The organism is Streptomyces sp. NPDC048192, from assembly GCF_043202415.1.
Classification (GTDB): domain Bacteria; phylum Actinomycetota; class Actinomycetes; order Streptomycetales; family Streptomycetaceae; genus Streptomyces.
In genome coordinates this window covers 304,816-360,644 of the sequence record NZ_JBIDAL010000002.1, presented here as the reverse complement: position 1 = coordinate 360,644, position 55,829 = coordinate 304,816, and the positions used below count along the sequence as shown (strand labels likewise).

At 73.7% G+C, this 55,829-nt stretch carries 49 protein-coding genes (2 of these 49 only partly in view); 21 read left to right on the top strand and 28 right to left on the bottom strand.

The window, feature by feature from the left end:
• Both ACGFZN_RS04495 and ACGFZN_RS04490 read right to left on the bottom strand, forming a co-directional pair.
• On the bottom strand, window positions 1-1,638 hold the 5' portion of the coding sequence (locus ACGFZN_RS04495) for an ABC transporter ATP-binding protein (protein ID WP_393856979.1). Its footprint begins 144 nt before the window's first position; 1,638 of the gene's 1,782 nt are visible here — the first part of the coding sequence; it begins with the start codon at window positions 1,636-1,638; the stop codon falls past the left edge of the window.
• Window positions 1,635-3,440: an ABC transporter transmembrane domain-containing protein gene (locus ACGFZN_RS04490; protein ID WP_393856978.1), complete on the bottom strand. Its 1,806-nt coding sequence runs from the start codon at window positions 3,438-3,440 to the stop codon at window positions 1,635-1,637. The genes ACGFZN_RS04495 and ACGFZN_RS04490 overlap by 4 nt, the downstream gene beginning before the upstream one ends.
• 356 nt (window positions 3,441-3,796) lie before the next feature.
• On the opposite strand from ACGFZN_RS04490, the gene ACGFZN_RS04485 reads away from it, so the two are divergent.
• Together ACGFZN_RS04485 and ACGFZN_RS04480 are read left to right on the top strand one after the other, a co-directional pair.
• The gene (locus ACGFZN_RS04485; RefSeq protein ID WP_393856977.1) at window positions 3,797-4,531 is read left to right on the top strand and encodes a L,D-transpeptidase family protein; all 735 of its coding nucleotides are present in this window, start codon (window positions 3,797-3,799) and stop codon (window positions 4,529-4,531) included.
• 150 nt (window positions 4,532-4,681) lie between these two features.
• The gene (locus ACGFZN_RS04480; RefSeq protein ID WP_393856976.1) at window positions 4,682-6,292 is read left to right on the top strand and encodes a peptide-N4-asparagine amidase; all 1,611 of its coding nucleotides are present in this window, start codon (window positions 4,682-4,684) and stop codon (window positions 6,290-6,292) included.
• 118 nt (window positions 6,293-6,410) lie between these two features.
• Here the strand turns inward: ACGFZN_RS04480 and ACGFZN_RS04475 are convergent, their stop codons facing one another.
• On the bottom strand, window positions 6,411-6,860 hold the full coding sequence (locus ACGFZN_RS04475) for a MarR family winged helix-turn-helix transcriptional regulator (protein WP_393856975.1): 450 nt from the start codon (window positions 6,858-6,860) through the stop codon (window positions 6,411-6,413).
• A gap of 113 nt (window positions 6,861-6,973) precedes the next feature.
• Here ACGFZN_RS04475 and ACGFZN_RS04470 point away from each other — a divergent pair, with 113 nt between their 5' ends.
• Complete coding sequence (locus ACGFZN_RS04470) at window positions 6,974-8,782, top strand: ABC transporter ATP-binding protein (protein WP_393856974.1); 1,809 nt, start codon at window positions 6,974-6,976, stop codon at window positions 8,780-8,782.
• Between the two features lie 75 nt (window positions 8,783-8,857).
• Here ACGFZN_RS04470 and ACGFZN_RS04465 read toward each other — a convergent pair whose 3' ends face one another.
• The 6 genes from ACGFZN_RS04465 to ACGFZN_RS04440 all read right to left on the bottom strand — a co-directional run bounded on the left by ACGFZN_RS04465 (window position 8,858) and on the right by ACGFZN_RS04440 (window position 14,126).
• Window positions 8,858-9,937: an NAD(P)-binding domain-containing protein gene (locus tag ACGFZN_RS04465; RefSeq protein WP_393856973.1), complete on the bottom strand. Its 1,080-nt coding sequence runs from the start codon at window positions 9,935-9,937 to the stop codon at window positions 8,858-8,860.
• A 69-nt stretch (window positions 9,938-10,006) separates the two neighbouring features.
• Window positions 10,007-11,173, bottom strand: coding sequence for an LLM class flavin-dependent oxidoreductase (locus tag ACGFZN_RS04460; protein WP_393856972.1), 1,167 nt, complete (start codon window positions 11,171-11,173; stop codon window positions 10,007-10,009).
• A 31-nt stretch (window positions 11,174-11,204) separates the two neighbouring features.
• Window positions 11,205-12,227 carry an ABC transporter substrate-binding protein gene (locus tag ACGFZN_RS04455; protein WP_393856971.1) on the bottom strand — a complete coding sequence of 341 codons (1,023 nt, stop codon included), beginning with the start codon at window positions 12,225-12,227 and terminating at the stop codon, window positions 11,205-11,207.
• 34 nt (window positions 12,228-12,261) lie between these two features.
• Window positions 12,262-12,999 carry an ABC transporter ATP-binding protein gene (locus ACGFZN_RS04450; protein WP_393856970.1) on the bottom strand — a complete coding sequence of 246 codons (738 nt, stop codon included), beginning with the start codon at window positions 12,997-12,999 and terminating at the stop codon, window positions 12,262-12,264.
• Window positions 12,972-13,901 (bottom strand): ABC transporter permease, encoded by a 930-nt coding sequence (locus ACGFZN_RS04445; RefSeq protein WP_393856969.1) that lies wholly within the window; start codon window positions 13,899-13,901, stop codon window positions 12,972-12,974. Before ACGFZN_RS04445 ends, ACGFZN_RS04450 begins: the two co-directional genes overlap by 28 nt.
• Window positions 13,902-14,042: 141 nt before the next feature.
• On the bottom strand, window positions 14,043-14,126 hold the full coding sequence (locus ACGFZN_RS04440; RefSeq protein WP_360147178.1) for a putative leader peptide: 84 nt from the start codon (window positions 14,124-14,126) through the stop codon (window positions 14,043-14,045).
• Between the two features lie 123 nt (window positions 14,127-14,249).
• On the opposite strand from ACGFZN_RS04440, the gene ACGFZN_RS04435 reads away from it, so the two are divergent.
• The gene (locus tag ACGFZN_RS04435; protein ID WP_393856968.1) at window positions 14,250-14,672 is read left to right on the top strand and encodes a secondary thiamine-phosphate synthase enzyme YjbQ; all 423 of its coding nucleotides are present in this window, start codon (window positions 14,250-14,252) and stop codon (window positions 14,670-14,672) included.
• A gap of 119 nt (window positions 14,673-14,791) precedes the next feature.
• On the opposite strand, the gene ACGFZN_RS04430 is transcribed toward ACGFZN_RS04435, so the two are convergent.
• The gene (locus tag ACGFZN_RS04430; protein ID WP_393856967.1) at window positions 14,792-15,583 is read right to left on the bottom strand and encodes a response regulator transcription factor; all 792 of its coding nucleotides are present in this window, start codon (window positions 15,581-15,583) and stop codon (window positions 14,792-14,794) included.
• Between the two features lie 294 nt (window positions 15,584-15,877).
• On the bottom strand, window positions 15,878-16,252 hold the full coding sequence (locus ACGFZN_RS04425; RefSeq protein ID WP_393856966.1) for a DUF5997 family protein: 375 nt from the start codon (window positions 16,250-16,252) through the stop codon (window positions 15,878-15,880).
• Window positions 16,253-16,337: 85 nt separating this feature from the next.
• Here ACGFZN_RS04425 and ACGFZN_RS04420 point away from each other — a divergent pair, with 85 nt between their 5' ends.
• A complete protein-coding gene (locus ACGFZN_RS04420) occupies window positions 16,338-17,120 on the top strand; it encodes a LysR family substrate-binding domain-containing protein (protein WP_393856965.1) in 783 nt (260 codons plus the stop codon).
• Between the two features lie 62 nt (window positions 17,121-17,182).
• Here ACGFZN_RS04420 and ACGFZN_RS04415 read toward each other — a convergent pair whose 3' ends face one another.
• From ACGFZN_RS04415 to ACGFZN_RS04405, 3 genes are all read right to left on the bottom strand, one after another.
• Window positions 17,183-18,634: an MFS transporter gene (locus ACGFZN_RS04415; protein ID WP_393856964.1), complete on the bottom strand. Its 1,452-nt coding sequence runs from the start codon at window positions 18,632-18,634 to the stop codon at window positions 17,183-17,185.
• Between the two features lie 91 nt (window positions 18,635-18,725).
• Window positions 18,726-19,421 (bottom strand): HAD family hydrolase, encoded by a 696-nt coding sequence (locus ACGFZN_RS04410; protein WP_393856963.1) that lies wholly within the window; start codon window positions 19,419-19,421, stop codon window positions 18,726-18,728.
• Between the two features lie 20 nt (window positions 19,422-19,441).
• Window positions 19,442-19,918 (bottom strand): Lrp/AsnC family transcriptional regulator, encoded by a 477-nt coding sequence (locus ACGFZN_RS04405; protein ID WP_330341469.1) that lies wholly within the window; start codon window positions 19,916-19,918, stop codon window positions 19,442-19,444.
• A 250-nt stretch (window positions 19,919-20,168) separates the two neighbouring features.
• Here ACGFZN_RS04405 and ACGFZN_RS04400 point away from each other — a divergent pair, with 250 nt between their 5' ends.
• Together ACGFZN_RS04400 and ACGFZN_RS04395 are read left to right on the top strand one after the other, a co-directional pair.
• On the top strand, window positions 20,169-21,695 hold the full coding sequence (locus ACGFZN_RS04400) for an FUSC family protein (protein ID WP_393856962.1): 1,527 nt from the start codon (window positions 20,169-20,171) through the stop codon (window positions 21,693-21,695).
• Window positions 21,696-21,875: 180 nt separating this feature from the next.
• Window positions 21,876-22,913 (top strand): lactonase family protein, encoded by a 1,038-nt coding sequence (locus ACGFZN_RS04395; protein WP_393856961.1) that lies wholly within the window; start codon window positions 21,876-21,878, stop codon window positions 22,911-22,913.
• Between the two features lie 130 nt (window positions 22,914-23,043).
• Here ACGFZN_RS04395 and ACGFZN_RS04390 read toward each other — a convergent pair whose 3' ends face one another.
• The 3 genes from ACGFZN_RS04390 to ACGFZN_RS04380 form a co-directional block, all read right to left on the bottom strand.
• Window positions 23,044-23,970, bottom strand: coding sequence for a sirohydrochlorin chelatase (locus ACGFZN_RS04390; protein ID WP_393856960.1), 927 nt, complete (start codon window positions 23,968-23,970; stop codon window positions 23,044-23,046).
• 265 nt (window positions 23,971-24,235) lie between these two features.
• The gene (locus tag ACGFZN_RS04385) at window positions 24,236-24,913 is read right to left on the bottom strand and encodes a uracil-DNA glycosylase (RefSeq protein WP_393856959.1); all 678 of its coding nucleotides are present in this window, start codon (window positions 24,911-24,913) and stop codon (window positions 24,236-24,238) included.
• 95 nt (window positions 24,914-25,008) lie between these two features.
• Window positions 25,009-26,085 carry a WD40/YVTN/BNR-like repeat-containing protein gene (locus tag ACGFZN_RS04380; protein WP_393856958.1) on the bottom strand — a complete coding sequence of 359 codons (1,077 nt, stop codon included), beginning with the start codon at window positions 26,083-26,085 and terminating at the stop codon, window positions 25,009-25,011.
• Between the two features lie 288 nt (window positions 26,086-26,373).
• Here ACGFZN_RS04380 and ACGFZN_RS04375 point away from each other — a divergent pair, with 288 nt between their 5' ends.
• Window positions 26,374-26,964 (top strand): hypothetical protein, encoded by a 591-nt coding sequence (locus tag ACGFZN_RS04375; RefSeq protein ID WP_393856957.1) that lies wholly within the window; start codon window positions 26,374-26,376, stop codon window positions 26,962-26,964.
• A 204-nt stretch (window positions 26,965-27,168) separates the two neighbouring features.
• Here the strand turns inward: ACGFZN_RS04375 and ACGFZN_RS04370 are convergent, their stop codons facing one another.
• Both ACGFZN_RS04370 and ACGFZN_RS04365 read right to left on the bottom strand, forming a co-directional pair.
• Window positions 27,169-29,151, bottom strand: coding sequence for a HEAT repeat domain-containing protein (locus ACGFZN_RS04370; RefSeq protein WP_393856956.1), 1,983 nt, complete (start codon window positions 29,149-29,151; stop codon window positions 27,169-27,171).
• Between the two features lie 168 nt (window positions 29,152-29,319).
• The gene (locus tag ACGFZN_RS04365) at window positions 29,320-31,029 is read right to left on the bottom strand and encodes a DNA alkylation response protein (RefSeq protein ID WP_393856955.1); all 1,710 of its coding nucleotides are present in this window, start codon (window positions 31,027-31,029) and stop codon (window positions 29,320-29,322) included.
• Between the two features lie 71 nt (window positions 31,030-31,100).
• On the opposite strand from ACGFZN_RS04365, the gene ACGFZN_RS04360 reads away from it, so the two are divergent.
• The gene (locus ACGFZN_RS04360) at window positions 31,101-31,865 is read left to right on the top strand and encodes a PaaX family transcriptional regulator C-terminal domain-containing protein (RefSeq protein WP_393856954.1); all 765 of its coding nucleotides are present in this window, start codon (window positions 31,101-31,103) and stop codon (window positions 31,863-31,865) included.
• Window positions 31,866-31,957: 92 nt separating this feature from the next.
• Here ACGFZN_RS04360 and ACGFZN_RS04355 read toward each other — a convergent pair whose 3' ends face one another.
• A complete protein-coding gene (locus tag ACGFZN_RS04355) occupies window positions 31,958-32,755 on the bottom strand; it encodes a pectate lyase (RefSeq protein WP_393856953.1) in 798 nt (265 codons plus the stop codon).
• Between the two features lie 446 nt (window positions 32,756-33,201).
• Between ACGFZN_RS04355 and ACGFZN_RS04350 the strand changes: the two genes are divergently transcribed.
• The 3 genes from ACGFZN_RS04350 to ACGFZN_RS04340 all read left to right on the top strand — a co-directional run bounded on the left by ACGFZN_RS04350 (window position 33,202) and on the right by ACGFZN_RS04340 (window position 39,505).
• Complete coding sequence (locus tag ACGFZN_RS04350) at window positions 33,202-34,362, top strand: SGNH/GDSL hydrolase family protein (protein ID WP_393856952.1); 1,161 nt, start codon at window positions 33,202-33,204, stop codon at window positions 34,360-34,362.
• 188 nt (window positions 34,363-34,550) lie between these two features.
• A complete protein-coding gene (locus tag ACGFZN_RS04345) occupies window positions 34,551-35,156 on the top strand; it encodes a hypothetical protein (protein ID WP_393856951.1) in 606 nt (201 codons plus the stop codon).
• An 8-nt stretch (window positions 35,157-35,164) separates the two neighbouring features.
• Window positions 35,165-39,505: an HAD-IC family P-type ATPase gene (locus ACGFZN_RS04340; RefSeq protein ID WP_393856950.1), complete on the top strand. Its 4,341-nt coding sequence runs from the start codon at window positions 35,165-35,167 to the stop codon at window positions 39,503-39,505.
• A 532-nt stretch (window positions 39,506-40,037) separates the two neighbouring features.
• Here the strand turns inward: ACGFZN_RS04340 and ACGFZN_RS04335 are convergent.
• Entirely contained in the window at window positions 40,038-41,117 is a 1,080-nt protein-coding gene (locus tag ACGFZN_RS04335; RefSeq protein ID WP_393856949.1) for an NADH:flavin oxidoreductase/NADH oxidase, read from the bottom strand.
• An 89-nt stretch (window positions 41,118-41,206) separates the two neighbouring features.
• Here ACGFZN_RS04335 and ACGFZN_RS04330 point away from each other — a divergent pair, with 89 nt between their 5' ends.
• Window positions 41,207-41,605, top strand: coding sequence for an ArsR/SmtB family transcription factor (locus ACGFZN_RS04330; RefSeq protein ID WP_393856948.1), 399 nt, complete (start codon window positions 41,207-41,209; stop codon window positions 41,603-41,605).
• Here ACGFZN_RS04330 and ACGFZN_RS04325 read toward each other — a convergent pair.
• Together ACGFZN_RS04325 and ACGFZN_RS04320 are read right to left on the bottom strand one after the other, a co-directional pair.
• Window positions 41,522-42,910: a nucleobase:cation symporter-2 family protein gene (locus ACGFZN_RS04325; RefSeq protein WP_393856947.1), complete on the bottom strand. Its 1,389-nt coding sequence runs from the start codon at window positions 42,908-42,910 to the stop codon at window positions 41,522-41,524. The two genes, ACGFZN_RS04330 and ACGFZN_RS04325, sit on opposite strands and share 84 nt — an antisense overlap.
• Window positions 42,911-43,096: 186 nt before the next feature.
• Window positions 43,097-44,431 (bottom strand): FAD-dependent oxidoreductase, encoded by a 1,335-nt coding sequence (locus tag ACGFZN_RS04320; protein ID WP_393856946.1) that lies wholly within the window; start codon window positions 44,429-44,431, stop codon window positions 43,097-43,099.
• Between the two features lie 149 nt (window positions 44,432-44,580).
• Here ACGFZN_RS04320 and ACGFZN_RS04315 point away from each other — a divergent pair, with 149 nt between their 5' ends.
• The gene (locus tag ACGFZN_RS04315; RefSeq protein WP_393856945.1) at window positions 44,581-45,282 is read left to right on the top strand and encodes a DUF6214 family protein; all 702 of its coding nucleotides are present in this window, start codon (window positions 44,581-44,583) and stop codon (window positions 45,280-45,282) included.
• Window positions 45,283-45,334: 52 nt separating this feature from the next.
• Here ACGFZN_RS04315 and ACGFZN_RS04310 read toward each other — a convergent pair whose 3' ends face one another.
• The 3 genes from ACGFZN_RS04310 to ACGFZN_RS04300 form a co-directional block, all read right to left on the bottom strand.
• Window positions 45,335-46,003 carry a TetR/AcrR family transcriptional regulator gene (locus tag ACGFZN_RS04310; RefSeq protein WP_393856944.1) on the bottom strand — a complete coding sequence of 223 codons (669 nt, stop codon included), beginning with the start codon at window positions 46,001-46,003 and terminating at the stop codon, window positions 45,335-45,337.
• A gap of 169 nt (window positions 46,004-46,172) precedes the next feature.
• Window positions 46,173-46,862 (bottom strand): HAD family hydrolase, encoded by a 690-nt coding sequence (locus tag ACGFZN_RS04305; RefSeq protein ID WP_393856943.1) that lies wholly within the window; start codon window positions 46,860-46,862, stop codon window positions 46,173-46,175.
• 50 nt (window positions 46,863-46,912) lie between these two features.
• Window positions 46,913-47,494 carry a DUF5134 domain-containing protein gene (locus tag ACGFZN_RS04300; protein WP_393856942.1) on the bottom strand — a complete coding sequence of 194 codons (582 nt, stop codon included), beginning with the start codon at window positions 47,492-47,494 and terminating at the stop codon, window positions 46,913-46,915.
• Window positions 47,495-47,669: 175 nt separating this feature from the next.
• On the opposite strand from ACGFZN_RS04300, the gene ACGFZN_RS04295 reads away from it, so the two are divergent.
• Together ACGFZN_RS04295 and ACGFZN_RS04290 are read left to right on the top strand one after the other, a co-directional pair.
• On the top strand, window positions 47,670-49,334 hold the full coding sequence (locus ACGFZN_RS04295) for an FUSC family protein (RefSeq protein WP_393856941.1): 1,665 nt from the start codon (window positions 47,670-47,672) through the stop codon (window positions 49,332-49,334).
• A complete protein-coding gene (locus ACGFZN_RS04290) occupies window positions 49,331-49,981 on the top strand; it encodes a MarR family winged helix-turn-helix transcriptional regulator (RefSeq protein ID WP_393856940.1) in 651 nt (216 codons plus the stop codon). Before ACGFZN_RS04295 ends, ACGFZN_RS04290 begins: the two co-directional genes overlap by 4 nt.
• Before the next feature lie 6 nt (window positions 49,982-49,987).
• Here the strand turns inward: ACGFZN_RS04290 and ACGFZN_RS04285 are convergent, their stop codons facing one another.
• Complete coding sequence (locus tag ACGFZN_RS04285) at window positions 49,988-50,380, bottom strand: VOC family protein (protein ID WP_393856939.1); 393 nt, start codon at window positions 50,378-50,380, stop codon at window positions 49,988-49,990.
• A gap of 71 nt (window positions 50,381-50,451) precedes the next feature.
• Here ACGFZN_RS04285 and ACGFZN_RS04280 point away from each other — a divergent pair, with 71 nt between their 5' ends.
• A complete protein-coding gene (locus ACGFZN_RS04280) occupies window positions 50,452-50,991 on the top strand; it encodes a GNAT family N-acetyltransferase (protein ID WP_393856938.1) in 540 nt (179 codons plus the stop codon).
• A 3-nt stretch (window positions 50,992-50,994) separates the two neighbouring features.
• Here the strand turns inward: ACGFZN_RS04280 and ACGFZN_RS04275 are convergent, their stop codons facing one another.
• Window positions 50,995-51,678, bottom strand: a complete 684-nt coding sequence (locus tag ACGFZN_RS04275; RefSeq protein WP_393856937.1) for a glycerophosphodiester phosphodiesterase — start codon at window positions 51,676-51,678, stop codon at window positions 50,995-50,997.
• Between the two features lie 393 nt (window positions 51,679-52,071).
• Between ACGFZN_RS04275 and ACGFZN_RS04270 the strand changes: the two genes are divergently transcribed.
• From ACGFZN_RS04270 to ACGFZN_RS04255, 4 genes are all read left to right on the top strand, one after another.
• Entirely contained in the window at window positions 52,072-53,469 is a 1,398-nt protein-coding gene (locus tag ACGFZN_RS04270) for a DUF6421 family protein (protein ID WP_393856936.1), read from the top strand.
• A 59-nt stretch (window positions 53,470-53,528) separates the two neighbouring features.
• Window positions 53,529-54,278 (top strand): SDR family NAD(P)-dependent oxidoreductase, encoded by a 750-nt coding sequence (locus tag ACGFZN_RS04265; protein WP_393856935.1) that lies wholly within the window; start codon window positions 53,529-53,531, stop codon window positions 54,276-54,278.
• Window positions 54,275-55,345: a threonine aldolase family protein gene (locus ACGFZN_RS04260; protein WP_393856934.1), complete on the top strand. Its 1,071-nt coding sequence runs from the start codon at window positions 54,275-54,277 to the stop codon at window positions 55,343-55,345. Before ACGFZN_RS04265 ends, ACGFZN_RS04260 begins: the two co-directional genes overlap by 4 nt.
• Window positions 55,346-55,422: 77 nt before the next feature.
• Window positions 55,423-55,829, top strand: partial view of a transglutaminase family protein gene (locus ACGFZN_RS04255; protein WP_393856933.1) — the 5' portion only. Its footprint extends 187 nt past the window's final position; 407 of the gene's 594 nt are visible here — the first part of the coding sequence; its start codon is at window positions 55,423-55,425; its stop codon lies beyond the right edge, outside the window.

Genomic DNA, 55,829 nt, shown 5'->3' with positions numbered 1-55,829 from the left:
GGCGACCACGGTGCGGCCGTCCAGGACGCGGGCCAGGGAGCGTTCCAGGTGCCGGGCCGCGCGCGGGTCGAGGAGCGAGGTCGCCTCGTCGAGGACCAGCGTGTGCGGGTCGGCGAGGACGAGCCGGGCCAGCGCGATCTGCTGGGCCTGCGCCGGGGTCAGGGCCAGCCCTCCCGAGCCGACCTCGGTGTCCAGGCCGTCGTCCAGGGCCCGTGCCCAGCCGTCCGCGTCGACCGCGTCCAGCGCAGCCCACAGCTCGGCGTCCGAGGCTGCGGTGCGGGCCAGCAGCAGGTTGTCGCGCAGGGAGCCGACGAAGACATGGTGTTCCTGGTTGACCAGGGCGACGTGCGAGCGGACGCGTTCCGCCGGCATCCGGGACAGCTCCGCGCCGCCCAGGGTGATCCGGCCGTCCCGGGGCGCGTAGATCCCGGCGAGCAGCCTGCCCAGGGTGGACTTGCCCGCGCCAGAGGGGCCGACCAGGGCCAGCCGGGTGCCCGGGGCCACCTCCAGGGACACCGTGCGGAGCACGTCGACGCCCTCCCGGTAGCCGAAGCGGACCCGGTCGGCGTGCACGTCCCGCCCGGCCGGTGCCAGCGAGGCGTCGCCGGCGTCCGGCTCGATCTCCCGGACACCGACCAGTCGGGCCAGCGACACCTGGGCCACCTGCACCTCGTCGTACCAGCGCAGGATCAGGTTCACCGGGTCGACGAGCATCTGCGCGATCAGCGCGCCCGTGGTCAGTTGCCCGACCCCGATCCAGCCGCGCAGCACGAACACCCCGCCGACCATGAGGACCGAACCGAGCACGATGACGTGAACGGCGTTGATCACCGGGAAGAGCACGGACCGCAGCCAGAGCGTGTACCGCTCCCAGGCGGTCCACTCCTTGATCCGCCGCTCCGAGAGGGTGACCCGCCGGTCCCCGAGCCGGTGCGCCTCGATGGTGCGGCCCGCGTCCACCGTCTCGGCGAGCGCGGCGGCGACGGCGGCGTACCCGGCGGCCTCGGAGCGGTAGGCCGAGGGCGCCCGCTTGAAGTACCAGCGGCACCCGGCCACCAGCACCGGGACGGCGAGCAGCACGGCGGCCGCCAGCGGGGGCGCCGTGACGACGAGCCCACCGAGCAGCAGCAGCGCCCACACCACGCCGATGGCCAGCTGCGGCACGGCCTCACGCATGGCGTTGGCCAACCGGTCGATGTCGGTGGTGATGCGGGAGAGCAGATCGCCGGTGCCGGCCCGTTCCAGCACGCCCGGCGGCAAACCGACCGACCGCACCAGGAAGTCCTCGCGCAGGTCGGCCAGCATCCGCTCGCCGAGCATCGCGCCGCGCAGCCGCACCTGCCGGGTGAACACCGCCTGCACGGCCAGCGCGAGCACGAACAGGGTTGCCGTCAGGCCGAGATGAAGCTCCCGGGACCGGTCGGACACCCGCTCGACCAGTCCGCCGAGCAGGTACGGACCCACCATGGAGGCGATCACGGCGACCGTGTTGACGCCGATGAGCAGCAGGAACGCCCGGCGGTGCCGGCGGAACAGCTCGGTGACGTAGGCGCGCACGGTCGCGGCCTTGCCGACGGGCAGGGTGGTGGCGGTCGTCGGGGCAGCCGGGTCGTACGCCGGTGGCGCAACGCCGATCATGCGCTCTCCTCCATCGCTTCGCGTTCCTGGCGCGCGCCGACCAGGGCGCTCTCTTCGGCCGCCGTCTGCTCGTCGTCCGTCTCCCGGGTGACCACGGCCCGGTACCGCGGTTCGCTGCCGAGCAGTTCGCGGTGCTCGCCGACCGCGACCGCCTCGCCGTCGTGGACCAGGACGACGCGGTCCGCGCGGTCGAGCAGCAGCGGCGAGGAGGTGAACACCACGGTCGTACGCCCCGAGCGCACCTGGCGCAGTCCGTCCGCGATCCGCGCCTCGGTGTGCGAGTCGACAGCGGAGGTCGGCTCGTCCAGCACCAGCACCCCGGGATCCGTGACCAGCGACCGGGCCAGCGCGAGTCGCTGTCGCTGCCCGCCGGACAGGGAGCGTCCGCGCTCGGTGATATGGGCGTCCATCGGGTCGGCGCCGGCCGGTGCTCCCTGGACGAGTGCCTCCAGCACGTCGCCGCACTGCGCCGCGGCCAGCGCGTCCGTGGCGCGCACGGCTCCCGAGAAGGGCACGTCGAGCAGGTCGCGCAGCGTGCCGGACAGCAGGACCGGATCCTTGTCCTGGACGAGGACGGCGGTGCGGGCGCTGTCCAGGGGGAGTTCGTCCAGGGCCACTTGGCCGAGCAGCACCGAACGGCCCGGCTCGGTGGGGTGGCCGCCCAGCCGCTCCGCAAGCCTGCCCGCCGCGTCCGGATCGCCGCAGACCACGGCGGTGAGACGGCCGGCCGGCGCGAGCAGACCGGTGACGGGGTCGTACAGGTCGCCGCCCGGCAGCTCCGCCTCGCGGGTGCCCGCGGTGGCTGTGGACCGCTGCAGCGTCAGCACGCGGGCCGCCCGTTTGGCCGAGGGCCGGGAGAAGGAGTAGGCCATCGCGATCTCTTCGAAGTGGCGCAGTGGATAGTTCAGCACCATCACCGCGCTGTAGACGGTGACGAGTTCACCGACGGTGATCCGGCCCTGGCGGGCCAGGCCGATGCCGTGCCAAACGACGGCGATGAGCAGCAGCCCGGGCAGCAGTACCTGGACGGCGGAGATCAGTGACCACATCCGGGCGCTGCGCACGGCGGCGTGCCGCACCTCCTGCGAGGCGCGGCGGTAGCGGTCGAGGAACAGTTCCTCGCCGCCGATGCCGCGCAGCACCCGCAGTCCGGCGACCGTGTCCGAGGCCAGTTCGGTCGCCCGGCCCGCCTTCTCGCGCTGCACGTCGGCGCGGCGGGTGGCCCGGGGCAGCAGCGGCAGCACCGCGAGCGCCACGACGGGCAGTCCGGCGGCGACGACGATCCCCAGGGCGGGCTGGTAGACGAGCAGTCCGACGCCGACCACGACGACGGTCAGGGCGGCCGCGGTGAACCGGGAGACCGCCTCGACGAACCAGCCGATCTTCTCCACGTCACCGGTGGAGACCGCCACCACCTCGCCCGCGGCGACCCTCCGGGTCAGGGCGGAGCCGAGCTCGGCGGCCTTGCGGGCCAGCAGTTGCTGGACGCGGGCGGCCGCCGTGATCCAGTTGGTCACTGCGGCCCGGTGCAGGAAGGTGTCGCCGACGGCGATGCCCGTGCCGCACAGCAGCATCAGACCGCCCGTCAGGGCCAGCCGGCTGCCGGAGCGGTCGACCACGGCCTGGACGGCGAGGCCGACACAGAAGGGCAGGGCCGAGACGGAGACGAAGTGCAGCAGGCCCCAGGCGAGCGACTTCAGCTGCCCGCCCAACTGATTGCGCCAGAGCCACCACAGGAACCGGGGGCCCGAACGCGCGTCCGGGACGCCCGGATCGGAGTACGGAAGGTCTTGAATCTGCATGGCGTCCCAGTGGCTCGTGTCAGGGAGGGATCAGGAAGGAGAGGCGAGGAGCGGTGAGGAGGAGGGGTGAGGGGAGGAGGGGTGAGGGGAGGGCGGCGGGAAGCGGTGACAGGCCGTGAAAGGTTCGCCTCGCCGGGTGGTGAATTTCAAACGGTTTTCCCGGCGGAGGCCGAAGCCCCCCGGCTTCCGGCCACCGCGTCCGGCGCCGTCGCGGGTGCCCCGGCCGGGCTTCACCGGCCAGCTGTCCAGCCGGTCGACCGCACGCATGACGGCCGTCACCCGAATGTCTGGAAGATCGCACAATGCCCGGTACGTGGTGCGAGGATGGCCGGGTGAAGATCCACGGCGTGCGGCGAATGACGGTTGCGGTGACGGCTTTTGGGGCTCTGCTGGCCACGGTGCCGGCGTGCGGCAACCACGCGTCCGGACCCGTTCGCGTCGGCGGGGAGGGCCCGCGCGGCCAGGCCTCCCGAAGCCCGGCGGCGCCGACCGCACCCATCGCCGACCCGACGCGCATCCCGGGCATCGGCGACCGGCTGCTGCAGGAGATCCCCCGTGACTCCGGCCAGGTCCTCGCGGTGTACGGCGAGGGCGAGGACTCGCCCGACTCCACCGCCGTGCTGTACACACGGCAGGGCGCGCGGTGGCGGCCGGTGGCCCGGTGGCCCGCGCACAATGGCCGGAACGGCTGGACCACGGACCACCATCTGGGTGACGAGCGCAGCCCCGTAGGCGTGTTCGGCCTCTCCGACGCAGGCGGTGTGCTCGCCGACCCCGGCACCCGGCTGCCGTACGACCAGGACGAGGAGGCCTACGCGCCGCCGAACGACTGGGGCGAGGCGCATCAGCACGACTTCGACTACGTCATCGCCATCGACTACAACCGCGTCCCGGGCACTCCGCCGCACGATCCCACCCGCCCCCAGGGCGACGACAAGGGCGGCGGCATCTGGCTGCACCTCGACCACGGGGACGGCACGTCCGCGTGCGTCAGCCTGTCCAAGGACGCCATGGAGTTCCTGCTGCGCACCCTCGACCCGGCCCGGCATCCGGTGGCGGTGATGGGCGACCGGGAGGAACTGCGCGTCTGACGCACGGACGCCTCCACCACCGGCGGAGCTGCCACGGCCGGCGGCACCGCCGCGAAGACGCCGGAAGCGCGCGGCCCGGCCGGGCCCGATCGCGCCCTTGTTCCGGAGGCGTCATTGCGGCCGGCCCCGACTCCCCGTAGAACACCGGCCATGAGAAGACGGATAGTCATGTCCATGCTTGCCGGAGCGACCCTCTTGGCGAGCGCCCTCTTCGGCACGGGAGCCGCGGCGGCCCAAGCGGCCGACGTCCCGGCCGAGTTCGGCACCGACTGGCACGACCCGGTCACGGCGGCACCGCCCGTCGAACCGCCGCACGCCAAGTCCTGCCAGGTCAACCTCGCCGACGCCCAGTTCCGCGACTTCACGCCGTACCGGGGCGCGTACACCCCGCCCCAGGGCTGCGGCGACCACTGGAGCAAGGTCGTCCTGCGGCTCGACGGCAAGGTGAAGGGCCGTCAGTACGACCGCCTGGGCTATCTGCACGTGGGCGGCGTCGAGATCCTGCGCACCTCCACCCCAGAGCCCTCGCCGGACGGCATCGAGTGGCACGTCGAGAAGGACGTCACCCGCTACAGCGACACGTTCCGCAGCCCGCAGGACGTCGAGATGCTGATCGGCAACGTCGTCGACGACACCTACACCGGCGTGATCGACGTGCACGTCACCCTCACCTTCTCCGTGGGCCGCCCCGCGGAGCGGACCCCCGACCGCGTGCTCACGCTCGCCGACACGCCCGACGGTACGACCCTCACCGCGCCGCGCAACAGCGAGCGGATCCTCGCCGAGGTCTACGCGACCGGCTCCGGCGGAGGCTGCGAGGAGTTCTGGTATCTGACCGTGGCCGATCCGGCGTCGTACTCCTGCAAGGCCGATCACGGGCCCTACCGCGAGGTTCAGATCAAGGTCGACGGACAACTCGCCGGAATCGCCGCGCCGTTCCCGAACGTCTGGACCGGCGGCTGGTCCAATCCGTTCCTCTGGTACGTGATCCCGGCGCCGGGCGCCTTCGACGTCCGGCCGATCACCTACGACCTCACGCCCTTCGCGAGCCTGCTCGACGACGGCCGACCGCACCGCGTCGACGTCTCCGTCGTCGGCGTGCCCGCGGGGCAGCCGGGGTGGAGCGCGCCGGTGAACGTCCTGGTCTGGCAGGACTCCCACCGCGCGCAGCTGACGGGAGCGCTGACCGAGGACAGGGCCACGGACATCGCGAACACCTCGACCTACACTCCCGGTTCACAGAACCGTGTCGACACCCGGGCCGGACACCGGCTCACCGTCTCCGGATACCTCGACACCTCGCACGGCCGCGTGACCACCACCGTCACCCGGACGCTCGCCGACACCTCCGTCCACCGCTGGACCGACGGGGAGAACACGGACGGACTCGACGCGACCTGGACCGACGACCAGACGGTCGCCGTCGCAGGAGACGGTCCCGCGCGGACGACGCGCACCCACCGGACGTACACCATGAACGGCGCGACGACCATCGGCGCGGACGACCGGCTGCGCACCGTGCTGACCCTCGGCGACCGCGCGTCGTTCGCGGAACTCCGGGACGGCCGGCGCACCGCGTGGTCGCGGCTCGACGACACCTACAGCGGTGACGCCGCCTACACGATCGGCGTCCCGCGCGACCAGCGGCATGCGGTCGGCACGTCGAGTGAGCGGTACCGGCTGTACGGCTCGGGCGGTTGTTACGACCGTTCGCTGACCACGGTGCAAGGAGTGCTGACGGAGGACCACCGGCGCTGCTGAGCGCGGCGTGCGGAATGTCGCGGCGCGCGCTGCGACCGGCACCGTCGTGACGAGGTGCACGAGCGCGTCGACGCACGACGGCGGGCCGTGCACCGGGTGGTGCGCGGCCCGCGGCGGTTCAGCAGCTCTTTGTTCCGTCTCCTTCGATCAGGGCCTCCAGCAGGACGCCGAGCACCCGGCGCTCCTTCTCGGTCAGCGGCGCGAGGATCTCCTCGGCCGCCGAGCGGCGGGCGCCGCGCAGCTCGCGCAGGGTCGTACGGCCCTCGTCCGTCAGCTCGATGCGGGTCACCCGCCGGTTCGCCGGATCCGGCACCCGCCGTACCTTCCCGCTCGCCTCCAGCCCGTCGACCAGCGTCGTGACCGCACGGGGCACCACTTCCAGGCGCTCGGCGAGATCGGCCATGCGCGGGGGCGAGGGGTAGTGCGCGAGGGTGCGCAGCAGCCGGGACTGGGCCGGGGTGACACCCACGTCGTTCCGTTCCAGATGGCGCTTCTGGATGCGGTGCACCCGGCGGGTCAGCCGCAACAACTGCTCGGCGAGCAGGCCGTCGGAATCCGGGATGGTCATGCGGGAACAATATCAGGATGCCGTTCATTGTGAGTATAGGTAACAATGAGCTACGATCCGTTCGTCATCGTCGGCCGGTCTCCGGCCGGCGCCCGTCACCTCCGTAGGAGCCCATGCATCCCGACCGTGCACCGTCCTGGACCCCGCCTGCCGACGCCAAGGAACAGCCCCGGCAGGTGCGCCGCATCCTGAAACTCTTCCGTCCCTACCGCGGGCGGCTCGCGATCGTCGGCCTGCTGGTCGGCGCCTCCTCGCTGGTGTCGGTGGCCACGCCGTTCCTGCTCAAGGAGACCCTGGACGTCGCGATCCCGCACGGCCGCACCGGCCTGCTGAGCCTGCTCGCCCTCGGCATGATTCTCAGCGCCGTGCTCTCCAGCGTCTTCGGCGTGCTCCAGACGCTGATCTCTACCACCGTCGGCCAACGCGTCATGCACGACCTGCGCACCGCCGTCTACGGCCGGCTGCAGCGCATGTCGCTCGCCTTCTTCACGCGCACGCGCACCGGCGAGGTGCAGTCCCGGATCGCCAACGACATCGGCGGCATGCAGGCCACTGTCACCTCCACCGCCACCTCCCTGGTCTCCAACGCCACCAGCGTCGTCGCCACGATCGTCGCGATGATCGCCCTCGACTGGCGGCTCACCGTCGTCTCGCTGCTCCTGCTGCCGGTGTTCGTGTGGATCAGCCGCCGCGTCGGCAACGAACGCAAGAAGATCACCACGCAGCGGCAGAAGCAGATGGCCGCCATGGCGGCCACCGTGACCGAGTCGCTCTCGGTCAGCGGGATCCTGCTCGGCCGCACCATGGGCCGCTCCGACTCGCTCACGGCGTCCTTCGCCGAGGAGTCCGAGCGACTGGTCGACCTGGAAGTGAAGTCGAACATGGCCGGGCGCTGGCGCATGGCCGTGATCACCATCGTCATGGCCGCGATGCCCGCGATCATCTACTGGACGGCGGGCCTGGCCCTGCAGTTCGGCGGCCCCAAGGTCTCGCTCGGCACCATCGTCGCCTTCGTCTCGCTCCAGCAGGGCCTGTTCCGCCCCGCCGTGAGCCTGCTCGCCACCGGCGTCCAGATCCAGACCTCCCTCGCGCTCTTCCAGCGCATCTTCGAGTATCTCGACCTGCCCATCGACATCACCGAGCGGGACAAGCCGGTCCACCTCGACCAGGTCAAGGGCGAGGTCCGCTTCGAGAACGTCGAGTTCCGCTACGACAAGGGCGACACGGCGCGCCCCGTCCTCGACGGCATCGACGTCACCGTGCCCGCCGGCGGCAGCCTCGCCGTCGTCGGCCCGACCGGCGCCGGCAAGTCCACGCTCGGCTATCTGGTGCCCCGGCTCTACGACGTCACCGGCGGCCGCGTCACCCTGGACGGCGTCGATGTCCGGGACCTGGACTTCGACACCCTCGCCCGCGCGGTCGGCGTCGTCTCGCAGGAGACGTACCTCTTCCACGCCTCGGTCGCCGACAACCTCCGCTTCGCCAAGCCGGACGCCACCGACGAGGAACTGCGGGCCGCGGCCAGAGCCGCGCAGATCCACGACCACATCGCCGCGCTGCCGGACGGCTACGACACCGTGGTCGGCGAACGCGGCCACCGCTTCTCCGGCGGCGAGAAGCAGCGCCTCGCGATCGCCCGCACGATCCTGCGCGATCCGCCGGTCCTCATCCTGGACGAGGCGACCAGCGCCCTCGACACCCGCACCGAGGCCGCCGTCCAGGAGGCGATCGACGCGCTGTCGGCCGACCGGACGACGATCACCATCGCCCACCGCCTGTCAACGATCCGCAGCGCCGACCAGATCGTGGTCCTCGAGTCCGGACGCGTGGCCGAACGCGGCAGCCACGAGGAACTGCTGGAACGGGACGGACGCTATGCCGCGTTGGTGCGCCGGGACGCCCAACTGGAACCGACGAGCTGAAGGGGGGGTGCCGAGGGGGAACCGGCGAGCCGATCTGCGGGGCGGCGAGCGAAGAGATGCCGGGATCGGAGGATGTCATGCGGCGAGCGGCTCATCCTGCGCCAGCAGCCGCCTGATGTCCCGGACGGCCGCGCGGCCGGCCCGGTTGGCGCCGATGGTACTGGCCGAGGGGCCGTAGCCGACGAGATGGACCCGCGGGTCGGACACCACCCGGGTGCCCTCGACCCGGATCCCGCCGCCCGGTTCCCGCAGCCGCAGCGGACGCAGGTGGTCCAGTGCGGCCCGGAACCCCGTCGCCCAGAGGATGACGTCGGCGGTGACGTGCCGGCCGTCGTCCCATGCCACGCCGTCCGGAGTGATCCGGTCGAACATCGGCTGCCGGTTCAGGACACCGTCCGCGAGCCCCTGCCGGACGGCGTCGTTCAGGGGCAGCCCGGTGACCGAGACCACACTGCGCGGCGGAAGCCCCTGCCGCACCCGATCCTCGACCAGCGCGACGGCCGCACGGCCCGCCTCCTCGTCGAACGGCCCCTCGCGGAACACCGGAGGACGCCGGGTGACCCAGGTCGTGGCGGCCGCGTACGGGGCCAGCTCCAGCAGGTGCTGCGTGCCCGAGGCGCCGCCGCCCACGACGACCACCCGCCGGCCGGCGAACTCCTCCGGCCCGGCGTACCGCGCGGTGTGCAACTGCCGCCCGCGGAAGGTCTCCTGACCGGGATAGCGCGGCCAGAACGGACGGTCCCAGGTGCCGGTCGCGTTGATCAGCGCCCGCGCCGACCAGGAGCCGTCCGAGGTCTCCACGAGCAGCCGCCCACCGGCTCCTTCGCGCACCGCCCCTACGTCCACGGGCCGGCGCACGCGCAGGTCGAAGGTGCGCTCGTAGCGGTCGAAGTACTCACCGATCACCTCCGCCGAGGGCCGCGCGGGATCGGCGCCGGTCAGCTCCATCCCGGGCAGCGCGTGCATCCCGTGCACCTTGCCGTACGTCAGTGAGGGCCACCGGAACTGCCAGGCGCCGCCCGGCGCGGGGGAGTGATCGAGGACCACGAAGTCGCGACCCGGCTCGAAGCCGGTGCGCCGCAGATGAAAGGCACTGGACAGCCCGGCCTGCCCGGCGCCGATGACGACGACCTCGACCTCACGCGATTCGTTCACCTTTCTACTAACCGGGGTGCGGGCGTGGATCTTCCCGGGAACCGGGAACCGGGAACCGACGGATCCCGTTCAGCGGCCGCTGGACACCAGCAGTGGCGCGGCGCTCCCGCTTCCGTTCCCGGCCGCCGGGGACGCCGTACGGTCCAGCAGGCCGCGGGCGGACAGCTCCGGGACGACGCCCTCGCCGAACCAGTACGCCTCCTCCAGATGGGGATATCCGGAGAGGACGAAGTGCTCGACGCCGAGGGCGTGGTACTCCTCGATGCGGTCGGCGACCTCGGCGTGGCTGCCGACCAGTGCGGTGCCGGCGCCGCCGCGCACCAGACCGACCCCCGCCCAGAGGTTGGGGTGGATCTCCAGCCGGTCCCGGGAGCCGCCGTGCAGCGCCAGCATCCGCCGCTGCCCCACCGACTCGCTGCGGCCGAGCGCGGCCTGCGCGGCGGCGATCGTGTCGGCGTCGAGATCGTCGAGCAGCCGGTCCGCCGTCGCCCAGGCCTCCGCCGAGGAGTCCCGGGAGATCGTGTGCAACCGGATTCCGAAGCGCACCGTGCGCCCCTCGCGCTCCGCGAGCGAGCGGATCCAGTCGATCTTCTCCTTCACCTGGGCGGGCGGTTCGCCCCAGGTCAGATACACATCCGCGTGCCGGGCGGCCACCGGCCCGGCCGCCGCCGAGGAACCGCCGAAGAACAGCTGCGGCACCGGGTCGGGCGGCAGCGCGGTCAGTCCGCCCTCGACCTGGTAGTGGGCGCCGTGGAAGTCGTACGGCTCCCCGCGCCACACTCCGCGCACCACGGACAGGAACTCGTCCGTGCGCTCGTACCGCCTGTCGTGGTCGAGATGGTCGCCGAACCGCCGCTGCTCCGCGGAGTCGCCGCCGGTCACCACATTGAGCAGCAGCCGCCCGCGCGTCACCCGCTGATAGGTGGCCGCCATCTGCGCGGCCAGCGTCGGCGAGAGCAGTCCGGGCCGGAACGCCACCAGGAACTTCAGCCGCTCGGTGTGCTGCGCGAGGGCGGCCGTGGTCAGCCAGGCGTCCTCGCACCAGGTGCCGGTCGCCGTCAGCACCGCCTCGAAGCCCAGCCGCTCGGCGGCCTTGGCGATCTGCGCGAGATACGCGATGTCCGGGGCCCGTACCCCGGCCGCCTTGCGTGCGTCGTTCGGGCCGTAGGCGTGCCGGTCCACCAGGGTGCGGCCGTCGCCCCCGGTCGGCAGGAACCAGTGCAGTCGTACGGTCATGCCGCCGTTCTCCTTCTTCTCGAGCTGGTTCTCAGCCCTTGGCCGGGGTCGTCGACGGCGGCAGGCCGCCGTTGTAGCGCGTGTCCACGAAGTCGCCGAAGTCCACCTTCTTCGGGATCAGCTTCAAACCGGCGAAGGCGTCGACGATCTGCTGCTCGGAGGAGACGAGCGGCTTGTCGACGGCGACGGCGACTCGGGTGGAGTTGGTGCGCCGCACGGAGGCGAGCGCCACGTCGTAGGGCAGCCCGGTGTCCTTCGCCCACACCTTGGCCCACGCCTGCTGATGGTCGTCGGCCCAGGCCGTCGCCCGCCGCAGCCGGGCGAGGTAGTCCTTGATGACGGCGGCCTTCTTCGGGTCCTCGAGGGCGGCCGGCGCGGCCACCTGGAAGGTGAGCCCGTTGGTGACGCCCTCACCGGTGGTCAGCACGCGCCCTTGATTCGCCTGGAGGATCTGCGAGGTGTACGGGTCCCACACCGCCCAGGCGTCGACCTTGCCGGAGGTGAACGCGGCGAGCGCGTCGGCCGGCTGGAGGTACTTGACGTGGACGTCGGACAGGCTCAGCCCTGCCGCCTTCAAGGAGGCGACCAGCTGGTAGTGCGCCGACGAACCCTGGGCCACGGCGACGGATCTGCCCTTCAGCTGCGTCGTCCTGGTCAGCCGGGAGCCCTTCGGTACGAGGATCGTGTCACCCCTGGAGGTGCCGTGCCAGGCCGCCACCACGGAGATCTTCGAGCCGGCCCCGGCGGCGAAGACGGGTGGGGTGTTGCCGACGCCGCCGATGTCGACGGCGCCCGCGTTGACGGCCTCCAGCAGGGGCGGGCCGGAGGTGAACGTCGACCACTTGATCTTGTAGTTCAGGTTCTTCAGCTCACCGGCGGCGCGCAGAACGGCCTCCGAACCGCCCTTCTGGTCACCGACGTCGAGCGTGACGGACCCCTTTCCGTCGGTGCCCGAGCCGGTGCCCGTGCCGGTGTCGGCGGCCGAGTTCCCGCCGCAGGCGGAGAGCAGGAGCGTGAGGGGGAGGAGCAGGGCGGCGGGGACGAGTCGTCGCATGGCGGTTCCGTTCATGTGCGGGAGTCCAGGGGGTTCAGGCGGCTTCGGCGGCGGTGCTGACGCCGAGCCGTTCGAGCAGGCCGGCGCGGAGCGCGGCGAAGCGGGGATCGGTGATCTCGCGCGGCCGGTCGAGGTCGATGCGCTGCTCGTGCGCTATACGGCCGCCGTCCATCACCAGGACCCGGTCGGCGAGCAGCACGGCCTCCTCCACGTCGTGCGTGACCAGCAGCACCGCGCAGCCACGGCGCTGCCACACCTCCCCGACCAGTCGCTGCGCCCTGATCCGGGTGAGCGCGTCGAGGGCGCCGAACGGCTCGTCGAGCAGCAGCAGATCGGGTTCGCGCACCAGGGCGCGGGCGAGGGAGGCGCGCTGTGCCTCGCCGCCGGAGAGGGTCTTCGGCCAGGCGTCCCTGCGGTGGCCGAGGCCGACCTCGTCCAACGCCCGCTCGGCGAGGGCGCGTTCCGGCTTGCCGGGCAGACCGAGCAGCACATTGCGCCAGACCTTCTTCCAGGGCATGAGCCGGGGCGCCTGGAAGGCGACGGCCCTGCGGCGCGGGACCAGCGCGGTGCCCTGGATGTCGCGGTCGAGGCCGGCCAGGATGCGCAGCAGCGTCGACTTGCCGCAGCCGCTGCGGCCGAGCAGGGCGACGAACTCGCCCGGGGCGATGTCCAGCCGGAGGTCGTCGATGACGGTACGGCCGTCGAAGGCGCGGGTCAGTCCCTCGACATGGACGGCGTGTTCGGTCACCGGCCGGTGAACGTCGGTCGCCATTGCAGCAGCAGCCTTTCGAGGGAGCGGACGATGAAGTCGGCGAGCAGGCCGAGGAAGGCGTAGACGATCAGGCAGACGACGATCACGTCGGTGCGCAGGAAGTCCCGGGCCTGCACCATCAGGAAGCCGATGCCGGCGTCGGCGTTGACCTGCTCGGCGAAGACCAGTGCGAGCCAGGCGATGCCGAGCGAGTAGCGCAGTCCGGTGAGCGCGCCGGGCAGCGCGCCCGGCAGCACGACGTGCCGTATCAGACCCCAGCGGGAGAGCCCCAACGACTCGCCGGCCTCGATGAGTTGGGCGTCGACCCCGCGGATCCCGGCGTACACGTTGAGATAGAGCGGGAAGGTCACACCGAGCGTGATGATGGCGATCTTCGGGGCCTCGCCGATGCCGAACCAGATGATGAACAGCGGGATGAGACCGACGAACGGCACCGTCCGCAGCATCTGCACCGGCGCGTCCACCAGGTCCTCGCCGATCCGGAACAGCCCCGAGACCAGGGCGAGTCCGGTGCCGGTCACGGTCCCGAACAGCAGCCCGAACGCCACGCGCCGCAGCGAGGTCCCCATCGCCGACGGCAGCGAACCGTCGCTGACCAGATCCCAGCCGACCTGGGCGATCCGGCCCGGCGAGGCGAGCACGTCGGCGGTCAGGACGCCGGTGGCGCTGAGGAGTTGCCACAGGGCGAGGAGCAGGAGGGGGCCCGCGGTACGGCGCAGCCAGCGGGGGACGCCCAGGCGCCGGGTGGAGGCGGGGACGACGGGCTGGAGACGGAGGGAAGTGGCGTCGAGGGGCCGCACGGCGGAGGCGCCGTCGGATCGCTCTGAACCGGTGTCGCCAGACTTGGATATACCGGAAATATCCGGTTCGGGAGTGCTGGGTGGGGCATGGCTGATGCTCATGGCTGCTCCACGGAGGGGAGAACGGTACGGGGATGCGGGATCCGGCTCGCACGCCGGCCCGAGTCACGTCATGCCCGCCTCAGCGGGCAGGCCGGGACAAGGGGTGGGGCACCGGAGCCCGAAGAGGAGAGGGGAAAGGCGTCAGCGGCCGCTGCGACACGCGGCGGAGGCCACCCGCAGCAGGTCGATGTGACCGCGCGTGGTGAGCAGGGCTGAACGCAACATGCGGCAGAAAGTAGCCAGATGGCCCTGTCAGGGTCAACGGCGTCTCGTCTTGTGGACCGCCCGTCTCGCCGAACTGCACGCGCCGCAGGGTGTGAAACCCGGCGTATGGGTCAGGATGGGGGCATGCCAGAAGCCTTCACCACTCGATTGCTGCACGTCACCACCGGTTCCCGGGAACGCGTGGTGGATCTCACCACCTACTGCGAGGAGTTCCTGCGTGAGGCGGCGGCCGGCCGCGACGGTCTGCTCAGCATCTTCGTCCCGCACGCCACGGCCGGCATCGCCCTCATCGAGACGGGCGCCGGCAGCGACGACGACCTCCTCGCCGCCCTGCACACCCTGCTTCCCGCCGACGACCGCTGGCAGCACCGCCACGGCAGCCCCGGCCACGGCCGCGACCACGTCCTCCCGGCCATCGTCCCGCCCCACGCGACCCTCCCGGTGATCGGCGGCCGCCTGGAGCTGGGCACCTGGCAGTCGGTCTGCCTGGTCGACACCAACAAGGACAACCCCGACCGCAAGGTACGGCTGAGCTTCCTGGGTTGACCGGGTTCGCGCCGGTGCGGTCCCGGCTGCCTGTCGGATGCGGCCGGCCGATGCGACGGGGGTCTTGGTACGGCCGGGTCGGGGCCGCTCGCCGTGCCGAGGGCCGGCCGGGACGAGGCTCACGGTGCCCCGGACGACGGCACCAGGCCCAGCTGCTGGGCCCTCAGCACGGTGCCCAGACGGTCGCGGGTGCCCAGCTTGCGGTAGATGTTCTCGACGTGCTTGTGCACGGTGCGGATGGAGATGCCGAGGCGGCGCCCGATCGCGTCGGCGGTGAGCGCCTCGCTGAGCAGCAGCAGGACGGTCGTCTCACGGGGCGTCAGCGCGCAGTCCGCCGCCCGCTCGTCCGGCGCGGCGCCCCGGCCGAGCCGGCGCCGCCACTCCTGAAGCAGTTGCCGCTGCCGCTCGACGGCGGCCAGCAGCGGCTGCGCGCGCTGCGCCATCGCGAGATGGTCGTCGGTGAAGTCCGTGCCGGTGCGATAGACCAGGCATCCGGTGATCGGCGTGGTGCTCTCGGGGAGCGGCACGCCCAGCACATGGTCGACGCCGAGGGCCGTGTCCAGCAGCCGTGCCGTCGCGCTGTCCGGCCAGCCGCGTCCCGCGGTCCGCCGTGCGGTGACCGGCGTCCGGTCGGTGCTTCTCGCGTAGTGCTGGGCCAACGGGTAGCCCGCGCGCAGCAGGGCCAGGTCCGCTTCCCCGAGCCGCTCCAGCTCGGCGGCGACGGCGCCGGGCGCCGCACCGATCGTGCCCGTGTCCTCGCTCCAGTCGTCGAGTTTGTGGAGCACCGCCTCACCGCCGCACAGGTCCGCCAGGGCACCGGCGAGCATCGGCCACAGACGCGCGGGCTCCCGCTCGTGCAGCGCCGCCACCGCGACCGCCGTCATCCGTTCGTAAGCCCTCTCCAGCGCCACCTGTTCCTCTCCGGCTCTCTCGCGGCGGCCCTTCTTGCGCGTCCGCGTACGTACTTGTACGCATACTCTCGCGGCCCCCGGCCGGTGCACACTGCAACCCGACGGCACCGGCCCGCGGCGGACGGGAGTCCGGCGGGCCGCCGACGCGGGGGAGCGGCGGCCCGCCCGGTGCCGTAACCGTCAACCTTGCCCCCTCCCGATTGCGCGACCGGAACAGCAGGGCAGGCCACCGACAACGCCCTCCGGGTAGCCGGAGGGCGTAGGGGGAAACGATCCTTGAGGGGCGGGGGATGATCAGCTGCGGCGAGCGGCGCGCTCCTGCTTCTCCTTGTTCCGCTGCTTGATCCGCGCGGCCTCCTTGCGGACCTCGGCCTGGGTGGCGCGCTCCCTGACCAGCCACTCGGGCTGCTCCTGCTTCAGCTCCTCGATCTGCCCGGTGGTCAGCGGCTCGGTCACGCCGCCCCGCGCGAGGCCGGCGATCGACACGCCGAGCTTCGCGGCGACCACCGGACGCGGGTGGGGGCCGTTGCGCCGCAGTTCGCTCAGCCACTCCGGCGGGTTCGCCTGCAGTTCGTGCAGCTCGGCGCGTGTGACGCCGCCCTCCTGGAACGACGCGGGGGTGGCGGGGAGGTACACACCCAGCTTCTTCGCCGCGGTCGCGGGCTTCATCGTCTGGGTGCTCTGCTGCGAACTTATGAACCCTAAGGTATCGGCCGCGTGCGGGGCGGCCGACCACGGCCGGTAACCTGGCCTGGTGACAGGCTCGGAGGAATCACCGTCCTTCCGGCTCGCGTACGTACCCGGAGTGACGCCCGCCAAATGGGTGAGGATCTGGAACGAGCGCCTGCCGGACATACCGCTCACTCTCGTCCAGGTGCCCGCCGCCGAGGCACCGGGCGTGCTGCGGGCCGGGGAGGCGGACGCGGGCCTCGTACGGCTCCCCGTGGACCGTACGTTCTTCAGCGCGATCCCCCTGTACACCGAGACCACGGTGGTCGTCGTCCCCAAGGACCACCTGATCACGGCCGCGGACGAGGTGACCCTGGCCGACCTCGCCGACGAGGTGCTCTTCCATCCCCTGGACGACGTCTTCGACTGGGACGCCCCGCCCGGCGAGCCCGCCTTCGAACGCCCCGCGACGACACCGGACGCGATCGAGCTGGTGGCCGCGAACGTCGGCCTGCTGGTCGTCCCGCAGTCCCTGGCCCGCCTCTACCACCGCAGGGACCTCACCTACCGTCCGGTCACCGACGCCCCCCAGTCCGGCGTCGCCCTGTCCTGGCCGGAGCACGCCACCACCGACCTGGTGGAGGACTTCATCGGCATCGTCCGCGGCCGCACCGTCAACAGCACCCGGGGCCGTACCCAGCCGGCGGCCGAGCAGAAGCAGAAGCGTTCCGAACCGAAGGACGCCCGGCAGAAGCCGGCGCCGAAGAACGCGGGCCGCACCCCGCGCGCGCGTGCGGCCGGTGGCGGCACGCGCGGCGCGGGGTCCAAGCAGGCCCCCAAGCGGGGCAAGCCCCGCCGCAGGTCCTGAGGGCCCGGCGACATCCCTGAGGCCGGGCCCCGCCGGATCGCGCGCCCAGTGCAGGCAGCCCCCTACACGCTCTCCCGCGCCGGCTCCAGCTGCGGGCGGACCCGGCGTTCCCGCAGATCGGCGTAGGCCAGGGACAGGGCCAGCAGGATGATGGCGACGGACGTGAGCAGGCCGTACTGGAGCGCAGTGGCGGGGGCGCCGTGGTGGCCGAGGTGGGCGAAGTACACCGAGCCCACCACGGCGACGCCGGCCGCGGACCCGATGCGCTGGGCGGTCTGGAGCACGCCGCCCGCGGCGCCGCCGCGCCGGACCGGCACGAGGGACAGGGTGAGCGTGGTGTTGGGGGAGATGGTCAGTCCCGAGCCGATCCCGGCGACGAGCAGGGGAAGCGCGGCCGCCCAGGCCACGCCGCGTCCCGGCACCCAGTGCACGGCCGCGACGGCGCCGAGCATGCCGGCCGTCACCGTGCACAGCCCGGCGATGACCAGCCTGCGCCCGAAGCGCACCACCAGCCGGCCGCCGGCCGCCGCACCGAGCGCCGAGCCCGCCGCGAACGGCATGGACGACAGGCCCGCCGCGAGCGCCCCGTAGCCGAGGCCGTTCTGCAGGAACAGCGTGTAGACGAAGAACAGCGTGGTGAAGCCGCCGAAGTACACGAGGCTCAGCAGGGCGCCCAGCGAGAAGGAGCGCAGCTGGAAGAGCCGCAGATCGATCAGGGGAGCCCGTTCGCGGCGCACCTGGCGCCGCTCCCACGCCCAGAACGCGGCCAGCAGCCCGGCGCCGGCCGGAAGCAGGGCCCACTTCAGCCGGCCGTGCCACTGCTGTTCCTGCACCAGTGGCAGCATCAGGGCGAGCACGCCCGAGCCGAGGAGCAGCACGCCCGGCACGTCGAAGCACTCGCGTCTGCCCGGCGAGCCGGGGGAGCGGGGCAGCAGCCGCAGTCCCGCGCAGAACACGGCGGCCCCGAGGGGCAGGTTGACGTAGAACACCCAGCGCCAGGCCTCCGGTCCGCCGGCCGCCTCGATCAGCAGGCCGCCCGCCAGCGGGCCGACCGCCGTGGAGATGCCGATGGTGCTGCCCATCAGCCCGAACGCGCGGGCTCGCTCCGGGCCCTGGAACATCTGCTGGATCAGCGCCGACGTCTGCGGCGCGATCAGTCCCGCCGACGCCCCCTGCACCAGCCGGAACAGCACCAGCCAGCCCGCGCCGGTGGACAGCCCGCAGGCCGCCGAGGCGAGCGTGAACAGCGCGAGCCCGGTCAGGAACGTCCGGCGCCGCCCGCGCATGTCGCCGAGCCGCCCGGCCGGAACCAGGGACAGACCGAGGGTGAGGGCGTATCCGGACATCACCCACGACAGCTCGGCCGTGCTGGCGCCCAGTCCGCGCTGCACCGAGGGCAGCGCCACGTTCACGATCGACGTGTCCAGCAAGGTCATGAAGGCCGCGGTCAGACAGACGGCGAGCGCCTGCCACCGCCGGTCGTGCGGGGCCGGTCCGGCCCGGTCTGTGGTCATGGGATCACGCTAGGCAGCCACCGCGCCCGGCGCACCGCAGGAGCATCCCTGGCGTGAACGACGGCCCGCGGCCGCATGCGTGGGCGTGCGGTCAGCGGGACCGCGCGGTGGCCCGGAGCCAGGCGTACGCCGACTGGGCCGTGAACTCCGCCTGGCCGCCGCGCAGCAGCAGCGTCGCCGTGGCGAACTCGGGCGCGCCGGCCTGGGCGGCCACGTACGGGATCGCGATGCAGCGCATGCCGGCCGCGTGGGCTGCGGCCGCGCCCGGTGCCGCGTCCTCCAGCACCACGCAGTCCGCGGGGTCCGCGCCGAGTCGCCGGGCCGCCTCCAGCAGCACGTCGGGCGCGGGTTTGCCGTGCGGCACCTCCTCCGCGGACACCACCGTGGGCAGATACGCCCCGAGGCCCGTTCCCTCGAGGATCGCCTCGATCGCCTCGGGCGAGGAGCCCGACGCGACCGCCATGGGCACGCCGTCGGCCGCCAGGAGTTCCACGAGCTTGCGCATCTCCGGGTAGACCGGTGTGCGGACGCGGGCCAGTTCCAGATAGCGCCGGTTCAGCTCGGCGAGCAGGTCCTCGGCGGACACGGCCAGCCCGTAGCGTTCCTTCCAGAGCCGTGTCGCGTCCTGGTTGCCGATGCCGACGTAGGCCTCGTTGTCCGCCCAGGTGAAGTCCGGGACACCGTGCCCGGCCAGGGTCTGCCGGCTCGCCTCGTAGTAGTTGGGTTCGCTGTCCACCAGCGTGCCGTCGAGATCGAAGATGACCGAGAGGGCGCCGAGGTCGCTCATGCGGTCCAGGATGCCCGCCGTCAGGCGCGGGCCGCGCGGCCGATGGACTCCACCAGGGGCAGCAGCCGGTGCGGGACGCGCTCGCGCAGCGCCACCTCCGTGCGGGTGCGCACCACGCCCGGCAGGCTGATCAGCTTCTGGATGACGTCCTCCAGATGGGCGTTGTCCCGCCCCACCACCCGGGCGAGCAGGTCTCCGCCGCCCGTGATCGAGAACGCCTCCACGATCTCCGGTACGGCGGCCAGCGCGTCCCCGACGTCGTCCAGATGGCCCTGGGTGACCTCGATGTGCACGAACGCCAGCACCGGATGGCCGAGCGCCGCGGGGGAGAGGGTGGGACCGGTGCCGGTGATGACGCCGTCCCGTTCCATGCGGTCCAGCCGGGCCTGGAGCGTGCCGCGGGCGACGCCCAGGATGCGGGCGTACTCGCGCACGCTGGTGCGCGGCTGTTCCAGGAGCAGCCGCAGGATGCGGGTGTCGAGTTCGTCCACGGCCATGATGGACGACTGTACCAATGGCTCAGCACGCCCACGGGTGGCTGTGCCGCCCGACCTGGTCCGTTGGCCTTCCGGTGACCCCGATGATGCCCCTTGTGAATGGGCCAATGGACCAGCGATTCCGGGTTCACTTGAGCCAGTGACCCCGGTGATGCTCTCATGGACACGTCGATGGCGCTGCGGAACCCCGCGGCGCCTTTTGTGTGCGACGTACCCCGTCGTTCCACGTCGTTTCCAGGGGAGGGCATCAGTGCTGAAGAGGATGTTCGTGGCTCCGGACCCGGGGCGGGCGCGGCTGCGCTTCGCCGCGCGGGCCGTCCTCGGCATCGGCCTGGCGGTCGTCGTCTGCTACCTCGCCGGGCACTCCCTCGTCGGCGCGGTGACCGGTGGGCTCGCCGCGCTGCTCGCCCTGTTCACCGTCACCGACGCGTCCGTGCGCGGGCAGGCCGTCACCACGGCGCTGCTGCCCGTCGTGGGCCTGCCCGTGCTCGCCGCCGCGGCCGAGCTGCACACCCTGCCCGTCGTGCGTGACCTCGTCTTCCTGGCCGTCGTCGGCGCCGGGGTGTACGCGCGCCGCTGGGGCCCGCGCGGGCACAGCCTCGGCGTGTTCGCCTTCATGACCTTCTTCATGGCCCAGTTCGTGCACGCCACTCCCGCCCAGCTGCCCGAGCTGTACGCCGCCGTCGTGCTGTCCGTGCTCAGCGCCGCCGCGGTGCGCTTCGGCGTGTGGTGCTACGAGCGCCGGCTGCCCCCGGCCGTCATACCGTCCCCCACTCCCGGCTTCGTTCGGGCGGGGAAACGCCCCTCGCCCGCCGGGCGCCCGCTCGCCCGGGTGACCACGCGGCAGGCCGTCCAGGCGACCGCCGGCGCGGGCTTCGCGCTGGTCGTCGGCGAGCTGGTGTCCGGACAGCGCTGGTACTGGGCCGTGGGCGCCACATGGTGGATCTTCGTCAACACCACCTCGCGCGGCGAGACCCTGGTGCGCGGCTTCCGCCGGGTCCTCGGCACCGTGATCGGCATCGGCCTGGGCTTCCTCGTCGCCCTCCCGCTGGGCGGCGCACCGGTCCCGACCGCCCTCCTGATCGCCGTCGCCGTCTTCGGCATCTTCTACACGGCTGCCGTCTCCTACACCTGGATGATGCTCTGCGTGACGCTGCTCGCCGAACTGCTCTACGGCCTGTTCGGCGTCCTGAGCCCCGGCCTGCTCGGGCTGCGGCTCGCCGAGACCGGCGTGGGCGCGCTCGGCGCCGCGCTCGCCGTGCTGCTGGTGCTGCCGGTCACCACGCACGCCGTCACGGACGCCTGGATCGGGCGCGCCCTGCGCTGTGTGCACGCCTGCACGGCCGAGGCCGCCGCCCGGCTCGCGGGCTCCACCACGGCCGACCCGGCGCCCCGCGTCGCCGAACTGGAGCAGCTGCTCGGCCGGGTCCGGCTCGCCGTGGCCCCGCTGGTGCACCCGCTGAACCCGATGCCGGCCCGCAAGCGGCGCGCCCGCCGGGTCCTCGCCCTCCTCGACGACTGCGCCCGCGAGGTCCGCGGCCTGGTCGCGGTCGCCGCCGACCCCGTGGCCTCCCACGACGCCCGGCTTGCGGCGGCCTGCTGGCGCGTCGAGGCCGCCGTCGAGGCGCTGACCGAGGGCCGCCCGGACGCCCTCGGCAGCCCCGCCGAACCGCCGGCCGAGCCCGCACTGGTCCACCTGCACGGCCTCGAGCGGGCCCTCGCCGACCTGGCCGAGCCCCTGCGCGCGTCCGCGGGCTCGCCGCTGGTGGGGGCCTGAGCCGGTCCGGTGCGGGATCGCTCGGAAGGGATGGTCCGGGGCGGCCTCCTGGTGTGACACCGGGCCGTGCGCGGGCCCGCGGGCAAAGAACTCCGGCCACGCCAGGCCCTCTTGGTCTAGACCGTCCGTGATCGGCTGCTACCGTCGGCCCCGGACGGCCTCGACCGAGAGGGGACAGCGGTGGCACAGCACGGCAGGCCCGGCGGACGCCGGGCGTTCATCGGCTCGTTCACGGCGGCGGGCGGTCCCGGCCTGGTCACCGCGCAGGTCGCCCCCGAGGGCGGCGCGCTCCTCCTCGGCACCGCGGTGAACGACCTGCCCGACCCGTCCTACCTGGTCCTGTCGCCGGACGGACGGACGCTCTACGCGGTCAGCGAGACGGCGGAGGGCACCGTCGCCGCCTACCGGGTCGACGGCGACCGGCCGGAACTCGCCGGGCCACCCGTGCCGGTCGACGGCAGCGGACCCACCCACCTCTGCCTCTACGCCGGTCATGTGCTGACCGCCAACTACGGCTGCGGCAGCGTCACCGCCGTGCCCGTGCGCCCGGACGGTTCGCTCGCCGCCAAGCCGTCCGGGCGGCTCCAGCACACCGGATCCGGCCCGCACGACCGGCGCCAGCGCGGCCCGCACGCCCACCAGGTGCAGCCCGATCCCAGCGGCCGGTGGGCCGTCAGCGTCGACCTAGGAACGGACTCGGTACGCGTCTGCACCCTCGCGGACGGCGCCCCCAGCGTGCACCGCGAGGTCGCCGTGCGCCCCGGCTCCGGCCCCCGCCATCTGGCCTTCCACCCGGGCGGCTCCCTGGCCTACGTCGTCAACGAACTCACCCCCACCGTCACCGTGTGCCGCTGGGACGCCGAGGACGGCGCCCTGCGGCCGCTGGCGGAGGTCTCCGTGCTGCCCGCGGCACCCGCCGGCGACGCGTATCCGTCCGGGATCGTGGTCTCCCCCGACGGCCGCTTCGTGTGGACCGCGACGCGCGGCGAGGACGTCCTGTCGGTCCTCGCCGTCGAAGGCGAGACGCTCCGGCTGATCGGCACCGTGACCTGCGGCGGGCACTGGCCGCGCGCACTCGCCGAACACGACGGCTTCCTCTACGCGGCCAACGAACGCTCCGGGGACGTGACCTGGTTCGCCGTGGACCGGGCGACGGGGCTGCCCCGCTACGAAGGCTCGGTGCCCGTCACCGCGGCCTCCTGCGTCGTCTTCGGCTGAGCGCCGCGGCCCAGCACAACCGTCTCCTCCCCGGCCGGCTCACGGTGGATTCGCCGGGCAGGGCGAAGGGCCCGCTCCGGGTGGGGAGCGGGCCCTGGGTCGTACGGGGTGCCGGTGGTGCGGGTGCGGGTCAGCGGACCGGCATGCCCTGCGCCTGCTGCGGGGTGATGCCCAGCGCCGTCGTGTACTTGGCGAGGGCGAGCTTGCCGATCGCCGGGTACGCGCCGAGCGGCTCGGCGGTGGAGCAGCCCGCCTCCTCGGCGGCCGCGGCGAGCAGCGCGGGGTCGATCTCCGGACCGATCAGGTACGGCGCCAGCGCCAGCTGCTGCGAGCCCGCGGAACGCAGCTGCTCGGCGACGGAGGAGATCGAGCCCTCCTGGTCCAGGGCCGCCGCCATCACCGGCACGGCCAGGCGCGCGGCGAGCAGCATGCCGGTGATCCCGGCCGCCTGCACCGCCTCCTCGCCGCCCACGGACGCCAGGACGATGCCGTCCGCCGCGGTGGCCACGGTGAACAGGCGCGCGCGGTCGGCCCGGGCGAGGCCCGCCTCGGACAGCCGCACGTGCAGGGCCTCGGCGAGCAGCGGGTGCGGGCCGAGGACGTCGGTCAGCTCGGCGGCGACCCGGCTGTCCATCACGGACTGGCGGATCTGCCGCAGCAGGGCGCTGTCCGGACCGGCCAGCAGCGGGACCACGACGGCGACCGGGCCGTCGGGTTCCTTGACCCCTTCGACCCCGGCGGCGACGGCCTGCTCGTAACGGGCCGTGCGCTCCTCGGCCGCGCCCACGAGCACGGACCGGAGCGAGGGGTACTCGCTGTCGTCCCCGTCCAGGTAGCCGATCCGGGCGTCCAGACCGGGCAGCTCGGAGCGGGCGATGCTCACGACCTCCTCGGCGAGGGCGCGCGTGGCGGCGCTGGGCGCACCGGGCACCGCGAGGGCGAGCGCGGGCGCACCCTCGGGAGCCACCAGCGGTTCCGGTCGGCGGTGCCGTCCGGGCTGGCGGGGTCGCGGCATTCGTACAGGCAGGCCGGACGCGGGCCCAGTGGGGGTGCTCATGGCGCCGCATGTTACTGGCTTACCGGGCTACTCCGTTCGGGGAGGGTGCAGGTGAGCGGTATCCGTCCGGTTTTGTCTGATGAGGTGCGCGACCGTGACACGTGTTGCGGGCATGTGCCGGGAACATGCACCGACAAAGCCATGAGATGGGAGAACAATCCGCTTTTACGGCGATCTCGCATGCCCGGTGCCGGTGCCGGTGCCGGGCCGGAGCGCGGAGACCACCGGGCGGGCTCATCCGGCAGGGTGGGCCGCCCGGGGGCGGTTACGGCAGCCGCCAGTCCACCGGTTGCCCGCCCTGCTGGATCAGCAGGTCGTTGGCGCGGCTGAACGGGCGCGAGCCGAAGAAGCCGCGGTCGGCCGACATCGGCGACGGGTGCGCCGACTCCACCGCGGGCAGCCGGCCCAGCAGCGGACGCAGATTCCGGGCGTCCCGGCCCCACAGGATGGACACCAGCGGTTTGCCACGTGCCGCCAGGGCCCGGATCGCCTGCTCGGTGACCTCCTCCCAGCCCTTGCCGCGGTGGGCGCCGGGGCTGCGCGGAGCCGTGGTCAGCGCCCTGTTGAGCAGCAGCACCCCCTGCTCGGTCCACGGCGTGAGATCGCCGGTGGACGGCTGGGGCACCCCCAGGTCGGCGGTCAGCTCCCGGAAGATGTTGATGAGGCTGGGCGGCAGCGGGCGGACGTCGGGCGCCACCGAGAACGACAGACCGACCGCGTGCCCCGGCGTCGGATACGGGTCCTGACCGACGATCAGGACCCGTACGTCGTCGAAGGGTTGCTGGAAGGCCCGCAGGACGTTCGGTCCGGCCGGGAGGTAGGTGCGTCCCGCGGCGATCTCGGCGCGCAGGAAGTCGCCCATGCCGGCGATCCGGTCCGCTACGGGTTCGAGGGCCTTCGCCCAGCCCGCTTCGACGATTTCATGCAAGGGTCGTGGAGCCACGGCCGTCACCCTACTGCCGTACCCGGCCCGGTGATCAACCGATGGCCGAAGCCCGGCCCGGACGCCCCGGCCCCGCGCGCCTGTCCGCGCCTGTCTCAGCCGATCACCGCCGCCCGCACGCACAGCACGTCCGGCAGATGCGCGGCCAGCTGCTGCCAGCTGTCGCCGTCGTCGGCCGAGGCGAACACCTCGCCGTTGCGGTTGCCGAAGTACACGCCCGCCGGATCGGCGTCGTCGGTGCACAGGGCGTCCCGCAGCACCGTGCCGTAGTGATCCTCCTCCGGCAGGCCCTTGGACAGCGGCTCCCAGGTCCGGCCCGCGTCCGCTGTGCGGAAGACCCGGCAGCGGTGCTCGGCGGGCACCCGGTCCGCGTCGGCGTTGATCGGGAAGACGTACGCCGTGCCGCCCCGGCGCGGATGGGCGGCCACCGCGAAGCCGAACGTGGACGGCAGATCCGCGCCGATGTCCGTCCAGTGCGCGCCCGCGTCGTCGCTGCGGTACACCCCCCAGTGGTTCTGCAGGTAGAGCCGGTCGGGGTCGGCCGCGTCCCGGGCGACCTTGTGGACGCACTGGCCGAACTCCGGGTCCGGATCCGGCAGGAACACCGCGGACACACCGGAGTTGGACGGGGACCAGCTCGCGCCGCCGTCGGTGGTGCGGAACACCCCGGCCGTCGAGACGGCGACGGTCACCGCTCTCGGGTCGCGCGCGTCGGTGAGCACGGTGTGGAGTCCCTCACCGCCGCCGCCGGGCACCCAACGGGAGCGGGTCGGATGCTCCCACAGCGGCCGCACCAGCTCGAAGCTCTCCGAGCGGTACAGCGCCGCCGGTTCGGTGCCCGCGTACACCACGCCGGGCTCGGCGGCGGCCGGGTGCAGCTGCCAGACGCGCTCCAGGGAGGCGCCGGTGTCCTTGGGGAACTTGACGGCCGGCTGCGGCGGTTCGGTCCAGGTGCGGCCGAGGTCGTCGGAGTGGAAGACCGACGGTCCCCAGTGCGCGCTGTCGCCGCCCGCCAGCAGCCGCGGCCGGTCCTCGCGGGTGTCGATCGCGACCGAGTACACCGCCTGCGCGTTGAAGTAGGGGCTGTCGTCGAACTCCCAGGCTCCGCCGCCCCTGCGCCGCCCGATGAACAGGCCCTTGCGGGTGCCCACTGCCAGCAGTACCTCGGTCATGCCGATCACCTCCGGGACGCCTTCGTCCAGGTAGTCGTGAGACAGGTAGTCGTCGGTTGTCGGCCAGTCTGCACCCCGCCACTGACAGTCACCCCTGGATCGTGTGTTGCCGCAGGTCACAGCGGTGTTGTCGACGGCCGGGGAAGATCGGCGGCGGTGCGTTGGGGCATGCGCCTGCGCGAGAGGGCACGCTCGTGCGACCGTCGGGGGGACGGCTCGTCGTGAGCAGCGGAGCGGTCTCCCGCGTATGGGAGGGCGGTCCGGCCGGTCGGTGCGCTCGTGAGGAGGATGCCTTTGAAGGCGTTCCGTGGTCCGAAGGTGTGGCTGTGGCGCTGGCGGCGCAATCCGCTCAAACGCCGGGCCGACGTGGTGGAGGCCTGGGTGGTGCTCGGCGCCTGGCTGCTGACCGTCCTGGCCGGGCTCGCGGCCGGCCTCGCCGCGGACGAGTCGGTGGAGAGCGGACTCGCGCGGGAGCGGACGGACTGGCGCCCCGTCGTGGCGCACGTCGTGGAGCGGGTCCCGGGAAGCACCCCCATGCGCAGCCACGCCTCCTCCGGTGAACGGGTCTGGGCCCGGGTGCGCTGGACCGTGCCCGACGGCTCCGCCCACACCGGCCAGGTCCGGGTGGAGCCCGGCAGCAGGCCCGGCACTCCGGTCACCGTCTGGACCGACCAGCACGGCCGTCTCGTCGGCCGCCCCACCTCCGCCTCCGAGGCCACCTTCCGTGGCGTCCTGATCGGCTGCCTGGTGGGCGTGAGCGCGGCGGCCGTCCCCTTCGCCGGCGGCCTCGCCCTGCGCGGCCGCCTGGAACGCCGCCGCATGCGTGCCTGGGACACCGAGTGGGCGCGGCTCGGTCCGCAGTGGGGGCGGATGGTCTGACCACGCCTGGCAGGCCTGTTCGACCACCCCTGGGCACGCCTGGTCTGATCACGCCTGAGCGCGCCTGGTCCGACCACGCCTGGGCGCGCCGCCGAGGACGGCACCCCCGTCGGTGCCGGCCCACGTCCACGGCGGTGAGGGCGAGGGCACCGGTCCTGTCGTGGCGCAGGCCGCGCGGCACGGGACCGGGTACCCGGGACCCCCCTACACCGCCGCCAGTAGCGCCCGGCACGCGCTCAGCAGGTCCTCGTCCTCCGCTATGCCCTGGCCGCCGCCCGCGCCCGGCTGCGCCGAATGGCGGCGTGGGGCGGCGAGTTCGGCCTCCGCCAGGGGCCGTAACGGTGTGGCGGCCGGGCCCATCCCGATGAGGCAGCGGGCGATGCGGCGGCGGGTGCGCGGGTCCTCCCGCCAGGCGTCCCGGAAGACGGGCAGCACCGGCTCGGGATCGGCGTCGATGATCCAGAGCGCGCACGCGGCCGCCACCCGCTCCCGCGCGGGCCGCGACCCGTCCGCCGCGCGGCGCAGCGCGGGCAGGGCGGGTCGCGCGGCCGGACCCAGGCGGGCGAGCCGCGAGGCGGCCAGCGGCCGGCTGTCCGGGTCGCCCCGGCTCAGTTCCCGCAGCAGCACGGGGAGTACGGCCGTGGCGTCCCGCTGCGCCGACCACAGGGCGCCGGCCGCCGCGGCGGCGTGCCGGGTGTGCAGAAGGGCCCGCAGGACCGGTACGGCCTGTGCGGTGGCGCCCAGCGCCTCCAGCGCCGCGATGGCCTCGCCCGCGAAGGCGTCCCGCGGCCCCGGTCCGCCGGGCGCGTCCGACAGCAGCCGCAGTACCTCCGGGACGGCGTCCCGGTCCCCGACGGCGGCGACCGCCGTGAGCAGGGGGCCGGCGAGCCGGGCTGCGGTCGCGGAGGCCGGCGGGATCCGGGCGAGCCGCTGCCGCAGCACGGGGGCGAGCGGGGCCGCTTCGGCGCCCAGGTGCGTCAGTTCGCCCCCCAGGTCCACCGGGGCGGCCGGGCCGGCCAAGAGGTGGGCCAGGGCGGGGACCGCGCGCCGGTCGCCGCTTCTGACCAGTGCCTTGAGCGGGCCTCCCAGGGTGGGGGAGCCGCGCTCGACACGGTGCGTCCACAGGTCGGGCCGGGCCCGCACCAGGGCGTGCAGGTCGTCGGCGGCGGGTGCGGCCAGGGCGAACAGTCCCGACAGGACGGTGACCGCGGCGTCCCGCAACCAGTCCTCCTCGGCGCCCAGTTGGGCGCCGAGCAGCCGGACCGTGCCGCTGTGGTCGCCGCGCCAGCCGCGTAGCAGCGCCGCCGCCAGCCACACGCCGTGGCACCGGTCCATCGGGTCGGGGCTGGTCAGCTGGCCGCCGAGGAGCGCGCCGCGGTCGGCGACGCGGTCGCCCAGTGCGGTGTGCAGGGTGCGCAGCAGCCGGGCGCCCTCCTCGTCGGACGGGCGCAGCCGCCGTATGCGCCCGACCAGGGAGTCGGTGGCCGGCTCGCAGGTGCGGGCGCGGTGCGCGGAGCGCTCCCGCAGCAGCCGGACGGTTGTCGGCACCAGACCGGCGGGCAGCCGGGCGGGTGCGACGAGGGCGAGCTGGCCGAGCGCCGCGAGGCGCAGCCCCGGTGCGTACGGCGGCGCGCTGTGCTCGGCCAGCAGGTCCACCGCGGCGTCGGCGTGCGCGGGGTACCGGTGGGCGAACAGGGCCAGCGCCTCGGTGAGAGCGAGCAGGACCCGGTCGTCCCGCTCGGCCCGCAGCCGCTGCCGTAACAGGTCGAGGACGGGCTCGGGCCCGGTCACGAAGTGCACCAGGGCCCCGGCGGCCGCCCGGCGCACCACCGGATCCGGGTCCCCGGCCAGCCGGACGAACACCTCGCCGCCCGCACACACCGCCTCCCGCGCCCGCCCGTCCCCGTCCGCGCTGTGCGCGCCGATGCCCACCAGCAGTTCCACGATGCCGCCCCGGTCCGGCACCTCCGCGCGGGCCACGAGCGAGAGCAAAAACGGCACGCACGCGAGCGTCGAGTCGTACACCCGCCCCTGGTGGTGCAGCGCGCCGTACATCCCGTCGAGCGCGGTCGCCCGCTCGACGGTGTCCGCGGAGGCCAGTGCCCGTAACCATCCGGGCACGTCCTGCGCGCTGCCGTACCGGTGCCGCAGCGAGGCCCAGTCGACCTCGTCGATCCCCGTGAACACGTTGTCCTCCCCAGACGAGTGCCACCTGATCGCGAGTGTGCACCACGGCACTGACAACGGTCCGGAGCCGCACACTGACTGTGTGCGATCCGTCGGCTGTCACCGGCCAGGCCGGCAGCGGCCCGCCCGCGCCGGCCGGCAGGAGGACGAACGCCCGCGGGAGGGGGGTCAGTTCAGGCCGGGCAGGGCGCGCTCCAGGATCGGGCCGAGGTCCGTGCCGGCGGGCAGCGTGCCGAACGCGTGCCCCCAGTCGCCGCCCAGCCGGCTCGCGCAGAAGGCGTCCGCCACCGGGTGCGGGGCGTGCCGGACCAGCAGGGAGCCCTGGAGGGCGAGCGCCATGCGCTCCACCAGCCGCCGGGCACCCACCTGGTCCGTTTCGGCCAACTGGTCCTTGAGCGCGGCCACCGCCGCGTCCAGGCGGGCGTCCCCTCCGCGCGCGAGGGCGAGTTCGGCGAACAGGGCCTCGGCGGTGTCCGGTTCGCGACCGAGGGCGCGCAGCACGTCGAGCGCGTTGACGTTGCCCGAGCCCTCCCAGATCGACAGCAGCGGCGCCTCCCGGTAGTGCCGCGGCATGCCGGACTCCTCCACGTAGCCGTTGCCGCCCAGGCACTCCAGCGCCTCCGCGGTGAACGCCGGACCCCGCTTGGTGACCCAGTACTTGCCGACGGCGGTGGCGATCCGCCGGAAGGCCCGCTCCCCGGCGTCCCCGCGCACCGCGCGGTCGGCCGCGCCGGCCAGCCGCAGGGTGAGCGTCGTCGCCGCCTCCGACTCCAGCGCCAGGTCGGCCAGGACGTTGCGCATCAGCGGCTGCTCGATCAGCCGGGCGCCGAACGCGCTGCGGTGCCGGGCGTGGTGCCCTGCCTCCACGAGTGTCTTGCGCATCAGGGTCGCCGAGGACATCACACAGTCCAGCCGGGTGCAGTTGACCATCTCGATGATGGTCTTCACCCCCCGCCCCTCCGGTCCCACCAGCCAGGCCACGGTGTGGTCGAACTCCGGCTCCGAGGAGGCGTTGGAACGGTTGCCGAGCTTGTCCTTCAACCGCTGGATGCGGAAGGTGTTGCGGCTGCCGTCGGGCAGCACGCGCGGCACCAGGAAGCACGACAGTCCGCCCGGGGCCTGCGCGAGCACCAGGAAGACGTCGCACATCGGCGCCGACGTGAACCACTTGTGCCCGCGCAGCGTGTACACACCGGGTTCCCCGGTGGGCGTGGCGGCCGTCGTGTTCGTCCGGACGTCCGAACCGCCCTGCTTCTCGGTCATGCCCATCCCCGCGAGCAGCCCCGGCTTCTCGGCCGGCACGCGCAGCGCGGGATCGTACTCCCGGCTGGTCAGCAGCGGTTCGTAGACCTTGGCCAGGTCCGGCTGGGCGCGCAGCGCGGGTACGGCGGCGTACGTCATCGACGTCGGGCAGCCGTGACCGGCCTCGGTGTGCCCCCACACCAGTCCGCCCGCCGTGCGGGCCACATGGGCGCCGGGCCGCTCGTCCGCCCAGGGGGCGCCGGCCAGGCCCTCGGCGACCGCCGTGCGCATCAGGTGGTGCCAGCTGGGGTGGAACTCGACCTCGTCCACGCGGTGGCCGTAGCGGTCGTGGGTGCGCAGGACCGGCTCGTGCCGGTTCGCCAGCTCGCCCCACTCCTGCGCCTCTGCGCTGCCGGCGCGCGCCCCCAGCCGCCGGATGTCCTCCTCCGCCCATCCGGCGCCCTCCCGGCGCAGCCCCTCCAGCAGGGCCGGGTCGTCCGAGGCGTCGTACGGCGCCAGGGGCGGGGCCTGGTTGGTGACGTCGTGCGTGCCGTACGGCTGCTCGGGCTGCGCCCCCGAGGGCGACGGCGACGGCGACGCTGACTGTGACTGTGACTGCACGGAAATCGAGACCATGGCACCATGTTGCATCTTCGCTGCGGCCGTAGCAATACTGCAACAAGGAGGCGCACGTACAGTACGTGTCCATGCGCATGAACGACTCTTCCGAGCCGGCGCAGGCATCCCGCCAGGCACCCGAGCACCCGGACCTGCGGCCGCTGTCCGCGCGGTCGGTCGTGTTGAGCCTGCTGCTCGGCACGCACCCGGCCGAGATGCCGGTGAAGAACCTGGTCCGGATGGTGGAGCCCTTCGGCGTCGGCGGCTCGACGCTGCGGGCCGCGCTGAGCCGGATGGTGACCGCCGGGGACCTGCACCGCACCGACACCGGCTACCGGCTCAGCGACCGGCTGCTCGCCCGCCAGCGGCGCCAGGACGAGGCACTGTGCCCCGGCACGCGCGCGTGGGACGGCGACTGGGAGATGGTGGTGATCACGGTGACCGGGCGCGGCCCCGCCGAACGCGCCGAACTGCGCGCCCGGCTGACGGCCCTCCGGCTGGCCGAACTCCGCGAGGGCGTCTGGCTGCGCCCGGCCAACCTCGACCGCGCCCTGCCGGACACGCTGACCAAGGTCGCCCGGACGTACACCGCGCGCCCCGACGAGCCCCCGCACGACCTGGCCGCCCGGCTCTGGCCGCTGGACGCCTGGGCGGCCACCGCGCGGACCCTCCTCGGCCGCACCGAGGCCGCCCGCACCCCCGCGGATCGCCTCACCGCGTACGCCGCAGCCGTACGCCACCTGCTCACCGACCCCGTGCTGCCGCCCGGACTCCTGCCCGCCGACTGGCCCGGAGAGGCCCTGCGCACCGCCTACACCGGCTATCAGCGGGAGCTGACCGCGTCCGTCGCATGACCGCATCGGCACGTCGCACGACCGCCCCGGCGCCCGTGGAGACAGGGCGGCGGAGCCCGGGGCTGCCGGCGGCGGCCCCGGGCGTGCGGGGCCTACTTGTACGTGATGTCGGAGCTGGAGTACTTGCAGTAAGTCCCGTCAGGACCCGAGCCGTTGGTGGTCGGCTCCTTGCCCGTGTTGTTGCCGATGTACTTCTGGCACGGGACGATCTTCCGGCTGGAGTCGCCGACGACGGTGATGTTCCGCAGCGTCGCGCTGTCGCCGTAGTTGGTGTTGATGCCGACGAGCGCGGTGCCCTTGTAGGTCGCCTCGATGGTGTTCAGGTTGATCGTGCGCCGGTACTGCGTCTTGCAGTTGCCGCACGAGCGGACCAGCTTGCCGAAGTTCTGGACGGCGAAGTCCGACACGTTCAGGGTGCCGGCGCCGTTGAACTGGAACACCTTGTCGCTCGCCTCCTTCGCGCCGCCGCCGGAGACGGTGTATACGTTGGACGACGAGGAGCCCTTGAAGGTCGCCGCGTCCTCGCCGACGTCCTCCCACCACACGTTCTGCAGCGTGCAGCTGCCCTCGCAGTGGATACCGTCGGCGGCGGGGGCGCCGATGATGACGTTCTTCAGGACGGCGCCGGGCGCCAGGTCCAGGATCGGGTCCTGGTCCTCGCTCTGGCCGCCGGTGCCCAGGTCGCCGCTGCCGTACAGCCGCTTCATCCCGTAGTCCTTGGTGCCGGACAGCGAGATGGTCTTGGTCACCGCCTGGCTGCCGTTGGCGGACGGCCAGGCGGCCGCGCCGGCTGGGCTGCTGCTTGCCATGATCATGCCAAGCGTGAGACCGAGGGCGGCCAGTCCGCCCAGTAAGGCGCGTTCGGCGGGTGCGGATGCTCGTGAAGTCATGTCCCGGATGCCTTCCTTCGAGTGGTGGGGGGTTGCTCTTCGGGCTCGCCCATGTGAACGGCGTACGTGTCGTGGAACGCCTTTCGCGCATGAGGTGCAGACCAAGCCGGAGAGCCGGATGTCTTGGTCACGCTGATGAACGGACCGTAGGCGGTAAGCGCTTTCTGGTCAACGGGTGCGGCGGGAACTCCCGTGGGATGCGCGCGGCGGCGGAAGAGTGCTGTGGGAGCGCTTCCATGATGAGCGTGTCCATGCCACGATGTCGGCCGTGAAGCAGCCCCCGCCGCCCACCAGGGCCTCCCTCGTCACCGTCCTCAGCGTCTGCGTCCTCGTCCTCGCCGTCGTCGTCGCGGGCTCGGCGCTCACCGCACTCCTCGACCGGCCCGGCACCGCCGCAACCCGGCCGGGACAGGGCCGGCGTCCACTGGGTGGACTCATGGACCGGCATGCCCCAGCTCACCGAGCCGGGCAACCTGCCGCCCGCGCCGTACACCGGGGACACGTCGGTGCTCGTCGACACCACCCTGCGGCAGACCGTGCGGGTCACCGCCGGAGGCCACCGCATCCGGCTGCGCTTCTCCAACGCCTACGGCGACACCCCGCTGCCGCTCACCGCCGTGACCGTCGCGCTGCCCCTGGGCGGGAAGGCCGGGGCGAGCGCGGTCGAGCCGGGGACCCTGCGCAGGGTCACCTTCTCCGGCCGTGCCTTCGCGACCGTGCCCGTCGGCGCCGAGATCGTCTCCGACGACCTCGCCTTCGACCTGCGCCCGGGAGCCGAGCTGACGGTGACGGCGTACACCGCGCGCGGCCAGGCGTCGCTCGCGCTCACCTCCCACCCCGGCTCGCGCACCACGTCGTACCTCGTGCACGGCGACCACACGGACGATCCCGACCTCACGGGTGCGACCGCCGTCGACCACTGGTACCTGCTCAGCGACGTCGAGGTGGCGGCGCCCTCCCGGACCCGCGCGGTGGCCGTCGTCGGCGACTCGCTCACCGACGGGCGCGGCTCCACGACCAACGGCAACGACCGCTGGCCCGACCAGTTCTTCGACCGCCTGCGCAGCCGCGCGGACAGCGCGGACATCGCCGTCCTCAACCAGGCCGCCGGCGGCAACCGCGTCCTCAACGACGGGCTCGGCCCCAACGTCCTGGCCCGCCTCGACCGCGACGTCCTCTCCCGCAGCGGGGTCGCCTGGCTGATCCTGTTCGAGGGCGTCAACGACATCGGCACCGCCGAGGCCACGCCCGAGGCCCAGCACACCGTCACCGACGACCTGATCGCCGCCTACCGGCAGATCGTCGTGCGCGCGCACGCCCAGGGCATCCGGGTCTACGCCGCCACCCTCACGCCGTTCGGCGGCAACACGATGTACGACGACCCGGCGGGGGAGCGGGAGGCCTCCCGGCAGCGTGTCAACGCCTGGATCCGCACTCCCGGCCACTTCGACGCGGTGATCGACTTCGACCGCGCGGTCCGCGACCCCTCGGCGCCGGACCGGCTGCAGGCCGCCCTCCAGGCCGGGGACTGGCTGCATCTCGACCCCGAGGGGTACCGGGTCCTCGCGGCGGCGGTGCCCGAGGGGCTGTTCCGGGGCGGTAGCTGAGCGATCGCTGAGGGATCGTGGGCGCGGACCCGTACGGGTGGTGGCCGGTGACCGTGCGGTGCGGGTGGCGCGGAGGCGGTGCGGGGGGTTCCCTTGGAGTGGGAGGTCCGCGGGCTGAAACCGGGGATGACCTGCGCGATGGCGGGCACTCGGTGGGGCACGCGAGGAGATCTCACCCGAGGAGAGTCATGGCTGAGCAGAAGTCGTCGTCGGCCCTCACGGCGCCCCTGCGCGGCGCGGCCTCGGTCCTGCGCAGGGTGCCCGGCGCCGGAACGGTGGGCAGGGCGGCGGAGGGAACCCTGGACAAGATCGGCGCGGTCTCGCCGCGCGGCCGCCGCATCGCGGTGTACGCGGGGGCCGGAGTGCTCGGAGCGGCGGGCGTGGTGGAGTGGCCCGTGGCCCTGACCGGCGCGGCCGTGGCCTGGCTCACCCAGCCCCGGCCCGCACAGCCGCCGACCGGCGGGACCGAGGCCGGTCAGCAGCCGGAGGCCGCCCACGACCTCGGCACCGCGGCCCTGAGGTCGGGCCACGGCGGCGCGGGGACGGAGACGGCTGCCGGCACCGCCGGTGGAAGCCGCACGTCCGGAACCGCGGGCGGCGCCAGGGCACGCGGGGGCGGCCATAGGCCCGCGAGCAGCGGGGCAGCGGGTACGGCCGCGCCGTCCTCGGGCGGCACCGCCGACGCTTCTGGAAGTACGACCGCCGGAGCCGCGCGCCCGGCCGAGACCTCGGCCGGCAAGCCGTCCAGCGGGCCGCTCGGTCCGACGGCACGGCCCGACCGCACCACGCTCTGAGGAGGGCCATGGGGATCGGACTGCTGACGGTGCCCTCCGCGGCCGCACGGCTGCTGCCCGCCGCGCCGCGGCTGCTGGCGCCGGCGGTCGGGATGGCCGCCGGCGCCGCCGCGGGAACGGCGCGTGCCGGCGTGCGCGGCGCGGACACCGCCGTACGGGTGGCACGGGTCGCGCGCAACGCGCTGCCCGGCGCCGGTGGCCACTGGCGGGCCGGCGCCCGCGCCCATCTGGCCCTGCGGCCGGTGGAGCGGGAACAGGTGCGGCGTGCGGGCGGCACGGCGCACCTCGCCCGCCGGGTGGCCGAGGCGCTCGCCGAGCGGCCCGACGTGCTCGTCGCCTACTGGGACCAAGGGCTCGCGCGCCTGGTGGTCACCGCGACCGGCGACGAGGCCGCCGACGAGGTCCTGAGCCACGCCGCCGACCTGGCCGAGCGGCACGGCCTCGTGCTGTCCGGCGGCGACGTGGAGGAGACCACCCATCCCGCCGACCCGGCCGGGGTGCGCGCGGCCGCGGCCGCGCTCGCCGCCGACGCCGCGGGCATCGGCGTGGCGGTCACCGCGTACGCGCTGCGGCTGCCGCCCACCCCCCGCGTCGCGACCGCGGCGGTGACGCTGCTGCGGGAGAACCCGCGCTTTCGCTCCTGGCTGCGCGGCCTGCTCGGGGACACCGGCATGGACCTCGTCCTGGCCTGTGCGAACGCAGCGGTCCACGGCGCCGGGCAGACCCCGACCTCGCTGGTGCTCGACGGCGCGCTGCGGGCCTGCCAGGTGGCCGAGACGGTGGCCCGCGCGGCCGCCTTCGACTCGGTGCACGACCAGCTGTGCGCGCCCGGCCGCATCAGCCTTCCGGCAGACGGCGCCCCCCGGCCGCCGCTGCGGGAGTCGCCGGCGCAGGAGTACGCCGAACACGCCTCCGCGGGCAGTGTGCTGGGCGCGGCGGCCACCCTGCTCGTCAAGCACAACGGCGCCGAGGCGGCCGAAGCGGTGCTCGCCGGCTCGCCGAAGGCCGCCCGCTACGGCCCCGCCGCCTTCCACGCGCTGCTCAGCACCGCCCTCGCCCGCACCGGCGTCCTCGTCCGCGACCCCGACCGGCTGCGCCGGCTGGAGATGGTCGGCACGATCGTCCTGGACGCCGACGTGCTGCGCACCGACGAGGGCGAGCCGGACCCGTGGGCCGAACCGGTGCTGGACGCGGCGCGCCGGGCCGGCCTGCGGGTGGTACTGGTGGAAGACCCCGCCCTGGAGGACTTCGTCGGCCTCGCCGACCAGGTCGTGGACGCGCGCCGGCCCCTGGACGACGTGGTGTACCAGGCACGCGGCGACGGAGGCGGGGTGCTCACCGTCGCCCGGGTGTGCTCGGCGGACGACCACGACGTGCTGGCCGGACTGCGCGCGGCCGACATCGCCGTCGCCCTCACCGACCAGGAGGGCGCCGTCGTGTGGGGCGCGGATCTCCTCGCCCTGCACGGACTGCCCGACGTGTGGCGGGTGCTCACCGCGATCCCGGCCGCCCGCACGGTCAGCGGGCACGCCCAGATCCTGGCCCGTTCCGGCGCCGCGCTGTCCGGACTCCTCGTCGCCGTGGGCGAGTCCGGCGGCGGACGGGGACGGTTCGCCGCGCTGCCGGGACTGCGGCACGCCCCGGTCGACGCCGCCGCCGTGTCGGCCCTGCTGTCCGGGGCGCGTGCCGCGTTCGGCGTGGCGACGGCCCGGCCCCCGCACCCGCGGCCGCGCGTGCACTGGCACGAGCTGGCGCCCGAGCAGGCGCGGGAGCGGCTTGAGCACGAACCGGCCGAGGAACACGGCGCGTTCGACGAACTGACCGCCCGCGTGCGCAAGACCGCCGCCGGTGCCGTCCGGCACCCGGCCGCCGCGCCGCTGCGCTGGACCTACCGGCTGGGCCGGGCCGTGCGCGGTGAACTCCACGACCCGCTCACCCCGGTCCTGGCGGTCGGCTCGGCGGCGTCGGCGATCCTCGGCTCGGTCGTGGACGCCCTGCTCGTCGTCGGCGCACTGGACCTGAACGCCCTGGTCGGCGGCATCCAGCGGCTGCGCGCCGAGCGGGCGCTGTCCGGGCTGCTCGCGGAGCAGCAGCAGAAGGCGCGGCTGGTCCCGCCGCAGGACGAGGCGCCGGCCGGCGGCACCCGGACCGTGGAGGCGGGCACCCTGCACCCGGGCGACGTGATCCAGCTGAAGGCGGACGACGTGGTGCCCGCCGACGCCCGGCTGCTGTGGCAGGAGGGCCTGGAGGTCGACGAGTCCGCCCTGACCGGCGAGTCGCTGCCGGTGGAGAAGCAGACCGACCCGACCCCGCACGCCCAGGTCGCCGACCGGCGCTGCATGGTCTTCGAGGGGACGACCGTCGTGGCGGGCCAGGCCCGCGCCGTGGTCGTCGAGACCGGTGAGCACACGGAGGCCGCCCGCGCCGTCCACCTCGCCGCCCGGACACCCCCGGCCGGCGGTGTCCAGGCCCGGCTGCAGGAACTCACCCGCAAGGCGATGCCGTTGACGCTCGCGGGCGGCGCCGCGGTGACGGGTCTGGCGCTGCTGCGCGGCACCCCCATCCGGGAGGCGGTCAGCGGTGGGGTGGCGGTGGCCGTGGCCGCCGTACCGGAGGGCCTGCCGCTCGTGGCCACGGTCGCGCAGCTGGCGGCCGCCCGGCGGCTGAGCCGCGACGGCGTCCTCGTGCGCACCCCGCGCACCCTCGAGGCGCTTGGCCGCATGGACACGTTCTGCTTCGACAAGACCGGCACGCTCACCGAGAACCGGCTGCGCCTGGTGCGCACCTCCGACGCCGACGGCACGGTCCACACGGTGGACGATCCCGGGTCCGCCGGCACCGTCCGGGCCGCCGCCCGCGCCTGCCCGCGCATCAACGGCGGCACCGAGCAGCCCGTGCACGCCACCGACGAGGCCGTGCTGGACGCGGCCGGCCCCGACCCGGACTGGACGCAGCTCGCGGGCCTGCCGTTCGAGGCGGCACGCGGATACGCCGCCGCCGTGGGCCGCGGCGGGGACGGCACCCTGGTGCTGGTGGTCAAGGGCGCACCTGAGACCGTGCTGCCCGCGTGCTCCGGCCTGCCCGAGCACGCCTCCGAGTCGGCACGGGCGCTGGCGGGCGAGGGCCTGAGGGTGCTGGCGGTGGCCGAACGGCGGCTCGGCGCGGACGAGGAACCGGCCGATGTTCTCGAACAGCCGCTGCAGGAGCTGGAGTTCACCGGACTGCTCGCCCTGTCCGACGTACCGCGCGAGACCTCCACGGCGCTGGTGGAGGGCCTGCTGGAGGAAGGGGTACGGCCGGTCATGCTCACCGGCGACCATCCGCAGACCGCGCGGGCCATCGCCGCCGAGCTGGGCTGGCCCGAGGACACCGTGGTGGTCACCGGGGACGAGCTGGCCGCGGCGGACCGGGCGGCCAGGGCCCGCATGCTGCGGGACGCCGGTGTGGTGGCGCGGGTGGCACCGGAGCAGAAGCTGCAGGTCGTGGAGGCATTGCGGGACGCCGGCCGGGTCGTCGGCATGGTCGGCGACGGCGCCAACGACGCCGCGGCGATCCGTGCCGCCGACATCGGCGTCGGGATCAACGCGCGCGGTTCGGCCGCCGCCCGCAACGCCGCCGACATCGTCCTCACCGACGACGACCTCACGGTCCTGATCGACGCGGTCGGCGAGGGCCGGGCGCTGTGGCACAGCGTGGCCGATGCCATCGCCATCCTGATCGGCGGAAACGCGGGTGAGGTCGGCTTCGGGATGCTCGGCACGCTGCTGTCCGGCCGGGCGCCGCTGTCCACCCGGCAGATGCTCATGGTGAACCTCTTCACCGACCTGTTCCCTTCGATGGCGGTCGCGGTCACCGAGCGGGCGGAGGAGGCCGGCATGCTGCGGGCCCGCGGCGGCCGCGCCGGGGACGAGGAGCACGGAACGGCCGGCGCCCGCAGCGGGTCCCCGGAGGACGCCTCCGCCGTGCTCGGCGCGCCCCTGCTGCGGCAGATCCGGCACCGGGCGCTCACCACCTGCCTGGGCGCGGTGACGGCCTGGCTGTTCGGCCGCTTCACCCCCGGCACCGCGCGCCGCTCCAGCACGATGGCGCTGTGCGGGGTGGTCGGCACCCAGCTGGTGCAGACCTGGCTGGACCGGCGCGACAGCCACCTGGTGCAGATCACCTGCCTGGGTTCCGCGGCGGCCCTGGTCGCGGCCGTGCAGACCCCGGTCGTCAGCCAGGCCGTCGGCTGCACCCCGCTCGGCCCGGTCGCCTGGACCGGGGTCGTCGCGGCGATCGCCCTCGCGCTGGCCGGCCAGCGGGCGCTCCCCCGCCTGGAAAAGACGATCACCCGACTGCTGCCGACCTGAGCCGGCCCCGGCTGCGCGCCGGTCCTGGCTGGGCGGGGTCGGATCGAGCGGGGTGGCGCCGGTCTTCCGGCCGGGCTCGGACCGAGGTGGGTGGTGCTGGTCCTGTTCAGCCGGGATGAGACCGAAGGGGTGGTGCCGGTCCTGCCCTGCCGGGATCCGGCCCAGCGGGTGCCCGGTCCTGGCCGACCGGTGTCAGGCCGCGAGGGGTGGCGCGCCTCCTGCCCTGGCGGGATCGGACCGGGGGGTGGCGCTCGTCCTGCCCTCCCAGGACCGGACCGAGCGGGTGCCCGGTCCTGGCCGACCGGTGTCAGGCCGCGAGGGGTGGCGCGCCTCCTGCCCGGCCGAGACCAGACCCAGCGGGGGCGCCCCCCACCCTGCCGGGACCAGACCCAGCGCGTGGTCCCCGGTCCCGCCCTGCCGGGTGGAGCCCAGGGGGGTGGCACCCCTCTGGCCGTCGCCTCAACTTCAGCGGGTGGCGCCTCCCGCCGCGCCGTCCTCAGGCCCAGCGGGTGGCGCCCCCGTCCCGCACGCCTCAGACCGAGCGGTGGTACGGGTCCGGCACGCGGACCTCGCCGCCCAGTTCGCGGGCGGCGTGCCGGGCCCAAGAGGGGTTGCGCAGCAGCTCGCGGCCCAGCAGGACGGCGTCGGCCTCTCCGTTCGTCACGATCTTCTCCGCCTGCCCGGCCTCGGTGATCAGGCCCACCGCGGCGACGCGCAGCGGGCTCGCGGCCTTCACCCGGGCGGCGAACGGCACCTGGTAGCCGGGCCCGGTCGGAATGGTCACGCCGGAGGCGTTGCCGCCGGTGGAGACGTCGAGCAGGTCGACGCCGTGCGCGTGCAGGTCGTGGGCGAAGCGGACCGTGTCCTCGGCGGTCCAGCCGCCGGTCTCGAGCCAGTCGGTGGCCGAGATGCGGAAGAACACAGGCTTCTCCCCGGGGCACACCTCCCGTACCGCGTCCACGACCTCCAGGGCGAACCGCGTGCGGTTCTCGTACGAGCCGCCGTAGGCGTCGGTGCGGTGGTTGGAGTGCGGGGAGAGGAACTCGTTGATCAGATAGCCGTGGGCGCCGTGGATCTCGACGACCTCGAAGCCGGCGGCGAGCGCTCGGCGGGCCGCGGCGGAGAACTGACCGACGACCTCCCGGATCTGTTCCACCGTCAGCTCGGCGGGCACGGGGTGGCGCTCGTCGAAGGGCAGCGCGCTCGGTGCGACCGGCTGCCAGCCGCCCGCCTCGGGGCCGAGTGGCGCGCCGCCCTTCCAGGGCCGGTCGGTGGACGCCTTGCGGCCGGCGTGGGCGAGCTGGACGCCCGGCACCGTGCCCTGCGCGCTGAGGAAGCCGGTGATCCGGCGGAAGGCCTCCACCTGCGTGTCGTTCCACAGGCCGAGGTCGTACGGGGAGATCCGGCCCTCCGGCGCGACCGCGGTGGCCTCCACGACGATCAGGCCGGTGCCGCCCGTGGCCCGTGCGCCGTAGTGCGCGAAGTGCCAGTCGCCGGGGGCGCCCGCGAGCGGCCCCTCTGGCGCTGCCGAGTACTGGCACATCGGGGGCATCCACACCCGGTTCGGGATGGTCACTTCGCGCAGGGTGATGCTTTCGAAGAGGGCGCTCACGTCAGACTCCGTTCGTCACGGGACCGTGGTCGACTCGTACGATAAACCTCGTATTACGATGGGTGTCAAACTACGATGACTCTCGTACGATGCCGTTGACCGAGGAGTTCCGCGACGAAGGGGCAGCCGCCGTGACCGAGACCGCCGCCGCCGGCCGCGCGCTGCCGCACCCGGAGCCCGACGAGATCCGCCTCGAGGGCGTGCTGCACGCGCTCTCCGACCCGATGCGGCTGCGGATCGTACGCGAACTCGCGGCCCGCGACGCCGAGTTGACCTGCTCGCAGTTCGACCTGCCGGTGACCAAGTCCACCTCCACGCACCACTTCCGGGTGCTGCGGGAAAGCGGGGTCATCCGGCAGGTCTACCGGGGCACGGCCAAGATGAACGTGCTGCGCAGGGACGACCTAGATGATCTCTTCCCGGGGCTGCTCGCCAGCCTCCTCGCCGCCGCGGACCGGCAGTCCGTCCGCCTCGGCGGCGACGGCTGAACCAGCCCTGCGGGGAAGGTGGTTGAAGAGCAGGTTCAGGACGATCGCGGACAGGCAGCCCGCGCTGATCCCGCTGTTCATCACCGTCTGGAACCAGTCCGGGAACTTCTCGTAGACCGTCGGCACCCCCACCGGCAGCATGCCGACGGCCACCGACACCGCCACCACCGTCAGATTCTGGGTGCCCGTGAAGTCGACCCGGGCCAGCGTCCGCAGCCCGCTCGCCGCGACCGTGCCGAACATCACCAGCCCGGCCCCGCCCAGCACCGGCGCCGGGATCGCCGCGACCACCGCGCCCAGCTTGGGCAGCAGACCGAGCAGCACCAGGATCCCGCCCGCCGCCGCGACCACCCAGCGGCTGCGCACCCGGGTCAGCCCGACCAGTCCCACGTTCTGCGCGAACGCCGTGTACGGGAAGGTGTTGAACACGCCGCCCAGCACCGTGGAGAGACCGTCCGCGCGCAGCCCGTCGGCGAGCGAGCGCGCTGTCGCCCTCCGCCCGGTCAGCTCACCCACCGCCATGAGGTCGCCGGCCGTCTCCGTCATGGTCACCAGAGCCACCACCAGCATGGACACGATCGCGGAGGCCTTGAAGGCCGGCACCCCGAAGTGGAACGGCGTGCTGACGCCCACCCAGTGGGCGTCGGAGACCCCGCCGAAGTCGGTGAACCCGAACGGCACCGCGACCGCCAGGCCCACCGCGATCCCGATCAGCACGGCGACCCGGCCGAGCGCGGGCGGCGCGAACCGCTGCACGGCCAGCACCACCGCCAGCACGAACGCCGCCAGCGCCAGGTTCCTCGGCTCCCCGAAGTCCTTCGCACCGGCGCCGCCCGCCGCCCAGTTGCCCGCCACCGGCAGCAGCGAGACCCCGATGACCAGGATCACCGTGCCGGTCACCAGCGGCGGGAAGAACCGCAGCAGCCTGCCGAAGACCGGAGCGAGCAGCATGATGGCCAGACCCGCGACGATCACCGAACCGTAGATCGCGGGCAGCCCGCCGCCCGTCGTCCCGATGAGCACCATCGGCGAGACGGCCGCGAACGTACAGCCCTGCATGATCGGCAGCCGGACCCCGAACCGCCAGAAGCCGACGCACTGGATCAGCGTGGCGACCCCGCACACCAGCAGGTCGGCGGTGATCAGGTACGCCAGATCGGCCGGCGAGAGCTTCATCGCGGCGCCCACGATCAGCGGGACGGCGACGGCGCCCGCGTACATCGCGAGCACGTGCTGCAGTCCGAGGGCCGCCAACTGCCGTACCGGCGGTATCTCGTCGACGGGGTGGACGTCTGTGGTGGCCATGGGCACTCCAACCGTGCGCGGGCGGGGGGTGGCATCCGAACAGGACGAGACCGTAGGCGTCTTGCACAGTTTGTTGATTTCCGGACCGTTGCCGGTGTGTGTCATGCCCACCCGGCACCGACGGAACCCCCGGTCACCGGACTACCGGGACCCGGTCACCCGGACTACCCCGACCCTGCCGCCTGGCTACCGCGCCCCGGCCGCCCTGAGCAGCGCGTCCCAGTCGGCCAGCTTCACCACGCTCCGCCCCAGCCGTGCGCCCAGCGCCGCCTCGGCCCGCTCGATCGCCAGCCACCCCGACCACGGCACCGGTTCGATCCCGGCCGCCCGCAGCGCCGCCACCGGGTCCTCGGGCACGTTCCGGCGCGTCAGCGCCGGCGCGTCCGCCAGCAGGGAGGCCGCCGTCTCCTTGGCGCAGGGCCGGTTGGTGCCGATGACACCGGTCGGGCCGCGCTTGATCCAGCCGGCGACGTACTCACCGGGAGAGGGAGCGCCGTCGCGTACGACACGCCCGGCCGTGTTCGGCACCGTGCCGCTCGGCGCGTCGAAGGGCAGCCCGTCCAGCGGCACCCCGCGATAGCCGACCGAGCGCAGCACCAACTGGGCCGGCACCTCCTCGAACCGGCCCGTGCCCGTCACCCCGCCCCGGCCGTCCGGCGCCGTCCGCTCGAAACGCACCGCGCCCACCCGGCCCCGCTCGGCGAGCAGTTCTACCGGGCGCAGGAAGAACCGCAGCCGGATGCGGCGGGCGGCACCCGACGAGGGCCGGCCGGCCCAGCCGCGCAGCACCTCCAGATTGCGCCGCTGCACGGTGGGCAGCGCGGCGGCATCGGCCGGATCCAGCGCCAGGTCGCCCGGATCGACGGTGACCCGGGTTCCGGGCAGCCCGCCCAGCTCGCGCAGCTCCTTGGTGGTGAAGCGGGCCTGGGCGGGGCCGCGCCGGCCCACCATCTGCACCTCGGTGACCCCGCTCGCCGCCAGGGCGTCCAGCGCCCCCTGCGGAATGTCCGTCGGCCGCAGCTCCTCCGCGCCCCGCACCAGCATCCGCGTGACGTCGACCGCCACGTTGCCCACGCCGATGACGACGGCCGCGCGCACCCCGCGCAGGAAACCGGCGTCGGCCGCGTCCGGGTGCGCGCTGTACCAGGCCACGAAGTCGGTCGCCGACCAGCTGCCCGGCAGCTCCTCGCCCGGGATCCCGAGGTGCCGGTCGGTGGCGGCGCCCACGCAGTACACCACCGCGTGGTACAGCTCCCGGAGCCGCTCCACCGGCAGCCCGCCGGGGCCGCCCACCCGGACCCCGCCGAGGAACCGCACCCGCTCGTGCTCCAGCACCGACCGGAGACTGCCCTGCAGCGACTTGATCTTCTCGTGGTCCGGGGCGACGCCGTACCGGACCAGGCCGTACGGGCACGGCAGCCGGTCCAGGACGTCCACGCGCACCTCGGGATCCAGCTGGACCAGCGTCTGGGCGGTGTAACACCCGCTCGGTCCCGAGCCGACGACGGCGATACGCAGCACAGCGGGACTCCTCGGCCGAAGGGGGAAGGAGGGAGAGCGTGCGAACGGCTCCAGCATCGCATCCCCCGGCCCGTCACGGCAGGGTCCGGCGGGGTGACGCCGACGCGTGTCCCATCGTTCGGACGTGATCGCGCCATTACGTTGCGTGTGTGCCAGAAGCGTCCTTTCTTCATCTTTCCGACCGGAACACGGCGGACGGCGCGGTCTCCGTGTGGCCCGCGTGGAAGGTGCGGCAGCACGGCGACGAGCCGGAGCGCGGCGACGTCACGTCCTGGTTCCAGGTACGGCTGGCCTTCCCGGACGGCGCGCGCGTCGACGCCCTGGCCGTGCTGCACGAGGGACGTGTGTCCATCGAGGACGTGCGGGCCGAGCCGGCCCTGTCCCTGGCCGACCTCGCCGTGCTCGCGGACTGGATCGAGGGCCCGCTGTTCGCGTCGTGCGGGGTGGAGCGGCCGGAACCCGGCGCGGGGGAGCGGCCGTACGACGCCGACGCCGACGCAGGCGCAGGCGCAGGCGCAGGAGACGCGGCGGGCGAGGGCGGGGAGGGCGGCGGCCGGCGGCCGGAGGACGGGGACGGACCGGAAGCCGGTGACGAGGCCCGCGAGGCGGGGGAGGGCGGAGAGGGCGACGTGCTGTGCGCGGGACCGCAGCACGCGCGGCCGGTCCGGTTGCGTGGCGTCGAGGGCAGCCGGCGGGTCGCGCAGGAGTACCGCGCCGCCCAGGAGGCGGGCGCCGACCCGGTGCTCGCCGTGATGAACGCGACCGGACGCAGCCGTCGGCGCTCCCTCCGGCTGATCGCCCAGGCCCGGGACGCAGGCTTCCTGACACCCCGTCACGTACGCCGCGACTGACGCGGGCCGTCTCCGCGGCGGGCCCGGACGCGCCCGGTGTGCTCCTGCGTCCTCAGGGGCTGCTCGGGCGCTCCTCTGTGGCGAAGAACCGGGACAGATCCCGCTTCCGGGACCCCTCGTCCGTCTCCTTCTCCGGCGGCAGTCCCGACTCCCGGTCGAGCCCGTACCGCTGGAACAGCTCGGCTCGCAGCGCGGGAACGGGCATCGGCACCCCCGGCACCAGCGCGGCGTACACCGCGCCCATCAGCAGGGCCCGCAGCATCGGATAGTCGGCGGCGACGTCCTGCGAGCCGCACCGGGCGACCGTGTCGCTCAGCAGCTCCGACAGCCGGCGCTGCTCCGGGCACTGCACGAAGCCCTCCGCCTGCAGCAGCCCCGCCATGTGCTGGCGCATCAGCACCGGCCGGTCGCGGGCGAGGCCCAGGATCGCGTCGATGGCCCGTGCCAGCCGCTCCCGGCCGTCGTCGGTGCGCGGCTCCCGCTCCAGCGCCTCCTCCAGCGTGCGGTGCATCAGCCGGTGCACGGCGGACTGCACCAGCTGGCGCTTGCCGGGGAAGTAGTACGACACCAGTCCGCGCGCCGAACCGGCACGGTCCGCGATGTCGCCCAGGGTGGTGGCCTCGAATCCGTGCTCGTCGACCAGCTCCACGGCGGCCTGCAGCAGCCGCTCCCGGGAACGCCGCCGCAACTCTTCATTGACCGAGGCGCTGCGCGGGGACATCCTGTAACTCCTGCGTTGACTGGCTGCCAGCCAACTATACTCAACGCGGTGGGCACCGCCATGCGCGGGCCCTGTCCAGGGCTGCCGTCCGTCTGGGGCGACGCGGGGGATCGTCTCAGGCGGGCGGCTGACGGACCGGGCGCGACGGACAGTGGGGCATGGACGGGCCTCAGCCCACCAGATCCAGCACCGGCAGCAGCGCGTCGGGGCGGTCCGTCACCGGCAGGTGGTCGACGAAGTGCACCCGGCAGCCGAGCGCCGCCGCTCCGCCGTCGGCCTCCTTGCTGTCGCCCACCATCACCGTGTCGCGCGGATCCGCGCCGAGCGCCGCGCAGGCGACCGAGAACAGCCGCGGATCCGGCTTCTGCACGCCGTGCTCGTACGACAGCACATACGTGTCCACGTACCGGTCGAGCCCGTGCTCGCGGAACACCGGGCGCAGGTCCCAGCCGATGTTGCTGACCACGCCGACGGCGATGCCGCGCTCGCGCAGCGTGCGCAGCACCTCCTCGGCGTCGGGGTAGGGCGCCCAGGCGGCCGGGGTCCTGTGCCGCTCGTACAGCGCGTCGTGCAGCCCGGGGTCGGGCAGCGGCACCCGCCGGGACAGGCCCGTGTACGCCGCCCGGTGCAGCTCCGCGCTCTTGTCCCGCACCGCCCAGAGCCCGGCCAGGTCCGCCGGCACCTCCACCGGTGACGCACCGCCCGGCAGCGCACCGGCCGTCTCCAGCTCCCTCGCCCTGGCCTTCAGCTCGGGCTCGGGCAGGGTGTGCCCCGTCTCGGCCAGTACCGCCCGCAGCCAGGACTCGGTGGACTCGACGCGGAACAGCGTCCCGGAGAAGTCGAACAACACGGCAGTCATGCGCCCGACCCTATCCGCGCCGCTGACATGGCCCGCTCATCCTTATCCGGTCACATGGTGAGCAGCATGGCCACCATGCCGATCCCCATCGACAGCCGGCAGGCACGCGCCAGCTCCGGCCGGTCGCCCCAGCCGAGCGGCCTTCCGCCCGGTTCTGGCCGGCCGCGAGCCCCGGCCGCCGGTTCAGGACCGGTCGCCGGGACCAGCCGGGCGCCGGTGAGCAGCACGTACCCGGTGAAGTACAGCAGCAGCGCGCCGGTCAGCAGCGGCAGGCCGGAGCCGCCGTGCGTGTGGTGCGCGCCGGGCGGGGCCGCCGCCATCGCCACCGACACGTAGACCATGGCCCCCGTGCCCACCAGGTGGTGCAGATGGTGCGGCGCGGCGCGCGCGGCCCACAGCGCGCGCAGCGCCGCCGCACCGAACACGGCCGCGTAGAGCGGCCACGCCCATCGCGGCGGCGTGAACACCGCCGCCGGCACGGCCATCACGGCCATGCCGAAGCCCATGAGGGCCTCGCCGCCCGCGGCCCGGCGCTGCTCCTCGACGCCGCTGCGCATCCGCAGCAGGCAGTACGTCCCCGTCGCCGCGCACAGGGCGACCAGCAGCCACGCTGCCGACACCGGTCCGGGCACGCGCACCTCCCCGTTCGACGGTCGGTCGAGGGATGCGATGCCCGCCTCGGGCGGAGCGCACGCGAGCGCAATGGTGTACACGGGGAGCATACGGCGGAGCACGGACGGTGAGCGGCCGGTCCGCCTGGCCTGCGCCCATGAATTTTACGAGTAAAACACCTGCTAAATTGAATGTATGAGCACTGCCCGCACCCACCGACTTCCCCTCGCCGGAGTGCTCCGCCTGGGGCGGCCCTCCGACATCTGGTTCAAGCCCGCGCTGAGCGTGGTCGCCGCGGTCGCCCCGGCCAATCTCACTCTGCTGGCGCTCGGCCGCCTCGACCTCGCGATGTACACGATGGCCGGGTCGCTGTGCGCGCTCTACGGCCACAGCCGGCCCTACGCCGCCCGCGCCCGCGTGCTGGCCTGGGTGGTGCTCGGCATGGTCGGCGGGCTCACGGTCTCTCTCGTGGCCGCGTCCCTGACGCACAGCGCGGTGGTCCTCGTCACCGTGGGCGCCGTGCTGGCGGCCGTGCAGAAGGCCGTCAGCGACGCCACCCGGCTCGGGCCCCCCGGCAACGTGGTGCTGACCTTCATCAGCTCCGCCTCGCTGTTCGCGCCGCAGACCCTCGGCCAGGTGCCCGGGCACGCCGCGCTGGCCCTGGCGGCCGGCGCCTGGGCCTGGCTGGTCGGCATGGCGCCGGGACTGCTCCGCCCGCACGGCCCGGAGCGCCGCGCCACCGCCCGGGCACTCGACGCCGCCGCCGCGTACGCCGATGCGTGCGGCACCGCCGACGGTCCGCCCCGGGCCCGCGCCGCGAGCGCCGCCGCGATCCACGCCGCCTGGCAGTCGCTGCTCGCCGCGGGCGCCCGCCCGGACCGCAACCGGCGCGCCCTCGAACGCCTCCTGATCCGCGCCGAGGTCGCCCTCGCCGCGCCCGCCGACACCGACCCCGCACGGCTGCGCGCCTGGGCCCGTGAGCTGCGCGGCACCGGCCGGATCCCGCGCGTCGGCGCCCCGCGCGAGTCCGCGGACGAACTCCTCGGCGTGGACTCCGAACTCGCCGTGCCGCGGCCGCCGTTGCGTCGCCGGCTGGCCCCGTGCGCCCCGATCGCCGTCCGCACCGCGATCGGCTGCGCCCTCGCCGGTTACGCCTCCCTCGCCCTCGGGGTGGGCCGGCCGTACTGGGCCCTGGTCACCGCGGCCTCCCTCTACCAGGCCAACCTCACCCTCACCTGGAGCCGCGCCGTCCAGCGGGTGGTCGGCAACGTCCTCGGCGTCCTGGTCTTCGCCGCCCTCGCCCCCGTCGCCCATCTCCACCCGGCCGCGCTGGTGCTGTCCGTCCTCGCCCTCAACTTCGGCGCGGAGGCGCTGATCGGCCGCAACTACTGGCTCGGCACCGTCTGCGTGACCCCGATGGCCCTGCTCATCACCGAGTTCGCCCGCGCCCAGAACCCTGCCGAGCTGATCACGGAGCGGGTCATGGACACCCTCGTCGGCGCTCTGGTCGGCTTCGTCGCGGCGGTCGCCGTCACCAACCGGCGCGCCGGCGACCGCCTCGAGCACGCGCTGGCCACGGCGGAACGCGCCCGCGAGAACGCCGCCCGGCTGCTGGCCGAGCCGCGCCCGGCCCCGCATGCCCTGGAAGCCGCCCGCCGCGCCCTCGCCGCCGCCCTCGCCGACCTGCGCGCCACGGCCGACGCCGCCTCCGGCGAGTGGTGGCAGCGCGCCCTGCCCGAGGAGCGGGTCGTGCTCACCGAGCGGTCCGGACACCGTACGCTCGCGGCGACGGTGCGACGCCAGGGCTTCGTGCCGCAGCGGGACCAGGACGGCAGAGCGACGGAGGAGGTACGGCCATGACGGGGACGAACGGCGGACACGCGCCGGCGGACGACACGCCCGGCGGCGACCGGGCGCGCGACCACGGACGGCCCTCCGGCCCGCGAACCGGTGGCGCGCTGCCGGGGAGGGACGGGGCCACGGCCGGCGCCGGGGCGCGGCGCGACGCCGACACCGTCGCCGCCGTCGTCCGGCAGTGGCGTGGCGTGCATCCCGAGCTGGACACCGGGCCCATGGAGGTCATCGGCCGGATCAACCGGTGCGCCGCGCTGCTCCAGCAGGCCGAGGACGCCCCGCTGCGCCGCGCCGGGCTCAGCCGTCCCGAGTTCGACCTGCTGGGCGCGCTGCGCCGCACCGGGCACGAGCTGACCCCCGGCGAGCTGGCCCGCGAGACCTTCTCCTCCGGAGCCGCCGTCACCAAGCGGCTGAAGCAGCTGACCGAACGCGGGCTCGTCGAGCGGCGCGGCGACACCCGCGACCGCCGGGTCGCCCACGTCCGTCTCACCGACGCCGGCCGCGACCTGGTCGACGGCATCCTGCCCGAGCAGCTCGCCTACGAGACGGCGGTCCTGTCCGTCCTGGCCCCGCAGGGGCAGGGCGAACTCGCCGGTCTGCTCGCGGAGTTGCTGAGCCGCCTTGAGGGCCGCATGGAGGCCCTGCGGGCCTGACCGGCGCTAGACGCCCGGGCGGTAGCGCATCGGATGGTCCTCGGGAACCTCCACGAGGGCGATGCGGATGCCGTCCGGGTCGGCGATCCACATCTCGACCAGCCCCCACGGCTCCTTCACCGGCGGCCGGACGATCTCGACGCCCTTGGCCCGCAGCTCCTCGTGCGCGGCCGTGACGTCCTCGACCTGGAGCCAGAGCCGGACCCCGGGGGACTGCGGGGCGTCGGACCTGCCGGAGACCTCCAGGAAGCCGCCGCCGAGGAAGTAGACCGTCCCGCGCTCCGGTCCCGTGCCGAACTCGCGGTAGACCGACAGGCCCAGCTGATCGCCGTAGAAGGTCCGGGAGCGCTCGGGGTCGGTGGGGGTGAGCAGCGTCCGGCTGCTGAGTACGTGCACCATGCGGGTGGAGCCTAGTGGCAGGGTTACCCTCGACCCTGGCCGAGCCACGCCCGAGATCGGAGTAAGCCCCCATGGAGACCCCCACCGCCGGCCCCGCCTTCCGCGACGCCACCGACGCCGACGTCGACGCGCTGGTCGCGCTGATCGAGTCCGCCTACCGCGGCGACTCCAGCCGGGCCGGGTGGACCACCGAGGCGGACATCCTCCAGGGGCAGCGGACGGATCCCGAGGGCGTGCTGGAGGTGATCAAGTCGCCCGAGAGCCGGCTGCTGGCCGTGGAGCAGGACGGCGAGATCGTCGCCTGCTGCCAGCTGGAGCACCGCGGCGACCACGCCTACTTCGGCATGTTCGCGGTCCGTCCCGGCCTGCAGGGCGCGGGCCTGGGCAAGACGGTCATGGCGGAGGCCGAGCGCCAGGTCCGCGAGGACTGGGGCGTCACCGAGATGCACATGACGGTGATCTCCGTCCGGGACGACCTGATCGCCTGGTACGAGCGCCGCGGCTACCGCCGTACGGGAAAGATGTCGCCCTTCCCGTACGGCGACGAGCGCTTCGGCATCCCGCAGCGTGACGACCTGCAGTTCGAGCTGCTGGTCAAGAAGCTCGGGTGACCGTCACGCCGTGAAGCGGCCCGTGCGCTTGATCTCGGGGAAGTCGGTCGTGGCGCCGTCCAGCTCCAGCGCGCGCACCAGCCGCAGATGATCCTGGGTGTTGACCACCCAGCCGATGATCCGCAGCCCGGACCCGCGCGCGTGCTCGACGACCTCCAGGGTGAGCCGTCGGATGTTGAGGCAGACGGTCGCCGCACCGACGGCGACCGCGCGCTCCACCACGTCGGTGCCGTAGCGGCTCGCGATCAGCGCCGTGCGCACGCCCGGCACCAGCCGGGTGATCTGGGCGATCGCGTCGTCGTGGAACGACGACACCTCCACGCGCCCGACCAGGTCGCGGTCGTGCATCACCGCCGCGAGCGCACGGGCCGCCGCCGCGTCCTTGATCTCGGCCTGCAGCGGCGTGCGGACCGCCTCCAGCACCTCCTCGAACACCGGGACGCGCTCGCCGCGGCCCGCGTCCAGGGCGCGCAGCTCGGCCAGGGTCTTGTCGGCGATCGGCCCGGTGCCGTCGGTCGTGCGGTCCACCTCGTCGTCGTGCATGACGACCAGGGCGCCGTCCTTGCTCAGGTGCAGATCGAGTTCGATGACGTCGAGGCCGGCGTCCTGCGCGGCGACGAAGGAACGAAGGGTGTTCTCGGGCTCGACACCCATGACCCCGCGGTGACCGATGGTAAGGAAGTTCAAGGTTCGACTCCGTTCCGTCGACGGCGGCTCGGGCACGCGCGGAACGGGCGGACGCCGTCGTCCGCGCGGGCAGAGTCGCAGCCTAACGGCCGAGCCCCGCGATGAACCCGCACGTGCACGAGGCATACGGGTGCGTGGCGGCCGTCGACTGGCCGGTATGCGCCCCTGCCGTCACCCTCGGGTGGGCGCGTCCCCGCGCCCGCGGCCGACCGGATCCCTACGGCCCCGCGCACCCGTCGACTCGATCGAAGTGAGCGTCGTCACGGTTTACGACAGGAAAAATGCCGGTGACCAAGGGCCTCGGCAGAATAATTTCCCGATCTGCCTCTTGCTGACTGAATCGGGGTATGCATACGGTGTCCTTACGCGAGCTTCTCCCGTGGAGGATGGGTCATGACGGAAATTCTTGTGCAGGCGGGTGCGGAGGGACAGATTCCTTCGTCGACCAGGGTGGTTGAGCACCCGGCCTGGCCCGTGCTCAAGGATGCCGTGGAGCGGATCCGGCCGTGGCAGTCCAAGGACGGATCGATCGACTTCGACGCCGAGGGCGCGCCGGACAAGGCCGAAGCGGAGGGGGCCGTACGGCGTGTCGTCGAGGCGGTCGAGCAGCTGTCCCCGCTGCTCCCGCACGACGAGGCCTACCACCACGCCCTGGTGAGGGACCTGCACCGCTGGGCCGAGGGCGGCTTCCAGGTCCCGGACTTCCTGGACTCCCTGCTGGCCTTCCAGCCCGCCGCGAACCGCGTGGACGGCCTGCAGCACCTGGTCGTCTTCCCGATGTACACGCAGAACGGCAACCTCGACCGCAACCTGGAGGCGGTCGTGCTGCGCATGGTCTGGCCGGACTGGCTGGCCGAGCTGGAGCGCACCCGCTACGACAACCCGCTGTTCTGCGGCATCACCTTCGAGGACTTCACCTCCGGCTACGACACCAACTCCGCGGTGCTGTTCCCGGAGACCATCGCCGTGCGCGAGGCGCCGGAACGCTTCTCCTGGGGTGGCATCTTCTGTGACCGCGAGGCCGCCCGCTTCCGCCGGGTCACCGCCGCCGCCGTCGACATCCTGGGCCTCGACCTGCCCGGGGACATCGCCGCGATGGTCGACGACCAGAAGCGCTGCGAGGAGGCCTTCGTTCTGTGGGACATGGTCCACGACCGCACCCACAGCCACGGCGACCTGCCCTTCGACCCGTTCATGATCAAGCAGCGCCAGCCGTTCTGGATGTACGGCCTGGAGGAGCTGCGCTGCGACCTCACCGCCTTCAAGGAGGCCGTCAAGCTCCAGGCGGACGGCGTCCCGCAGGCCCGTGACGTGCAGTACGCGGTGCTCTTCGACCGGATGTTCCGCTTCCCGGTCACCGGCGACCGCAACCGCAACTACGACGGCCTCGGCGGCCAGCTGCTCTTCGCCTACCTGCACAAGCACGACGTCGTCCGCTGGACCGACAACAAGCTCTCCATCGACTGGGAGCGCGCCCCGCAGGTCACCAACCAGCTCTGCGCCGAGATCGAGAAGCTCTACAAGGACGGCATCGACCGCCCGAAGCTGGTCCACTGGTTCGCCGGCTACGAGCTGGTCGCCACCTACCTCGCCCCGCACCCGGGCTCCAAGTGGGCCAAGGGCCCCGACGCCCTGGACCTGACCCAGCCGCCGCGCAAGCTCGTGGACGACGTGCTTCCGGACGAGTTTCCGCTGAGCATGTTCTACGAGGCCCTGTCCAAGAAGCTGAAGAATGTGATCGCCTCGACCAAGGGCATCACGGCGGACAGCGCCGAGCGGATCGCCGCGTGAGCGACCGCATCGACGGCAACACTGCCTCAGACGAGAACACTGCTTCAGAGGGGAACAACGTGGCGAACAACGGGTCTCTCAGCGGTGCGGTGATCGCGGTGGCCGGCGCGGGCGGACCCGCCGGGCACGCGACCCTGGTCCGGCTCGCCGAGGCCGGCGCGGTCGTGGTCGGCGCCGACAACAACCCCGAGCGCCTGGCGGAGGCCGTGGACGCGGCCCGCTACGCCCGCGGCGGGGCCACGGTCACCGGCGAGACGGTCGACCTGCTGGACCTGGCCGACACCCGGGCCTGGGCCGACCGCATCGAGAAGGACCACGGGAGGATCGACGGCCTGGTCCACCTGGTCGGCGGCTGGCGCGGCAGCGCGACCTTCGCCGAGACCGACCTCGCCGACTGGGACCTGCTGGAGAAGCTGCTGATCCGCACCGTCCAGCACACCTCCCTCGCCTTCTTCGACGGCCTGCAGCGCAGCGACCGCGGCCGCTATCTGCTGATCAGCGCCGCCGGCGCGTCCAAGCCCACCGCGGGCAACGCGGCGTACTCCGCGGCCAAGGCCGCCGCCGAGGCGTGGACGCTGGCCATGGCCGACGGCTTCCGCAAGGCGGGGGGCGAGGCCGGTCCGCGCTCGGCGGCTGCCATCCTGGTGGTGAAGGCGCTGGTGCACGACGCGATGCGCGCCGAACGCCCCAACGCGAAGTTCGCGGGCTTCACGGACGTCAAGGACCTCGCCAAGGAGATCGAGGACGTCTGGAGCAGGCCCGCCGCGGAAGTGAACGGAAACCGTCTGTGGCTGACCGAGAAGCCGTGAACCCTCCGAAGACCGACGCGCGTCGCCATCACGACCCGCAGGTCCGCGGTTTCGCCAGTGACAACTACGCCGGGGCCCACCCGGAGGTACTGGCCGCCCTGGCCCTCGCCAACGGCGGCCACCAGGTGGCCTACGGCGAGGACGACTACACCGAGAACCTCCAGCGGATCATCCGCAGCCACTTCGGGGCCACCGCGGAGGCCTTCCCGGTCTTCAACGGCACCGGCGCGAACGTCGTCGCGCTCCAGGCGGTCACCGACCGCTGGGGCGCGGTGATCTGCGCCGAGAGCGCCCACATCAACGTGGACGAGGGCGGCGCGCCCGAGCGGATGGGCGGCCTGAAGCTGCTCACGGTGCCCACGCCGGACGGCAAGCTCACGCCCGAGCTGATCGACCGGCAGGCGTACGGCTGGGAGGACGAGCACCGCGCCATGCCGCAGGTCGTCTCGATCACCCAGAGCACCGAGCTGGGCACCCTCTACACGCCGGACGAGATCCGCGCGATCTGCGAGCACGCCCACGCGCACGGCATGAAGGTGCACCTGGACGGCTCCCGGATAGCCAACGCCGCGGCGTCCCTGGACGTGCCCATGCGGACGTTCACCGACGCCGTCGGCGTCGACATCCTCTCCCTGGGCGGTACCAAGAACGGCGCCGTCTTCGGCGAGGCCGTCGTGGTGATCAACCAGGACGCCGTGCGGCAGATGAAGCACCTGCGGAAGATGTCGATGCAGCTGGCCTCCAAGATGCGCTTCGTCTCGGTGCAGCTGGAGGCGCTGCTGGCCAAGGACCTGTGGCTGCGCAACGCCCGGCACGCCAACGAGATGGCCCAGCGCCTCGCCGAGGGGGTGCGCGCGGTGCACGGCGTGGAGATCCTCTACCCGGTGCAGGCCAACGGCGTCTTCGCGCGGCTCCCGCACGACGTGTCCGAGCGCCTGCAGAAGCGCTTCCGGTTCTACTTCTGGGACGAGGCCGCCGGGGTGGTGCGCTGGATGTGCTCCTTCGACACCACCGAGGAGGATGTCGACACCTTCGTGGCCGCGCTCAAGGAGGAGATGGCGCGCTGACCCGAGTCATGCATAGGTATGCGGTCGTTCGAAAAGTCATTGACTGACGAGCGGCCGCGTTCCTATGCTCTGCGGCCATGGAGCTGATCCAGAACACCCCCGACCTGTCCGCGTACTTGGCCGCGGACGAGGCCATCGACCATCACCACCCCGTGGTCCGGGAGACGGCCGCGAGGCTGGCCGCCGAGGCGGACGACTCGTATGCCTATGCGCGGGCCGCCTATGAATTCGTCCGCGACACCATCCCGCACTCCGCCGACGCCGGCGACCCCCGCGTCACCTGGCGGGCCTCCGACGTGATCGAACAGCGCACGGGCATCTGCCATGCCAAGGCGCACGCGCTGACGGCCCTGCTGCGCGCGGAGGACATCCCGACGGCCCTGTGCTACCAACGGCTGACGCATGACGCCGGAACCGGCCATGTGCTGCACGGACTGGTCGCCGTCCGCTTCCACGGCGGCTGGCACCGGCAGGACCCGCGCGG

What these genes read in the sequence shown, in the direction of transcription:
- ACGFZN_RS04280 (WP_393856938.1), top strand. Translation starts at nt 50,452, where the DNA reads ATGGAGACCCCCACCGCCGGCCCCGCCTTCCGCGACGCCACCGACGCC.
- ACGFZN_RS04485 (WP_393856977.1), top strand. Translation starts at nt 3,797, where the DNA reads ATGACGGTTGCGGTGACGGCTTTTGGGGCTCTGCTGGCCACGGTGCCG.
- ACGFZN_RS04410 (WP_393856963.1), bottom strand. Translation starts at nt 19,421, where the DNA reads ATGAGCGACCTCGGCGCCCTCTCGGTCATCTTCGATCTCGACGGCACG.
- ACGFZN_RS04310 (WP_393856944.1), bottom strand. Translation starts at nt 46,003, where the DNA reads ATGTCCCCGCGCAGCGCCTCGGTCAATGAAGAGTTGCGGCGGCGTTCC.
- ACGFZN_RS04475 (WP_393856975.1), bottom strand. Translation starts at nt 6,860, where the DNA reads ATGACCATCCCGGATTCCGACGGCCTGCTCGCCGAGCAGTTGTTGCGG.
- ACGFZN_RS04350 (WP_393856952.1), top strand. Translation starts at nt 33,202, where the DNA reads ATGCCCCAGCTCACCGAGCCGGGCAACCTGCCGCCCGCGCCGTACACC.
- ACGFZN_RS04340 (WP_393856950.1), top strand. Translation starts at nt 35,165, where the DNA reads ATGGGGATCGGACTGCTGACGGTGCCCTCCGCGGCCGCACGGCTGCTG.
- ACGFZN_RS04305 (WP_393856943.1), bottom strand. Translation starts at nt 46,862, where the DNA reads ATGACTGCCGTGTTGTTCGACTTCTCCGGGACGCTGTTCCGCGTCGAG.
- ACGFZN_RS04455 (WP_393856971.1), bottom strand. Translation starts at nt 12,227, where the DNA reads ATGCGACGACTCGTCCCCGCCGCCCTGCTCCTCCCCCTCACGCTCCTG.
- ACGFZN_RS04445 (WP_393856969.1), bottom strand. Translation starts at nt 13,901, where the DNA reads ATGAGCATCAGCCATGCCCCACCCAGCACTCCCGAACCGGATATTTCC.
- ACGFZN_RS04470 (WP_393856974.1), top strand. Translation starts at nt 6,974, where the DNA reads ATGCATCCCGACCGTGCACCGTCCTGGACCCCGCCTGCCGACGCCAAG.
- ACGFZN_RS04480 (WP_393856976.1), top strand. Translation starts at nt 4,682, where the DNA reads ATGAGAAGACGGATAGTCATGTCCATGCTTGCCGGAGCGACCCTCTTG.
- ACGFZN_RS04360 (WP_393856954.1), top strand. Translation starts at nt 31,101, where the DNA reads ATGCGCATGAACGACTCTTCCGAGCCGGCGCAGGCATCCCGCCAGGCA.
- ACGFZN_RS04390 (WP_393856960.1), bottom strand. Translation starts at nt 23,970, where the DNA reads ATGAGCACCCCCACTGGGCCCGCGTCCGGCCTGCCTGTACGAATGCCG.
- ACGFZN_RS04295 (WP_393856941.1), top strand. Translation starts at nt 47,670, where the DNA reads ATGAGCACTGCCCGCACCCACCGACTTCCCCTCGCCGGAGTGCTCCGC.
- ACGFZN_RS04450 (WP_393856970.1), bottom strand. Translation starts at nt 12,999, where the DNA reads ATGGCGACCGACGTTCACCGGCCGGTGACCGAACACGCCGTCCATGTC.
- ACGFZN_RS04355 (WP_393856953.1), bottom strand. Translation starts at nt 32,755, where the DNA reads ATGACTTCACGAGCATCCGCACCCGCCGAACGCGCCTTACTGGGCGGA.
- ACGFZN_RS04290 (WP_393856940.1), top strand. Translation starts at nt 49,331, where the DNA reads ATGACGGGGACGAACGGCGGACACGCGCCGGCGGACGACACGCCCGGC.
- ACGFZN_RS04405 (WP_330341469.1), bottom strand. Translation starts at nt 19,918, where the DNA reads ATGGCCGTGGACGAACTCGACACCCGCATCCTGCGGCTGCTCCTGGAA.
- ACGFZN_RS04440 (WP_360147178.1), bottom strand. Translation starts at nt 14,126, where the DNA reads ATGTTGCGTTCAGCCCTGCTCACCACGCGCGGTCACATCGACCTGCTG.
- ACGFZN_RS04325 (WP_393856947.1), bottom strand. Translation starts at nt 42,910, where the DNA reads ATGGCCACCACAGACGTCCACCCCGTCGACGAGATACCGCCGGTACGG.
- ACGFZN_RS04345 (WP_393856951.1), top strand. Translation starts at nt 34,551, where the DNA reads ATGGCTGAGCAGAAGTCGTCGTCGGCCCTCACGGCGCCCCTGCGCGGC.
- ACGFZN_RS04380 (WP_393856958.1), bottom strand. Translation starts at nt 26,085, where the DNA reads ATGACCGAGGTACTGCTGGCAGTGGGCACCCGCAAGGGCCTGTTCATC.
- ACGFZN_RS04285 (WP_393856939.1), bottom strand. Translation starts at nt 50,380, where the DNA reads ATGGTGCACGTACTCAGCAGCCGGACGCTGCTCACCCCCACCGACCCC.
- ACGFZN_RS04375 (WP_393856957.1), top strand. Translation starts at nt 26,374, where the DNA reads ATGCCTTTGAAGGCGTTCCGTGGTCCGAAGGTGTGGCTGTGGCGCTGG.
- ACGFZN_RS04330 (WP_393856948.1), top strand. Translation starts at nt 41,207, where the DNA reads ATGCCGTTGACCGAGGAGTTCCGCGACGAAGGGGCAGCCGCCGTGACC.
- ACGFZN_RS04460 (WP_393856972.1), bottom strand. Translation starts at nt 11,173, where the DNA reads ATGACCGTACGACTGCACTGGTTCCTGCCGACCGGGGGCGACGGCCGC.
- ACGFZN_RS04490 (WP_393856978.1), bottom strand. Translation starts at nt 3,440, where the DNA reads ATGCAGATTCAAGACCTTCCGTACTCCGATCCGGGCGTCCCGGACGCG.
- ACGFZN_RS04425 (WP_393856966.1), bottom strand. Translation starts at nt 16,252, where the DNA reads ATGAAGCCCGCGACCGCGGCGAAGAAGCTGGGTGTGTACCTCCCCGCC.
- ACGFZN_RS04415 (WP_393856964.1), bottom strand. Translation starts at nt 18,634, where the DNA reads ATGACCACAGACCGGGCCGGACCGGCCCCGCACGACCGGCGGTGGCAG.
- ACGFZN_RS04365 (WP_393856955.1), bottom strand. Translation starts at nt 31,029, where the DNA reads ATGGTCTCGATTTCCGTGCAGTCACAGTCACAGTCAGCGTCGCCGTCG.
- ACGFZN_RS04435 (WP_393856968.1), top strand. Translation starts at nt 14,250, where the DNA reads ATGCCAGAAGCCTTCACCACTCGATTGCTGCACGTCACCACCGGTTCC.
- ACGFZN_RS04270 (WP_393856936.1), top strand. Translation starts at nt 52,072, where the DNA reads ATGACGGAAATTCTTGTGCAGGCGGGTGCGGAGGGACAGATTCCTTCG.